The organism is Promicromonospora iranensis, from assembly GCF_028994805.1.
GTDB classification, from domain to species: domain Bacteria; phylum Actinomycetota; class Actinomycetes; order Actinomycetales; family Cellulomonadaceae; genus Promicromonospora; species Promicromonospora iranensis.
Genome location: NZ_JAJQQP010000023.1, coordinates 1 through 46315 on the forward strand (window position 1 = coordinate 1; position 46315 = coordinate 46315).

The window sequence follows — 46315 nt, forward strand, 5'->3', positions numbered from 1 at the left end:
GACGTTTGACCCCGATCGAGTACGAAGCCACCATGACCACTCAGGTCGCACTCGCCGCCTGAGAAACCCTGTCACCTATCCGTGCAGCAGTCCCGTTCTGTTCGCCGGGCCGTTGACTCTGCTCATCGTCGCGACCGCATTGCTCGGTGAGGTCTGCGCGCGACGTGTGCAGCGAACGGCGGGAAAGCTGCTGGTCGTCTCGTTGGTCTCGGCGGCTCTCCTCTTCGGCACAGCCGCACTCCTGAGCACATTGGGCAGCGCGTTCCTCACGGACTGGTCGAGCATGTCCCTGTCGCTTCTGCCCGGCTGGTTGCTCGCCGGTGCCGGACCTCGGTTCTGGTCGTGGATCGCCGAGCTGGACGCCGCCGCGGCTGAGCTCGACGCTGAGCCGGCCGAGATGGCGCAGGAGCTTCGCTAGTTGACGCACCGCTCATGGAATCCCCCACTCATCTCCCCACCGGAGCGTTGAGACGAGCCGCGTGAGCAGAGTTTTCCGGGTGAACCCTGCCACGGCAGCCGCTAGATCCCGCCAATCCGGACCGATCCAGGATGCTCCGGAGCAGCAGGTCCGGGGGTTCGAATCCTTTCAGGCGCACAGACAAAAACAGGCCGTGAACAGCGCTTTCGCTGGTCACGGCCTGTTTCGTTCCGGCCTGTGTGCGGCCCGTCGCAGCGGAGCAACCGTCACGCGATGGTTGGCGCGCTGGACAATCCACGTGTCACGTTCGCGGCGACGATCCGGGTCACGCGTGCCGGGGCGGGTCGGCCTGGCCGGTCAGGCCGGTGCGACAACCTTTGCCCCGCAGGAGAGGCACATCAGTGTGTACTCGACTACTTCGCCGTGCTCGAACCGCTCGCCCATCTCGACGGAGTATTCGTCGCACTCCGGGCACGTCCAGATCCACACGCCATCCTCGTCATCCTGCTTCGCCGATCGGATGATTTCAGCCCATTCGTCGTCTTTCATCGCCTGGGACCCTACCGCCCGCCCGCCGGGGGGAGTGTCAGCGGCTTCGACGGCCGTCCAGCACGGCCCTTGCGCGGCTGGACAAGCGTGGCTACCTCACGATCAGCTGGATGGCGCCGGCACCCGAAACCCCAGCGTCCGCAACACCCGCCAGAAGTACTCGGTGACCTCCTCGACCGTCACGTCGTCGGGGTAGTTCGTGAGGTGGACAGCCACCGCACCCGTGAGCATCGCCTGGACCATCTCGACGTCGGCATCCGCGGGCAGCTGGCCGCTCTCCCGCGCCCGGACCACCAGGTCGTGGACGCTCTCGTCACGCGAACCGTCGCTCGCCGCGCGGAAGGCCGCCCACAGCTTCGGGTGCTCGCGCGGCACCGACATCATGCGGCGCAGCAACGTGCGGGCCCGGGGCTCGCTCAGCCCGGCCGACCAGGTGGCGACCAGGTCGGCAGGACTCGGCCTGTCGGGTACCTGGAACGAGACGAGCACTGCCGCCTCGTTCGCCACGAGAGCGGCGACCGCGAGCTCGTCGCGGGTCGCGTACCGGCGGTAGACGGTGGTGCGCGCCACTCCCGCGCGCTTCGCCGCCTGCTCGATGCTCACACCCTCGACGCCCGACTCGGCGATCAGGTCGAGTGCGGCCGTCAGCACGGCGCTGTCCGCTTCCACGTCGCGCGGCCTTCCCGGTGGCCGGCGCTGTTCGGTCCTCACCCCGAAACGATACGTGGGTGTAGCGAATCGAAACGGTGGAACGGGACGTCGACCCCGCCGCCGCCGTCAGCACCTGCTACCGATTCGTTACCTCCTGCCGCTAGTGTCCCGGTATGCCCGACGAGTCCGTGGACTTCTATCCGTCCCGTGCGCACGTCCTCACGCTCATCCTGACGACGCTCGCGCTGGTGGTGCTGTGCGCGGTCGCCGCCCGCCTCGGCTTCGACGTCGCGCAGACCAGTGGCTCACCGGCCGCTCTCGTCGTCGTCTCGATGAGCGCCATCGGCGTCCTGGTCTTCACCGGCCTGGGGCTCCTCGTGGTGCGACGCCTGCTGCTGCCCACCTGGCCGGTGCTCACGCTCGACGGCGACGGCCTCACCGACTGGCTGCCGAACCTCGGTGTCGAGCAGGTGCTCTGGTCGGAGGTCACGGGTGTCCGCACGGCCCGCCTGGCCTTCCGCCAGGTGCTCGCCGTGGACGTCACCGACCCGCGGGCGGTGGTCGCCCGTCAGCGGACGTTCGTCCGGCGCATCGCCGCCTCGGCCCACATCGCGCTGGTCGGCACGCCAGTGGTGCTGAAGCCCGGCAGCATCGCCGGCCGCCCCGAGGAGATCACGGCGGCGCTGGGCGAGTTCGTGGCCGGCCGCGCCCCGCATGCCGAGCCGGTTGCGTAGACTTCTTGAATCATCCGCGGACAAGCATCTGCGGAGCAGTACGTACAAGAAGCACAAGCATCAGCTGCCGAGCATGGCGAGGGACCTCACATGAGTGACGATCGCTTCGACGAGCATGCCCCGGCTGACGCCGACCGCGGCTACGCCGACTTCGAGTTCGAGCGCCGGTTCTTCGTGCGCGACCTCCCGGCCGAGCTCCGGGACGCGCCGGCCCTCATCGTCCAGTCGTACTTCCTGGCCGACGACGGCTACGCCCTCCGGGTCCGCGTCCAGGCCGGTGACGTCGACGTCGACCTGGCGGCCGCCACCGACCCGGCGGAGGTTCTCCGGGCACACACCGCGGACATCGACTTCGCCGCGGTCACCGTGAAGGGACCGGCGGTCGGCGGCACCCGCTACGAGGCGGAGCGGGAGCTGGACCCGAGCGTCGGTGTCGAGCTGGTCCGCCGCGGCGGAGCGCCGATCGTCAAGGTCCGGTACGCCGTGTGGCTGGGGGCGGACGGCTGGTCGATCGACGTCTTCGGCGGTGCCAACCATCCGCTCGTGGTGGCCGAGTGCGAACGCTCCGGCCCGGTCACGAGCCTGCAGATCCCGGACTTCTGCGTCACCGAGATCACCGACGACCGCCGGTTCTCCAACGAGTCGCTCGCGATGGAGCCCTACAGCGCGTGGGCGCCGTCGTTCGCCGCGGAGCTCGCGAGCGACGGGCCCGTGTTCCGCCAGGACTTCGGCCCGAACACCCACCTGCGCTTCTGACGTACGCGGGCCCGCGCCGCGGGGCACGCACGGGGTGCTAGCCCCGCCACTCGCCCTTCTCGACGACGCCGGACACGAACTCCCAGTGCCACGGCTCGTACTTGCTGCCCCCGAGCTGCGCCCAGGAGGGGTTCTGCCAGCCGTAGGACGGCGCGTTGGCCCAGAGCCACGAGAAGACCTCGCTGTCCCCCGTCTCCTGGGAGCAGAGGTCGATCGCGAGGCCCCACCCGTGCATCGACGTGCCGGGCGACGCGGCGAAGTACCCGCGGGAGGCCTTGAGCTCGTACTGCGTGCCCAGGTCGCGGTAGCTCGCCACGAGGCACATCTCACGCCCGAACGACGCGCGGAACGCCTCGTTGAGCGCGCTGAGCGACATCGCGGCGTCGGGCCGCAGGTACTCCCCCGCCTGCCACAGCTCGCAGAGCGAGTGGTCGGCGAGCGCACCGTTGGTGCCCTCGACGGGTGCGTTGACGTCACAGTTCGGCAGCGGGCTCCGGTCGAGCGAGCGGCTGGCCGCGGAGACCGGGCGGGTGATCGCCTCGGCGCGCACCACGGCGCCGGAGGTCTCCGGGCGTTCCACGGGCTGCGTCACGAGGTCGAGCACGTTCGGGCCCGTGTGCGGCGCCTCGACGTCGAACGGGGACTCACCGGACTGTGCGGTGCCCTGCACGAACGGCGCCGCGATGGTGGCGGCGGCCAGCGTGCCGATCACCGTCGCCCGGGAGATGAAACGCTGCCCGGCCGGGACGGAGGACGTCGCCCTCGCGGGCCGGGTGACGGCCCCGGTGACCACCTGCTCGAACGACGTGGAGCTCCGCGTCGCCGCGGGGCGGGTCGCCTGGGCCGGCGCCGGCTGGGTCCGCGGGCCCTGCGGACGCGTTCCCTGGGCCCGTGCTCCCTGAGCTCGCACTCCGTGCGCACGAAGAGCCTGGGCCTGCTGCTCCGCCTCGCGCCGGGCACGGCGCGTCATGGGCGCAGGCTGCAGGCTCGTCACAACCGTGGACTCCACTGGTCCTCCGTCGTCGAGTGTCCGCGGCCCCTCGCGGTGTGTATGTCGCACGAGACACTAACCGGGCCCAGCCCGCCTGCCAACCCCTGCCGGTGGACCGCACGACCTGCGCATGACGTGATCACTACCTGTTCATGCCTCCTCAACTGCATCGGCCTCAACAGCATCGACGGGACTCAACGGCGCTGCATGGCGTCCCGGACCTCGCCGACGAGCTCCTCCAGGATGTCCTCGAGGAAGACGACACCGAGGACCTGGCCCTCCGCCCCCTCCACCCGTGCGAGGTGCGACCCGGAACGCTGCATGACCCGCAGCGCGTCCTCGACCTCGTCCTCCGGCGCGACGGCGGCGAGCGCTCGGACCCGCCAGACGGCCACCGGCTCGAACCGGGCCGGACCGGTCGCGTACAGGACGTCCTTGAGGTGCAGGTACCCGACCAGCTCGTCGCCCTCCTCGCCGTGGGTCACCACGGGGAACCGGCTGAAGCCGTGCTTCGACACCAGCCGCTCGACGTCGTCGGGCGTGCTGGTCTCGTCGACGGCGACCAGACCGTCGACCGGCACCATGACGTCGCTCGCGGTGCGGTTGGAGAACTCGATGGCTCCCGTCAGGAGACCCTGCTCGTCACGCAGCACACCCTCGGCCTGCGAGTGCTCCACGATCGACTGCACCTCCTCGGCGGTGAACGCCGAGGCGACCTCGTCCTTGGGCTCGACGCCCGCGAGCCGCACGGCGTGGTTCGCTATCCAGTTCAGGGCGCCGATGAGCGGGCGGAGCACCCGGCCGAGGACCACCAGCGGCGGCCCGAACCACAGGACCGCCTTGTCCGGGCCGGACACCGCGAGGTTCTTCGGCACCATCTCGCCGAGCACCACGTGCAGGTACACGACCAGGGACAACGCGATGACCAGCGCGATCGGGTGGGTGAGCTCGTCGCTCACGCCGATGCTGTGCAGCGGCCCCTCGAGGAGGTGCGCGAGCGCGGGCTCCGCCACGATGCCCAGGCCGGTGGAGCAGACGGTCACGCCCAGCTGGGCGCAGGCCAGCATGAGCGACACGTGCTCCATCGCCCACAGGACCGTGACGGCTCGCCGGTCCCCCGCCGCGGCGAGCGGCTCGATCGCGCTGCGGCGTGCGGAGATGACGGCGAACTCGGCGCCGACGAAGAACGCGTTGCCCGCGAGCAGCACGAGACCGATGACGAGTGCGGTGGTGGTGCTCATCGGCTCGCACCCTTCTCGCTGCGCGGACGGTCGGCCCGGGCACGGTCGGTCCGGAGCCGGTCGTCGCCGGGCGGGCCGTCGTCGGGCTGCGGGCGCACCCGGACCCGCTCGACGCGGCGCCCGTCCATGGCCTCCACACGCAGGGTCACGCGGGCTCCCGCGTTCCGCACGGTGATCTCGTCGCCGACGGCGGGCATGCGACCGAGCTCGGCCATCATCAGGCCGCCGAGAGTCTCGTACGCGGCTCCCTCGGGGACCTCGATCCCGGTGTACTCGTCGAGCTCGTCCGGGCGCAGCACGCCCGGCACGATCCACGACCCGTCGGCGGCCCGGGCCGCGCCCGCCCGCCGGGGGTCGTGCTCGTCCGCGACGTCGCCCACCAGCTCCTCGACGACGTCCTCCAGCGTGACGACGCCGGAGGTGCCGCCGTACTCGTCGACGACCACGGCCATCTGCAGGCCGAAACCGCGCAGCTCCACGAGGAGCGGGCCCAGCCGCACCGTCTCGGGGACGCGCGGCGCGTCCACCATGAGGGCGGCCGCCGGCACCTCGTCCCGGCGGTCGTGCGGCACGCCCACGGCGCGCCGCAGGTGCACGAGGCCGACGACGTCGTCCCGGTCCTCCCCGATCACCGGGAACCGCGAGTGCCCGGTGCGGCGGGCGAGCGACACGACGTCGGCCGCCGTCGCTGCCCGGTCCAGCACCGACATGCGCAGGCGGTCGGTCATGACGTCGCGCGCGCTGAGCGTGTCCAGCTCGATCGAGTTGGTCAGCAGGGTCGCGACGGACTCCTCGAGCGTGCCCTCCTCCGCCGAGCGGCGCACGAGGGAGGCCAGCTCGGACGCGGACCGGGCTCCGGACAGCTCCTCGCGCGGCTCCACGCCCATGCGACGCAGCAGGGCGTTGGCGGAGCCGTTCAGCACGCCGATGAGCGGATTGAAGGTGATGGTGAACACCCGCTGCACCGGCACGACGAGGCGTGCGGTGGCCAGGGGCGTCGAGAGCGCGAAGTTCTTGGGGATCAGCTCGCCGCACACCATGGAGAACACGTTCACCAGCACGATCGCCAGGACGCCCGCGGCACCCGCGGAGACGGCGGTCGGCACGGACGCCGCGCCGAACGCGGTCGACAGCAGGGAGTTCAGCGCCGGCTGGGCGGTGTAGCCCAGCAGGATGGTGGTCAGCGTGATGCCGACCTGGGCGGAGCTCAGCTCGGTGGAGAGATGGCGCAGTGCGGTGCGCACGCTGCGGTCCCGCACGCCCCGGCCGAGCACCGGCCGGGCAGTGTGGGCGGGACGGGAGTGGGACGACTGAGGGTCAGGCCGGGTCCGCCCGGGTCTGTCCCCCTCCGAGTCGTCGGAGTCGCCGATCACGGCGGGGTCGATGGTGACGAGGGAGAACTCCCCGGCCACGAAGACAGCGGTACCCGCTGTGAGGAGGACGCCGACGGCGACCATGATCCAGTCGCCGGTCATCTCGCGCTCCGGAAGGCATTCGGGGGGTCTGGAGTCTTCCAGGATTTTCGGTGGGGGTATCGCTCGGTCATCGTGCGTTAGATGTTAGCGGGAACGCTCCCGGGCGGCTGCGTCCACGGGCCGCCCGGCCCGCGGACACGCAGTCAGGCCGCTATCAGGGTCTTATCAGGCAGGTACGGGCATGATTGACCTATGTCATCTGGTATCCCCCAGCCGTCTGGGACCCCGCAGCAGCCCGGTCCGGCCTCGGCCGCAGCCTCGACCGGTCAGCAGAGCGCGACCGTGCTCGTAGTGGAGGACGAGCCGACGATCGCGACGGCCATCGCCCAGCGCTTGTCCGCCGAGGGCTGGCGGGTCGAGGTCGCGCGCGACGGCCTGTCCGGCGTCGACGCCGCCTCGCGGCTACGGCCCGACCTCGTGGTGCTCGACGTGATGCTGCCCGGCATCGACGGGCTCGAGGTCACGCGGCGCATCCAGGCCGAGCACCCCACGCCGATCCTCATGCTCACCGCGCGGGACGACGAGACCGACATGCTGGTCGGCCTCGGCGTCGGCGCGGACGACTACATGACCAAGCCGTTCTCGATGCGCGAGCTCGTGGCCCGGATCAAGGCGCTCCTGCGCCGTGTGGACCGGGCGGCGCAGGCCGCTGCCACGACCCCCGCCGACCCGCCCATGATGATGGGCGATGTGACGGTGGACCGTGCCCAGCGTCGCGTCTACCGCGGCGGCGAGGAGGTCCACCTGACCCCCACCGAGTTCGAGCTGCTCGTCATGCTCGCCGGGTCCCCCAAGACCGTGCTCACCCGTGAGCGCCTGCTCGCCGAGGTCTGGGACTGGGCGGACGCCAGCGGCACGCGCACGGTGGACTCCCACATCAAGGCGCTGCGCCGCAAGCTCGGTCCGGACCTGATCCGCACCGTGCACGGCGTCGGGTACGCGTTCGAGCCGCCCGCCAACCAGTGACCCGGGTGCTCCGATGAGACCGCACGTGCCCCGTGTCCCCGACGTGCGGCCGCTGGACCCGTTGCGGTCGCTGAAGATCAAGCTCGGCGTGCTGGTCGCGGCCACCGTGACCGCCGCGGTGCTCATCACGTGGCTCGGCCTGCAGGCGTCCCTCGGGCCGAGCCGCACCTTCCCGCTGGCGATCATCCTGTCGCTGCTCGTCACCCAGGTCCTGGCGCGCGGCATGACGTCGCCCCTGCGGGAGATCACCGAGGCCGTCCAGGCCATGGCCGACGGCGACTACACGCGGCGGGTGCGCGCGACGAGCAGCGACGAGGTCGGGCAGCTCGCGCACGCGTTCAACCGGATGGCCGAGGACCTGGCCTCGGTGGAGCAGACGCGCCGCGACCTGATCGCCAACGTGTCGCACGAGCTGCGTACCCCGGTCGCCGCGCTCAAGGCCCAGCTGGAGAACATGGTCGACGGCGTCGTGCAGCCCACTCCGTCCGCGCTGGAGCAGGCGCACGCCCAGACGGAGCGGCTGGCCCGGCTCGTCACCTACCTGCTGGACCTCTCGCGGATCGAGGCCGGCGCCTCGGCGCTGAACGTCGGCAAGATCGCCGTGGGCGACTTCCTCGAGGACTGCGCGGAGGACCTCTCGATGGTCGACGCCGCGAAGGACCTCCGCTACGTCGTCGACGTGACGCCGGAGGACCTCTCCATCGAGGGCGACGCCGAACGCCTCCACCAGGTGGTCATCAACCTGCTGCAGAACGCGATCCGGCACTCGCCGCAGGGCGGCGTCGTCCGGCTGGACGCGTATCCCGTGGACGGTACGGAGGGGGCCGACGTCGTGCTCGAGGTCAGCGACGAGGGACCCGGTATCGCCGCGGCGGACCGCGAACGGATCTTCCAGCGGTTCGTGCGCGGCACCGGGTCGACGGCGGACCGGTCCGACGGCCGCGGGCGGAACGGCTCCTCCGGCGACTCGTTCGGCGACACCGCCGGCAGCACGGTGGGCAGCACGGCCGGCGGGACCGTCGGGTCGAGCGGCGGGACCGGGATCGGCCTGGCCATCGTCCGCTGGGCGGTCGAGCTGCACGGCGGGCACGTCCAGGTGGTCGACTCCGACCAGGGGGCGACGATGCGCGTCACCCTCCCCGCCCGGGCGCACCCGGCACCCGGCGTCTCGACCACGCACACGGACTGAGAAACGCAGAAGCCTAGGGCCGCGGGCGGTCAGAGCGTGAGACGGAGTCCCGTGATTTCTGTCACACGCGCCAAAGATTGTCCGTCCCACAACGAAGCACCGTAACGCCGAGTTGGGGACTTCCAGGCCCAACGTTGCCCGCGTTTTGCACTGGGTGCGAGAAACATGACGAACCAACTTCTTTGGCGCCACGGCGCCCCGCAGGCGCCCCGCGGTCAAGCCCACCGACGGGCGAGAAGGGCCTACTCTTGGAAGGTCCGAAAACATTCGGGCTGTGCGCGCCGCGACGTGGCGCGCGACGAACGCAACTGTGGTGAAGGTGGGCGATCCGCGCGTGTCCCCTAAGGCTGGTTCAGAGTCGATCAGCGTGGCGAGCTCGTCATTCGGAGCCAACGAATGGCTTGTCGACGAGCTCTACCAGCAGTACCTCAAGGACAAGAACGCGGTAGACCCCGCGTGGTGGGACTTCTTCGCCGACTACACCCCCGGCGAGAACGGTTCCACCAAGGACGGCGCCCCGGCAGCAGCTCCGAAGGCTCCGGCCGACGCGGCCCCTGCCGACGCAGGTCCGTCCGACACAGGCGCGACCCAGGCCGCCCCGGCGTCCGCCCCGGCGGCTCCCGCCCCGGCTCCGACCCGGCAGACGGCCACCCCCGTGACGGGCGGCACCGCAGCCTCGGAGGCGGCGCAGAAGGTGCGCAAGAAGCGCCTGCCGGCCGACCCGAAGGTGAACCCGGCCAACCCGATCGCCACGCCGCCCACCACGCACTACGCGGACACGTTCGAGCGCCCCGTGGCACACCCGGACGCCGTCGACGACGTCCAGAAGCTGCGCGGCCCCGCTGCTCGGGTGGTCACGAACATGGAGGCCTCGCTCGAGGTCCCCACCGCCACGTCGGTACGCGCCGTGCCCGCCAAGCTGATGGTCGACAACCGCATCGTCATCAACAACCACCTCAAGCGTGGTCGCGGCGGCAAGATCTCGTTCACGCACCTCATCGGCTTCGCGCTGGTGGAGGCGCTGGCCGACATGCCCGTCATGAACGCGCACTACGAGCCGGTGGACGGCAAGCCGGGCGTGAACCAGCCCGCGCACGTCGGCTTCGGCCTCGCGATCGACCTGGCCAAGCCGGACGGCTCGCGCCAACTCCTGGTGCCGAGCATCAAGAAGGCCGAGGAGCTCGACTTCGCCGAGTTCTGGGCGGCCTACGAGGAGCTGGTCCGCAAGGCCCGCGGCGGCAAGCTCGGCGTTCCCGACTTCCAGGGCACGACGATCTCGCTGACCAACCCGGGCGGCATCGGCACCGTGCACTCGGTCCCGCGCCTCATGCAGGGCCAGGGCACCATCGTCGGCGTCGGCGCCATGGACTACCCGGCGGAGTTCGCCGGCGCGTCCGAGGAGCAGCTCGCCCGGATGGGTATCTCGAAGGTCATGACGATCACGTCGACCTACGACCACCGCATCATCCAGGGCGCGCAGTCCGGCGAGTTCCTCAAGATCATCTCGGAGAAGCTGCTCGGCCTGGACGGCTTCTACGACCGCGTCTTCGCGGCGCTGCGCATCCCGTACGAGCCCGTCCGCTGGGTCCGCGACAACACGGTCGACGCCGACGTCGAGGCCGCCAAGCCGGCCAAGATCGCCGAGGTCATCCAGTCGTACCGCTCGCGCGGTCACCTCATGGCGGACACCGACCCGCTCGCGTACCGCCAGCGCAAGCACCCGGACCTGGACATCCAGAACCACGGCCTGACGCTGTGGGACCTCGACCGGACCTTCCCGACGGCCGGCTTCGGCCCCAAGGCCAAGGCGACGCTGCGCGACGTCCTCGGCCTGCTGCGCGACTCGTACTGCCGCACCATCGGCATCGAGTACATGCACATCGCCGACCCGGCACAGCGCAGGTGGCTCCAGGAGCGCCTGGAGGCGGGCTACGCCAAGACGCCGCGGGAGGACCAGCTGCGCATCCTGCGCCGGCTGAACTCCGCCGAGGCGTTCGAGACGTTCCTGCAGACCAAGTTCGTCGGGCAGAAGCGCTTCTCGCTCGAGGGCGGCGAGTCCCTGATCCCGCTGCTCGACGCGATCCTGTCGCGCTCCGCCGAGGGCGGTCTCGACGAGGTCGGCATCGGCATGGCCCACCGTGGCCGCCTGAACGTGCTGGCGAACATCGCGGGCAAGAGCTACGGCCAGATCTTCAAGGAGTTCGAGGGCCAGCTCGACCCGAAGAGCGTCCAGGGCTCGGGTGACGTGAAGTACCACCTGGGCACCGAGGGCACGTTCACGTCGGAGTCCGGCGCCACCACGCGCGTCTACCTCGCGGCCAACCCGTCGCACCTGGAGGCCGTCGACCCGGTCCTCGAGGGCATCGTCCGCGCCAAGCAGGACCGCATCGACCTCGGCGGCGACGGGTTCTCCGTGCTGCCGATCCTGGTGCACGGCGACGCGGCCTTCGCCGGCCAGGGCGTGGTGCCCGAGGTCCTGAACCTGTCGCAGCTGCGCGGGTACCGCACCGGCGGCACCATCCACGTGGTCGTGAACAACCAGGTGGGCTTCACCACCGGCCCGACGGCGTCCCGCTCGACCACGTACGCGACCGACGTCGCCAAGGGCTACCAGGTCCCGGTGTTCCACGTGAACGGCGACGACCCCGAGGCCGTCGTGCGGACCGCCGAGCTCGCCTTCGCGTTCCGCGAGCAGTTCGGCCAGGACGTCATCATCGACCTCATCTGCTACCGCCGCCGCGGTCACAACGAGGGCGACGACCCGTCGATGACGCAGCCGCTCATGTACAACCTCATCGAGACCAAGCGCTCGGTGCGCAAGCTCTACACCGAGAACCTGGTCGCCCGCGGCGACATCACCGTGGAAGAGGCCGAGGGCGCGCTGCAGGACTACCAGGCGCAGCTCGAGCGGGTCTTCACCGAGACCAAGTCCGGCTTCATCCCCGCGCCGCAGACCGAGCAGATCGCAGGCCTGGAGCGCCCCGAGTCCCAGCGTGAGGACGCCGGGACGATGGTGGGCTGGCAGACGGCGATCTCGCACGAGATGCTGCAGCGGGTCGGCGACGTGCACACCACGCCGCCGGAGGGCTTCACGATCCACCCGAAGCTCGCGCAGATGCTCGAGAAGCGCCAGCTCATGGCGAAGGAAGGCGGCATCGACTGGGGCTTCGGCGAGCTCGTGGCCTTCGGCTCGCTGCTCGTGGAGGGCACCCCGGTGCGCCTCGCCGGCCAGGACTCGCGCCGCGGCACGTTCGTGCAGCGCCACGCGGTGCTGCACGACCGGGAGACCGGCGCCGAGTGGACCCCGCTGCTGTACCTGTCGGGCGACCAGGCCAAGTTCTGGGTCTACGACTCCTCGCTGTCGGAGTACGCCGCGCTCGGTTTCGAGTACGGCTACTCGGTGGAGCGGCCGGACGCCCTGGTGCTCTGGGAGGCGCAGTTCGGCGACTTCGTCAACGGCGCCCAGACGGTGATCGACGAGTTCATCTCGTCCGCCGAGCAGAAGTGGGGCCAGTCGTCGTCGGTGGTCATGCTGCTGCCGCACGGCTACGAGGGCCAGGGGCCGGACCACTCGTCCGCTCGCATCGAGCGGTTCCTGCAGCTCGGTGCCGAGAACAACCTCACGATCGCCCAGCCGTCCACGCCCGCGTCGTACTTCCACCTGCTGCGCCGTCAGGCCTACGCCCGCCCGCGCCGTCCGCTGGTCGTGTTCACGCCGAAGCAGCTGCTCCGCCTCAAGGCGGCCGCTTCCTCGGTCGAGGACTTCACCTCGGGCACCTTCCAGGAGGTCATCACCGACCCGACGGCGGACCCGGCAAAGGTCGACCGCGTGCTGCTGTGCACCGGCCGGGTCTACTACGACCTGCTCGCCGAGCGCGCCAAGCGCGGCGACGAGGGTGTGGCCATCGTCCGGCTCGAGCAGCTCTACCCGTTCCCGGAGGCTCAGCTCCGCGAGGAGATCGCCAAGTACGGCGACGCTGAGATGGTCTGGGTCCAGGACGAGCCGCAGAACCAGGGCGCGTGGGGCTTCATCCACCTGGCACTGCCGACGGACGTGCCGTACGTCAAGGTGGTCTCCCGCCCGGCGTCGGCATCGACGGCGGCCGGTACCGCCAAGCTGCACCAGACGCAGCAGAAGACGCTCCTGGAGCAGGCCTTCACGCGAGGCTGACCGCATGACCGCACGATGAGAGGCGGGCATCCCTTCGGGGGATGCCCGCCTCTCGTGCTTTCCCGGGCGAGGACCGCTCGCCGCGCCGTACGCTGGCGCGATGACAGACGCAGTCATAAAGGACCTGGTCATCGACGCCACCGACGGCGCGACGCTCGCCGCCTTCTGGTCGGCGGCCCTGGGCCTCCGGTCGAGGCCGGCCGGCGACTCCGCCGCCGACTTCGTGCTCGAGGACGACGTCCCGGAGCGCACGGTCTGGATCAACCAGGTCCCTGAGCCCCGCACCGTGAAGCAGCGTGTGCACCTGGACCTGCACGCGACCGTCGACGAGCTCCGTGCCCTCGGTGCCACGGCCGACGCCCAGCAGGAGAGCTGGACCGTCATGCGTGACCCCGAGGGCGGAGAGCTCTGCGCGTTCCCGCGCCAGGCGGCGACCGCGGGGCGCTACCGTCTCTACGCGCTGGTCGTGGACGCCGCGGACCCGGCGGCGGTGAGCGCCTGGTGGGCGGAGCGGTTCGGCCTGGAGGCGAAGCGGTACTCCGACCGGCCGTGGTACCGGCTGGAACCCGGCGACGGGCTGCCCTGGCTGATGCTCTTCATCCCCGTCCCCGAACCCAAGACGGTGAAGAACCGCATCCACTGGGACGTGTGGGGCGAGACCGGGCGTCTTCTCGACGCCGGCGCCACGCTCCTCGCCGCACGCCAGGACTCCCCGGACCCCGGGGTGTTCTGGGACGTGCTCGCCGACCCCGAGGGCAACGAGTTCTGCGTCTTCCGCCCGGAGCAGCCCCTGCCGGAGTAGAGCTCACCACTTGTCGTGGACGTGCTCCTTGATCATCTCGTCGTAGATCTCGCGGACGCCGGACATGAACAGCGGGCCCAGCGTCTCCGCGTCGCCCGCCGCTGCGTTGGCACGGGCCTGATCGACGTTGCGCGCCCCGGGGATCACCGACGAGACGCCCGGCCGCTGCCACGCCCAGGCGATCGCGGCCTGGGCCGGGGTCAGGCTGTCGCCGACCCGGTCCCTGGCCAGCTCGGTGAAGCGGGCGGCCGCCTCCAGGCCCACCTCGTAGGGCACGCCGGAGAACGTCTCGCCGACGTCGAAGGCCGCACCGTCCCGGTTGAACGTACGGTGGTCGTTCTCGGCGAACACCGTGTCCTTCGTGTACCGCCCGGAGAGCAGGCCGGACGCGAGCGGCACGCGCGCGATGATGCCGACGCCTGCCGCCGAGGCGGCGGGCAGCACCTCGTCGAGCGGCTTGAGGCGGAACGCGTTGAGGATGATCTGGACGGTCGCCACGTTGGGCCGCGCGATGGCCTCGAGCGCCTCCGTGGTCTTCTCGACGCTCACGCCGTACGCGGCGATCGCGCCGTCGGACACCAGCTGGTCGAGCGCGTCGAAGACCGCGTCCGACGAGTAGACGGGCGTGGGCGGGCAGTGGAGCTGCACCAGGTCCAGCCGCTCCACACCGAGGTTTCGCCGGGACCGGTCGGTCCACTCGCGGAAGTGCTCCAGCACGTAGTTCTCCGGCACCTGGTCCGCCCGGCGCCCCATCTTCGTGGCGACGGTGATCCCGGCGTCCGGGTGGTCCTTCAGGAAGGATCCGATCGCCTGCTCGCTACGACCGTCGCCATAGACGTCCGCGGTGTCGAAGAAGGTCACACCGGCCTCGAGCGAGGCCTCCAGGACGGCACGGGCGTCGCTCTCGCTGACCTCACCCCAGTCAGCACCGAGCTGCCAGGTGCCCAGGCCCACAGCCGACACGAGCCGACCGGTCCGTCCGAGTACCTGCTGTTCCATCGTTCCTCCTACTGCTGGGGCGGGCAGACGTGCCCGCGCGGACCCGTCCTCAGGTCCTGTTCGTAGCGGGGTCGTATGTGGATGACACAAACTCGACCCCCTAGTCTGCTGTCTCACGCTACGTGGCGCAGGCAGAAATTGCCCTACGGTTACGGTGTGAGTGTGACGACAGAAATTCCTCCCGTTGCTGCGGCCAGGCCCCATCCTTCCGGGGACCAGTTCCGGATCAGCCACGAAGGCCACCGTGCGACGGTCACCCAGGTGGGTGCGGCGCTGAGAGAGTACTCGGTGGACGGACGCGACGTGGTCGTCCCGTTCGGCGCCGACGAGATCAGCCCGGTGTTCAACTGCGCCGTCCTGATCCCCTGGCCGAACCGGCTCCGCGACGGCTCCTACGAGTACGGCGGGGAGACGCACCAGCTGCCCGTGACCGAGCCCGCGCGCAACACCGCGCTGCACGGTCTCGCGGCATGGGACCGCTGGTCGGTGCTCGAGCACACCGGCTCCGCCGTGACGCTCGAGCTCGAGCTCGTGGCCCGCCCGGGCTACCCGTTCCAGCTGCTCGCGCAGATCCGCTACGCCTTGTCCGACGCCGGTCTCGAGGTCACCCTCGACGTCACCAACATCGGCGCGAGCACCGCGCCGTACGGCTGCGGCTTCCACCCGTGGCTGTCCACGGGCGGCGCGAACCTCGACGAGTGCACGGTCCGGCTCGACGCCGCGACCCGCGTCACGACCGACGAGCGGCTGCTGCCGACCGGCACCGAGCCGGCGTCGGGCACCTACGACCTGCGGGAGCCGCGCAGCGCGGCCGGCCTGGACCTGGACGACGCGTACGTCGACGTCGTCCGCGACGGCGACGGGCTCTCCTGGGCCCACCTGACCGCCCCCGACGGCCGCACGTCCGCCGTCTGGATGGACGGGACGCAGGACGTCTGGCAGATCTGCACGGGCGACCACATCGCACCGGACCGGCGGCGGATGGGCCTTGCCGCCGAGCCCATGACCTGCGCGGCCGACGCGTTCCGCACCCGCGAACGGCTCGTGCACCTCGCCCCCGGCGAGCGCCACGGCGTCCGCTGGGGGATGACCCTGCTCTGACGGCACTGCTCAGAGGTCTCTGGTTCTGACGTGGGCGCACAGGCGTCGGCGCGTTGTCACCGATCGGCCACGGTCCGTGCACCACAATGGGGAACCGGCCGTCCGCCAGGCTGCCGGGAAGAGGCAAGGAGAGTCCGTTGCAGGATCGCGAGGTGCGCATCTGCGTCGTCGGTGACGAGCTGGCCACGGGTGTCGGAGACGCTCGTGCGCTGGGCTGGACCGGTCGCGTCGTCGCGCGCACCCATTTCTCCCGGCCCGCCATGCTCTTCACCCTCGCCGTGCCCGGCGAGACCAGCACGCAGCTCGGCGCCCGCTGGGAGGCGGAGACCGCCGCGCGGTTCGGCTCGGACTCCGAGATCGAGAACCGCCTGGTGGTGGCTCTGGGGCGGCACGACGTCGCCTCCGGGCTCACCGTCGCGCGCTCGCGCCTGAACCTGGCGAACATCCTCGACGTCGCGGACGCGAACCGGACGGCGGCGTTCGTCGTCGGGCCACCGCCCGGGATGCCCGCCGAGGGTGACCGGATCGCCGAGCTGTCCGACGCGTTCGCCGACGTCGCCAGCCGGCGGCGGGTGCCGTACGTCGACACGTACACGCCGCTGGCCCAGCACGAGCAGTGGCTCGCCGACCTGGCGCAGAGCGGGGGCGTCTACCCCGGCCAGGCCGGTTACGGACTGATGGCGTGGCTCGTGCTGCACACCGGCTGGCACGCCTGGCTGGGCCTCCCCCAGGACGAGGTCGCCTGACCCGCACCGCCCCCTCTGCCGAAGTAGTCACCTGGCGAGGTTGTCACCCAGTTCTTCGCGCTGGGTGACAACCTCGGCGGGGTGGGGTCAGCCGCGGGTGATCGTGGCCGTACCCGAGACCGTGTTGGTCGAGATGTACGCCCCCGCCCCCGGCTCCGCGTGGTCGACGACGACGGTGCGCTGCGCGCTGGACGTCGCCTGCACGCCGTCGATCATCACCTTGCCCGTGACGCTGCGCGCCCGGAGGTTCACCGGGGAACCGGCGTCGAGCTGCACCGCGGCCGGGCCGGAGACCGTCTTGGCGTTGACGAGCGGCGTGGTGCCGATGGCGGTGACGTCCACCGCGCCGGACACCGTCTGGGCCGATACCCGGCCCAGGGCGCCCACCACGGACACCGCGCCCGAGACCGTCGAGACCGATGCGTCACCCGTGTGCTCGGCAACGATCACCGCTCCCGTGCCCGACTTCGTGGTCACGGACCCGGAGGCGCCGGTCACGGTGATCGCACCGCCGGCGGTCCTCACGTTGACCCCGGACCGCGAGCCGGTCACCACCACCTCGGCCCCGACGGTCGCGACGTCGATCACCGACGCGGCGGGCACGGTCACCCGCACCACCGCGGCGTCCTGGTCCTTGAGGCCACGGAACCGGTCCACGAAGCCCTCGAGCCCCGGGAAGTCGTAGGCGACCCGGAGGTTGCCGTGCTCGGCGAGGATCTGCAGCGGGCGCGCCGAGACCTCCAGGACTTCGACGAGGGCGCCGGACGTGCGGTTCGGGTCTGCCACGATCTCCGCTCGACCGTTGGTCAGGCGGACGATCAGGGTCGAGGCGCCGCCTACCTCGATGGTCTGCGGGGCGGCCACGCTCCAGGACTCGGTGGTCATCGCTGTGCTCCGTTCGTTGGGGACGTTGCTGGGTGGTTCAGGGATGGCTCTCGTGGGTGCCCGCACGGGAGCGGGCCTCACTCTGGTTCGGTGCGATCTGCACGACCCGGCGGAGAGGTCGTGCTGTGCGGCAGCGTCCCACGGATCGCGGACCGTGCCGAGTCGAGGACGGTGCGGAGCGTCTCCACGGTCAGCGCCGACACCGTACCGGCGACGTCGGCCTCACGCAGGTCGGCCAGGACGTCGTTGCGGAACCGCTGCAGGACCGCCTCGGCATCGTGCCGCAGCGAGTTGGACTGCGTGCGGCGCGGGTCCGGTGCCGTGCCGGGCCGCGGTCGCGTGCGGACCTCCTGCGCGGCGGCGGCGAGCTCCGCGCGCAGCCCGCGCATCGTGTCGCGGACGTCCGCCCGCACCTCGTCCGCCAGGCTGCGCACCGTCTCGGCCACGCTGCGCTCGAGACGCTTGACGTCGTCGAAGCGAGCCTCGATCTCCGCGTGGCCGGCCGGGGTGAGCTCGTAGGTGGCCTTGCGGCCGACGCCCGGCGAACCGGGCTCGCCCGGCACCGAACGGCGCACCAGGCCCTCCTCCTCGAGCCGGGCCAGGCGTGGGTAGATGGTGCCTGCGCTGGGGCGGTAGGTACCGCCGAAGCGCCGGGTGAGCTCGGTGATGAGCTCGTACCCGTGCCGGGGCCCGTCCAGGAGCAGCACCAGGAGGTACAGGCGCAGCTCCCCGTGGGCGAACACCGGAGGCACTACAGCTCCACTGGCGACTGGTCCGCGGTCGCCGCTCCGGCGGGAGCGTCGGCGACGGCGGCGTCCTGCGGCCCGCCGATCACCGTGACGTCACCGGAGACCCCGGTCACCCGCAGCTGCATGACGCCCGGGCCGGTCGCCCGGTCGCCGCCCGCAACCTTCGAGCCACCACCGCCGGTGAACTGCAGGCCGCCCAGCGTCACGCGCCCGCTGACGCTCTGCACCGACACCTCGACGGCCCGCTCGTCCGGCACGCGCAGGAGCATGTTCCCGGAGACCGTGTTGACCCGGACGGAGCGGGGCTGGGTCGCCAGGTCGAACGTCACGTCGCCGGAGACCGAGGACGACACGACGGAGTCGGCGGAGGCGCTCACCACGACATCGGCGGAGACGGTGTTGCTCGTGACGTCACCGACGTGGTCGCGCACCGTCACCTCGCCGGAGACGGTGTTGAGCTTGAGGTCGCCGGCCGTGCGGGAGACCAGCAGGGAGCCGGAGACGGTGGACGCCGACGCGCCCGCCGTCGTACCGGCGAGGAGGCCCTCACCGCGGACGGTGCCGAGCCGCACGGTGGTGCCGGCCGGGACCGCGACATGGATGTCCGCGCGGGCCTTGCCGCCGAAGTCCGCGAACCTCTTGACGAACGAGCCCCAGCCGGACAGGCCGCTCTCGTGCTCGATCACCAGGCGCCCGTCCACGAGACGCACCTCGAGGGACCTGCCCTCGACGGAGTGCACCTCCACCCGGACCACCGGTTCGTCGTGCGCCACGATGTCGAGCCGGCCGTCGACGACGTGCGCGTCGACGGTGGTCACGCCGTCGAGCTCGATGGTCTGCGGACCGGTGACGGTCCAGCTGTCTGCGCTCATGGCTTCCTCCGGTGCTCGTGGCTGGCTCGGGCCCTCGCTGCGTAACGCGATATATCGCGTTGACCTCAGACACGATATATCGCGTTCTTCGACCCGGCAACCCCCTGACGCCGAGCGGACGCCCGCCGACGAACGGACAACCCCGCGATCTGTGGGATCATGGAGGCATTCATTCCGTCACCTGTCAGGAGACACCCATGAGCAAGCGCGGTCGCAAGCGCCGTAGCCGCAAGGGCTCGGCTGCCAACCACGGCAAGCGTCCCAACGCCTGAGCAGGCTCAAGCGTCCGTCAGGACCGTGAGCCGCCCAGCGGGGCACACGAAAGGGCCGGAACCCATGGGGTCCCGGCCCTTCGTCATGCCCGCCTGTCTCAGACCGGCACGTCAGCCCGTCGTCACTCGGCGACGGTCATGACCGTCAGCTGCTCGTGGATACGCACGCGCAGCGTGTCCGGCGCGCGCTCGCTGCAGGAGCGGCGCACCAGCTGCTTCACGAGGTCCTCGACGCTCAGCTCCGCCAGGCACGGCGAGCAGTGGGCGACGTGCGCGCGCATGCGCTGCTCGTCCTCCGGCGTCATCTCGGAGTCCAGGTACTCGTACAGGTGCTTCAGCGCGTGCTGGCACTCCGACTCACCCGCCGTGTCGTGCGGGATCGGTTCGATGTTGTTCACTGCGCACCTCCGGGCGCCTGGCTGACGAGTCCTCGCTGAGCGGCGTAGTCGGCCAGGAGCTCACGCAGCTGCCGTCGTCCGCGGTGGAGCCGGGACATCACGGTCCCGATCGGAGTTCCCATGATCTCCGCGATCTCCTTGTAGGGGAAGCCCTCGACGTCGGCGTAGTACACGACCATCCGACGGTCCTCCGGGAGCTCGGCGAGCGCCCGCTTCACATCACTGTCCGGCAGCCGGTCCAGCGCCTCGGCCTCGGCCGAGCGCAGGCCCCGCGAGGTGTGCGACGCCGCGCGCGCGATCTGCCAGTCCTCGACGTCCTCCGCCTGGGACTGCTGCGGCTCCCGCTGCTTCTTGCGGTAGCTGTTGATGAACGTGTTCGTGAGGATGCGGTACAGCCAGGCCTTCAGGTTGGTACCCGGCCGGTACTGGTGGAACGCCGCGAACGCCTTGGCGAACGTCTCCTGCACCAGGTCCTCGGCGTCCGCAGGGTTGCGCGTCATGCGCAGCGCCGCGGAGTACAGCTGGTCGAGGTACTGGAGCGCGTCCCGCTCGAACCGCGCGGCGCGAGCCGTCGCGTCCTCCTCCTGCGGGGAGCGCTCGGTACCCTCGTCGGCGCTGTCCTCGCTGGTGGCTCCGGGCCTGGTCACAGTGCTGGGCTCAGTGGTGCTCTCGGCCGCGGTCGCTTCCGTGGTACCGACAACACCCTCGCTCGCGTTCGTGTCGGGGCGCGCCCCGGCGTCGGTGCCGACCTCGTCGGCACCCGTGTTCTGCTCGCGGGAAGTGTCAGTCATCGCACTTGAGCCTAGCCTCGTCGGCCACCCGGTGTTCGCCAGGGCCGCCGACAGAGCATCCGCCGTGGACTTCGCGGTCGCCAGGACCGCGTCCACACCGGGGTCGAGCAGGTGCGCCGGGACCGCCCCGAACATCACGGGCGCGGGCTGCGCACCCGACGTCGGGCCTGCGGTCGCACCCGGCGCCGCGCCGGCGGCCCCGCTGGTCACCCCGCTGGTCGCTGTATCTGTCACCGTGTCGATCACCCTGTTCTTCACCGGATCCTTCTCGAGGCATCGCTCCACGACGGGTTCAACCCGCGCTCCCGACGTCGAATTCCCGGTGTGTCCCGAACCATTCCCCGCTGCTCGCCCTGCGGCGCACCGCACGACATCCCGTGAGCAATCCCGTGCCAGCATCCTGCTGCGTTCACCGCCCGCATCTGCCAAGGTGGAGACATGCTGCTTCGACACATCGCGCGACCCCTCCTGGCCTCATCGTTCATCTACGACGGCGTGCAGGCTGCCCGGAACCCGAGCGAGCACGTGGCCGCGGCCAAGACCGGGTCCGCCCTCGCCACCCAGGCTCTGGGCGCCGAGCCGCTCAGCGAGAAGCAGGTGACCACGCTGGTCCGGGCGCACGGCATCGCCACCGCCACCGCGGGCACGCTGCTCGCGCTCGGCAAGGCGCCGCGGGCGTCCGCCCTGGCGCTGGCCCTGCTCACGCTGCCGCTCGCTGCGGTGAACCAGCCCTTCACCGCCCCCAAGGACGAGCGGCCCCAGCGAACGGAGCGGTTCCTGCACACCCTCGCCTCCGTGGGCGCGGCCCTCATCGCTGGCGCCGACCTCGAAGGCCGGCCTGGCCTGTCGTGGCGCGTCCAGCAGGCACGCGCCGCACGCGCGGACGCGAAGGCCGCCCGCGCCGAGGCCTGAGCCGGCCGCGACGCCCGCGGCGCGGTCCGCGATAATCTCGGCACATGACTTCCTCCACCACCGCGCCCGCACCGACATGGGAGGCGCCTCTCGCAGGCGCCCCGCTGGACGCGACGGTCGAGATACCCGGCAGCAAGTCGCTCACCAACCGGCTCCTGGTGCTCGCCGCGCTCGCGGACGGCCCCGGCACGCTCCGCGGCGCCCTGCGCAGCCGGGACGCCGACCTCATGATCCGCGCCCTGCGTGCCCTGGGTGCGCGCGTCGAGGAGGGCGACCAGCCCAGCACGCTCCACGTGACACCCGGCCCTGTCACCGGCGACACCGAGGTGGACACGGGCCTGGCCGGCACCGTGATGCGATTCCTGCCCCCGTTCGCGGCGCTCGCCGACGGGCCGGTCCGGTTCGACGGCGACGCCGAGGCCCGCGTCCGCCCGATGCTCCCCGTGCTCGCTGCGCTGCGCACCCTCGGGATCACGGTGCACGACCCCTCGGCCGGTTCGGACCCCGCCGCGCTGCCGAGCCACCTCCCGTTCACCGTGGAGGGCCGGGGCAGCGTGCCGGGAGGCGCCGTCGACGTCGATGCCTCGGAGTCCTCACAGTTCGTCTCCGGGCTCCTGCTCGCCGCGGCCCGCTTCGAGCGTGGCCTCAGCCTGCGGCACATCGGCGCCACGCTGCCGAGCCTGCCCCACATCGAGATGACGGTCGCCACGCTGCGCGACGTCGGCGTGGTGGTCGACGACTCCCGCGACGGCATGTGGGACGTCTCCCCCGGCCCGATCGCCGCCCGCGACGTCCGCGTCGAGCCCGACCTGTCCAACGCGGCGCCGTTCCTCGCCTCCGCGCTGGCAGCGGGCGGCACCGTCCGCGTCCCGGGCTGGCCGACCCTGACCACACAGCCCGGCGCCCTGGTCCCCGAGCTGCTGGAACGGATGGGCGGCACCTACACCCTGGCCGACGGGGTCCTCTCCGTGACGGGGACGGGCCAGGTGCACGGGATCGACGTCGACCTGCGCGCAGCGGGCGAGCTCGCGCCCACGTTCGCCGCACTGGCCGCACTGGCAGACTCCCCCTCCAGGCTGCGCGGGATCGCGCACCTGCGCGGCCACGAGACCGACCGGCTGGCGGCGCTCGCCCGCGAGATCACGCGGCTCGGCGGGCGGGCCGAGGAGACCCGCGACGGCCTGGTGATCACGCCCCGGCCGTTGCACGGCGACGTCGTGCGCACGTACGCCGACCACCGCATGGCGACGTCCGCGGCGCTGCTCGGGCTGCGCGTGCCGGGTGTGCTGGTGGAGAACGTCGGCACGACGGCGAAGACCCTGCCCGACTTCACGGGCATGTGGCTCGGCATGCTCGGCGCGGCTGCCTGATGGGCCTCTGCTGATGGGCCGCCGCGACATCGACGAGTCGGACTTCCACTCCCGCCCGACCAAGCGCGGCTCGCGCCCCCGGACCAAGCAGCGCCCCGAGCACTCGGACGCCGTGACCGGCCTGGTCACGGGCGTGGACCGGGGGCGCTACACGCTCCTGGTCAAGGATCCCGACGACGGCGGCGGCGACGGTGCGTCCGGCGAGAAGATCGTGACCGCCATGAAGGCTCGGGAGCTGACGCGCACCCGCGTGGTCGTGGGTGACCGGGTGGACGTCGTGGGCGACGTGTCGGGTGGCGAGGGCTCTCTCGCACGCATCGTGCGCATCCAGGAGCGCACCTCGACGCTGCGCCGCACCGCCGACGACACCGACCCGTACGAGCGGATCGTCGTCGCCAACGCGGACCAGCTGGTCATCGTCACGGCCCTGGCCCAGCCCGAGCCGCGGACCGGCATGATCGACCGCTGCGTCGTCGCCGCCTACGACGCCGGCATGTCGGTGCTCCTCTGCCTGACGAAGGCCGACCTGGCCTCCCCCGACGAGCTGCGGGCGCTCTACGAGCCGCTCGGCGTCGAGGTCGTCGTGACGCAGCGCGCGCCGTCGGACGACGAGACCGACGGCGCGAACAGCGCCGGCCAGACGGCCGGCGGCATGATCCTGGTGCCCGAGTCCGTCGAGGAGGTCCGCGAGCGGCTGCGCGGCCTGGTCTCCGTGCTGGTGGGGCACTCGGGGGTCGGCAAGTCGACGCTGATCAACGCCCTGGTGCCGGCTGCCAAGCGCGCCACCGGCGTGGTGAACGACGTGACGGGCCGGGGCCGGCACACATCGACCTCCGCGGTGGCGCTGGCGCTGCCCGTCGCGGTCACGGAGGGCTCGCCCACCGACACCTTCGACGGCTGGGTGATCGACACCCCGGGTGTCCGCTCCTTCGGCCTCGCCCACGTCGAGGTGTCCCACCTGCTGCGGGCGTTCGACGACCTCGACGAGGTGGCCCAGGAGTGCCCGCGAGGCTGCACCCACCTCGCCGACGCCCCGGACTGCGCCCTCGACGACTGGATCGAGGCCTCGCCGGAGGACGAGCGGCCGGCCCGCGCGGCCCGGCTCACCTCGTTCCGCCGCCTGCTCGCGTCCCGGACGGGCTCGGACGCCTGACCGTGACCAGCAGCTCGCGCTACGGCGCGGTGGACGTGCAGTACCTGGACGACGGCGGGGCGCGGGCCGCGCTGATCGTCGCCGACGACGCCGCGTTCACCACCCTGGTCGAGGAGCGCACGGTGCTCGTCGAGCAGGTGGCGGCGTATCGACCCGGCCGGTTCTACGAGCGCGAGCTGCCGGCGCTGGAACGGGTCCTGGCCGGCGTCGCGCCCGTGGGCCTGCTGATCGTCGACGGGTACGTGGACCTCGACCCGGCAGGGAGCCCCGGGCTCGGCGCCCACGTCGCGGACGCCGGGCTCGCTCCCGTCGTCCTCGGTGTCGCCAAGACCCGGTTCCGGACCGCGACACAGGCCGCCGAGGTGCTGCGGGGACGGTCGGCACGGCCGCTGTACGTCACGGCATCCGGCATGGCGGTCGACGCCGCAGCGACCCTGGTGCACGGCATGGCCGGTGACGCACGGTTCCCCGACGCGCTGCGCCGCGTGGACCGGCTGGCGCGGGGGGCCGTTCCGGTTCGGAACAGCTAGCCACGCGACGGACCGGGCTCACGGCTGGAGGAACATCCAGCGATGGCCCTCCACGTCCTCCGCCCGGTACAGGCGGCCGTACGGGGCCTCCTCGATCCCGGAGAGCAGGCCGGCACCGGCCGCCCGGGCGCGGGCGAAGTGGGCGTCGACGTCGGCCACACGGACCAGCACACCGTCGATCACCCAGGGCGTCGACAGCCACGCGTCCGCCGCGGTGCAGTGCTTGCGGTGGGCCGCCGGGCCCTCGTAGGACGCGAGCTCGGACAGCATCACGCGGCCGCCCCCGGCATGGAGCTCGCCGTGGGAGAGGTGGCCGTCGTCGTCCAGCCAGCGTTCTGCCTCGGTGAAGCCGAAGGTTTCGATGAGCCAGTCCATGGCGGTGACACCGTCCTGGTAGGACAGCATGGGAATGACCGCGGGTTCGGGAACGGCTGTGGGTTCGGGCATGACAGACCTCCTCGATCTCGAACAAATGTACGAGTATTTCGAAGATCTGTCGAGCGAGGACCGGCCTACACGACCTGGAATCCGAACAGCTCGACGGCCCACGGGTCCAGGCGGCCGGCCGACGGGCCGCCGTCCTCGGCGCCGTCACCGCTGAACCCGAAGAACTCCTGCAGTGCGCGGTCCCCGAGGACCAGCGGGTGGAACGGGAACGGATACCCGGTACCGGCCGGCGCGGGGTGCTCGCCCGCCCAGAACGGCTCCTCGAAGGCGAGCCGCGCACCGGTGTCCTCGAGGACCCCGTCGTCGGGCGACAGACTCAGCGAGCGCACCAGAGCGCCGTCCTGCCACACCGCGAAGGCGAACCAGTCCACCGCGCTGTGCATCGCGTGGAGGTACAGGGTGCGGCCCAGGCTCGCGTCGACCAGGTGCGCCGGCAGCTGCGAGGGCCGGTCGAGCATGAGCGCCTGGTCGCACAGGACGTCCACCGCGGGCGTCGACAGCGCGCACGCACGCCCCTGCGGCGGAAACACCGCGTCGCCGAGCTCCCACGGTTCCTCGCCGTCCGGCTGGATCCGCGCGGGCGGCCACAGCAGGCCGAGCAGCTCGGCCGCGCCCGCCTCGTCGGCGAACTCCGCCGCCTCGGTCAGTCCTTCCGCCACATCGCCGTCCGTGTACACCAGCATGGCCGTCTTCGCTCCCACAGATCCCCCATCGTCGCTCGCCGCAAGGCTAGCCAGACCCTACCCAGGCGCATCCCGAGCAGCGGACGAACTTCGGCGGTCGCGGTCCCCAGGCGGCCGCCGTGCCGGGCGGACAGGTCACCACCGTGCCACACGACCGCCTGATCAGCGGCAGACTGGGCACATGCGCATCTACGTGCCCGCCACGCTCGACGAGCTCGACGCCGTCACCCGTTCCTCCGACGCCGCGCGCTGGACCGTCGCCCCGCGCCGGGCGCACGCCGTCACGAAGGACCTCGAGACCACCCTGCCCGACGAGGACGCCGAGGGCCTCGAGTACGTCGCGGCGCTGAACGCCGCCGACGACTCCCTCGCGCTGATCGCCGGCCGCTCGGACGCCCCGCACCAGCGCGTCGTCATCACGGTGGAGGTGCCGGACGCGACGGTCGGCCCGGTCGCCGGCGGCGGGGCGTCCGACGGCGCGGACGACGACGAGGTGGCCGCCTCCGAGATCGAGGTGACCAGCACCGTCGAGAACGTGCGGATCGTCTGCGTGCACGTCGACGAGCTGGAGGCCGCGGCCGACATCGCCGACGTCCTCGCGGCTGCGGACGAGGAGAGCGACGCCGAGACGACGGCGGACGTCGGTGCGGAGTCGGAGACCGCACTGGACGCGGCGCTGCAGCGGGTCACCGACCGGGACCTGCTCTGGTACGACTGGAGCGAGATCAAGGACATCCCGCGGGGATGAGCGGTGACGACCCGCTCGACCAGCGGTTCGGCCCGGGGTCGCGCGCCGGTCAGGCCAGGTAGTCGAGCGCTTCCTTGTGCAGCTTGCCGTTCGTGGCGACGGCGTTGCCGCCCCACGGCCCGGGCTTCCCGTCGAGCGAGGTGAACGTGCCACCCGCCTCGGTGACGATCGGCACCAGTGCGGCCATGTCGTACACCTCGAGCTCGGGCTCGGCGGCGATGTCGACGGCGCCGTCCGCGACGAGCATGTACGACCAGAAGTCGCCGTACCCACGGGTGCGCGCGCACGCACGCGTCAGGTCGAGGAAGCCGTCGAGCGAGCCGCGCTCCTCCCAGCCGCCGAGGGACGCGTAGCTGAACGAGGCGTCGGCGACCCGGGACACCCCGGAGACGGACATGCGGTTCGCGGCCGCGAGCGACTTGCCGGTCCACGCCCCGGAGCCCTTGGCCGCCCACCAGCGCCGGCCCAGTGCCGGAGCGCTGACCAGGCCCACGACCACCTCGTCACCGTCGGCCAGCGCGATCAGCGTGGCCCACACGGGGACGCCGCGCACGAAGTTCTTGGTGCCGTCGATCGGGTCGACGATCCAGCGGCGCGCGCCGTTCCCGGCGGCGCCGTACTCCTCGCCGACGATCGCGTCGCGGGTGCGCGCCCGCGCGAGCTGTCCTCGGATGAAGTCCTCGGCCGCGCGGTCGGCGTCGGTCACCGGGGTCAGGTCAGGCTTGGTCTCGACCTTGAGGTCCAGTGCCTTGAACCGTGACATGGTGATGGAGTCGACCTGGTCGGCGATCACGTGCGCCAGACGGAGGTCGTCGGCGTAGTTGTCCTTCGTCATGGCAGCCACGGGCACAACCTAGCGTCGGATGCGGCCTTTCCGCCGCCCAGCCGCGCCGGTACGGCGGATCGTTACCCGGGAGGCTCCCCGGCGCGACCGTCAGACCGGCGCGGGCACCAGCTCTCGGACCCGCTCCGCGAGCCCCACGAACGCGGCCCGCGCCGGGGAGCCCGGCGCGCACTCGGCGAGGACCCGCCCCGCCAGCAGGGCGGCGTCGAGGCCGCCGGGGTCGTCGGGCACGAGGTGCACGTCGTCGACCCCCGCGTACCGCGCGAGCGCGTCGCGGACCTGGGACTCGGCCCGTCGGCCGACGGCGGAGTCCCGCACCCGGTTCACCACCACGAGGCGGGCCGCGGGCACCGGCACCGCAGTGTCGCGCAGGTCCTCCAGGCCCCGCACCAGACGCTGCAGGCCGACGGGATCCGCGCCACCGACGACCACCACGACGTCCGCCGCCTGCAGAGCGCTCAGGGTCGCGCCGTTGCGCTGCGGCGCACGCGTGTCGTACGTCAGGAGCTCGTCGGTCTCGAGGACCGGTCCGCAGTCGACGACCGTCCAGGCCGCGAGCTCGCGGCACCGCTGGAACACCATGTCCAGCGAGGCGGCGGGCAGCTCCGGCCAGCGGGACGCGCGGGTGATGCCGGTCAGCACCCGTACGCCCGGCAGCACCACCGGGCTGTGCCCGGCCAGCGTCACGACGTCGAGCACGCCCTGCCCGGCGGCGCGGGCGGCCGCGGCGAGCCCCGGTGCGTCGTCGAGCAGCCCGAGGCGGGAGGTCACGGACGACGCGTAGGTGTCGGCGTCAGCGAGCAGGACCGTGCGCGCCCCGTTCGGCGGTGGCACGGGGCGCGACCGGCGCAGCAGGCCGGACCGGCGCGGCGTCGCGGCGCCCACTCCGGCGAGAGCCGCCGCGAGCTCGATGGCGGTGGTGGTCCGCCCCGGCGAGCCGGACGGTCCCCACACGGCGATGAGCGTGCCGGGCCTGCCGCCGAGGTCGGGCACGGTGGCAGCAGGCGGAGCGACCTCCGGTGCGGCGCCCCGGACCGCGGCGACGAGGTTCTCCATGTCGCCCTCGGCCACGACCACGTCGGAGCCCAGCCCGGCGAGGCGCTCGGCAGGTGTCGCCGGGTCCTCGAGCGCGACGACCCGCAGACCGGCACCGCGCAGCCGGGCCACCGCCTCGCGGTCCAGGCCGGGCAGGTCCCCCGAGACGACGGCGGCCGTCCCCGCCCCGGCCTCGGCCGCCGCCAGGAGCTCTGCCAGCTCCGCGCACCGGCGCGCCACGGTCACCTGCGGCTGCGCGCCGAGCACGGTGACAGCGGCCGCCTCCACCTCCGGCGCGTGCACCGCCACCAGCACGGTGACCATCCGCTCCTCGCTCATCGGAGGCCACCTGCCACCGGCACCACGGCGACCGTGCCGGCGTCGGACAGCGCGGCCAGCACGGTCGGGAGCGCGTCGGCCGGGACCAGGACGTGCAGAGTCACCGTGCCGTCCACGACGATCGCGCCCTCCTCGGCGTCGACCTGCTCGACGACGACCTCCTGCGCGAGCGTGCTCGGCTCCGGACGGTCGGCGTCCGCGCCGGGCGCGACCGGGGCGTCGGGCACGAACCACAGGTCCACCACGGCGCCGGCCCGGATCCGGTCCGACAGGCCGGACGCGACGGGTACCGCGACCGACCGGACGCCTGCGTCGGTACCGAGTGCGGTGAACGGGACCAGCTCGCCGTCGTCCACGACGCGGAGCACCACGACCCCCTCGGGCAGCGGCTCGTCCGCGGGAAGATAGCGCCCCGTACCGGCGCCGAGCCGGACGTCGACGGGGCGGAGCGCGTCGGCCGTGAGGGGCTCCCCGGGTGTCAGGGCGCCGTCCGCGACGAACACCGGGACGGTGCGGCTCGCCGACGCGACCGCCCAGGAACCGAGCGCCACCGACAGGGCGACGATGACGACACCGGTCAGCAGCCGCGGGTCACGCCAGCGAGGACGGCGCAGCCGCGTGGCCACCGGCTCGGGGAGACCCTGACCCAGGCCGGGTGGCGCCGGGGCGGCCGGGGCATACGTCATCTCGGTCCTTCCGCGTACTTTGGTGGACTTTGGGTAGACCTTCGCGTAGAAGTTGACGCGTCGATCCGGACAGAATGGTGCGCAGCGTAGGCAGAGCGCCGGAACCATAGTGATCGAACGTCGCCGATCCGGCATCAGATAAACACTTCTTGTGGATAACCCCCTCATGTCGGTGTCTCGTGCCACACTGTTCCCATGGAAAAGCGCTTTCTCTCTCTGGCCGATGTGGTCGAGACCCTGAACATCTCGATGGCCCAGGGCTACGCACTGGTTCGGACCGGCGACCTTCCTGCCATCCAGGTGGGCCCCAAGAAGGTCTGGCGCGTCGAGGCCGCCGAGCTCGAGGCATACATCGAGCGCATGTACGCAAAGAGCCGTGAGCGGCTCAAGGGCTCTGCGACCACGGACGCCTGAAAGCCCTCAGCTGCATACCGACGGGACCGGCGCACTCACGTGGAGTGACACCGGTCCCGCTCTCAGTTTGCTGAATTCACCGCCGATTCACGGCGCCTCGCTCACGACCAGCAAGGCAGAGAACGGGACCAGCACAGTTCCCCGATCATCGAGTACATCGACGTCCAGATGATCCCGGCCGACCCGTGCGATCCGGCCACCCACGGTCCCGCTCAGCGTGCGCACCGTGACCCGCGCACGGTCCCGCTGCAGCGCCCGGAGCACCGGGCCCAGCCCCAGCGCATCTCTCCGCGACGCCGCCGGCGACGCCTGCCGGGCCAGCCCGTGGACGGCGGCCAGCGCGGCCAGCGGGACGAGATGCTGGCACACCGGTTCCGGCCGGACCCCCTGGACGAGTGCCCACTCGTCCGCCGCCTCTCGCACGACACCGCGCAGCGGGGCGCCGCCCAGCAGCTCCAGCGTGACCACCGCCCCGACGACCGCGCGGAACCGGTCCGCGAGCGTCATCGTCGCGTGCTCGGCACGCGTCATCTCGGAGACCAGCGCGTCGGCCTCGGCCGCTGACTGCGCACGGGCCTGCGCCTCGAGGTCCCCGAAGAGGGCCTCCCAGCGAGTGGGACCAGCCGCGGACGTGGATGCCATGAGAACACCCTGCGCTATCCACAGCCATCGCGCCCTCCGGTAGACACCCCGACGGCACCGAGGTTGAATATCGATCATCGGACAGCACCAAAGACCATCAACCGTCTCTGGTTGGCCCATCCTGTCCGGAACTCGACCATTGCAGGGGGAACCATGCCGAGCAACGCCCTCAGTCATGCGCCGTCGGCCTACGGCGCCACGAATCGTCAGCAGGCGGAGGCCGCAGGGACCCGGCCGACAGGGCACCGGACGCCTGCCGCGGAGACACCGGCGCGCGCGGCGAGCATCCGTCGGGGCGCGACCGGTCTGCTGGTGCTGGGCCTCGCGTTCGTCGCCGCTGCCGCCGCGCTCGGCGCCCGCGCCTGGCAGGTCGGATCGGACCTCGGCACGGCCCTGTTCCCCGTCGAGGACATCGTCGAGCTCGCGGCGGTAGCCGTGGGAACGGTGGTGGCCGGCCGGGTCGGCCTGCATGCGCTGCTGGCTCTGGCCTGCGTCGCCGCGAGCCGGCGAGGCAGGCGCTGGGTGGCGGGCGAACGGGCCCTCGCGCTGCACGCACCGGTGCTCGTCCGCCGCCTCGCCCGGGCGGCCGCAGGTGCCGGGCTGGGCCTCGCCCTCACGGTGCCGACGGCGATGGCCGTGCCGGACCGCGCTACCGGAACCGGCCCGTCCGCGGACGGCGGTACGGCCGTCGTGCTCGACCTCGGCTGGCAGCCGACGGCGCGCCAGTCGACGGACCACGACCGGACGGGCAGCCGGGCGGCGGACGGGTCGGCCGCGTCGAGCCCGCGGCCGAGACCCGAACGGTTGTCGCTCGTCAACCGCAGCCAGCGCACCGGAACCGCACGCGAGCCACTGGTCGTCGTCGAGCCCGGCGACACCCTCTGGGCGATCGCCGCGGACCGGCTCGCCTCCGGGAGCGGCGGCTCGGGCTCGTCCGACGCCGAGATCGCTTCCGCGGTCACCCGATGGCACCAGGCCAACCGCCACGTGCTGGGCACGAACCCCGACCTGATCCGGCCCGGCACGGTGCTGCGGCAGCCCTGACCCACGCCGCCCTTCCACGCCACCCCTTCCCCGCTGCTGCCTCAGGAGACCCGGATGACCACGCTCGACGCCCCACCCGACGACGCGCCCGCGACCGTCCCGGACCCGCCCGACCAGAGTGCGTCCGCTCAGCGCGCACCCACCCCGCGCACACCCGCCCAGCAGGCGCCGGGGCGCAGCGCGGCGCCCCGGAAGACACCCGCTGCGCCCGCACCGACCCGCCGGCCGGCCGCGCCTCGGGTCGGGCCGGTCACGGGGCCCGGCATCGGTCGGCGGCTCCGGCGCATGCGGATCGGCGGCACGCCCTACCCGGAGCTGCAGAACGCTGCGGCCGCCCTGGAGGCGGTGGCGGGCCGGCCGACCCCCGAGCCGGACCCCACCCTGCCCGATCCGACCGCGCAGGTGTGCCGCGTGGTCCGCGCCGCGGTGGAGGTGCTCCGCGGCGAGCGGCCCGCTGCCCAGCTCGCGCGCTGGGTCACACCCCAGGTCTACGACGCGCTCCTGGAACGAGGCAGGCTCATGCGGGAGGCGCAGCAGAGCCGGGCGCCGCGGCCGAAGGCGCACCCGGCGACGGTCCGCCGGGTGCGGATGGTGCGGCTGGGCGCGTCCTCCGCCGAGGCGACGGTGATCCTGCACGACGAGGGCCGTGTGCGGGCGGCGGCGGTCCGGCTGGAGGCACGGCGCGGGGTCTGGCGCGTCGCGGTCCTCGAGATCGGCTGACCCGGTCCGCGGCCAGGTTCGCGCCCCGGCCGGACCTGCCCGACGGTTACATCCACTCGACGATCAGGTCCGCCTCGTCCCGGGTCGCCGCTATGAGGTCCGCGTTGCGCTGGTCCGTGCCGCCGGCCCAGGCCTCGGCGTCGGGCAATGACTTGCCGTAGACCTGGTGCCGGGCGACGAGCCGCCGTAGCCGCTCGGTGTCCGGCAGGTCGACGTACCAGACCTCCGCCATGCGCGCGCGGGCCGACGGCCAGGCACCGCCCGGCGCGAGAAGGTAGTTGCCCTCGGTGATCACCAAAGGCTCGTCGGTGACGGCGGTGCCGGCGGCTATCGGCTCCTCGATCTCACGGCGGAACTCCGGAGCGTAGACGGGCGGACCACCGGGGGCCCGGTCCGCGATCCGGTCGATCAGGGCGGCGTACCCGGCATCGTCGAACGTGTCGATGGCGCCCTTGCGATGCCGGCTGCCGCGGGCCTCCAGGACGACGTCGGACAGGTGGAACCCGTCCATGCCCACCACCACGGCGGTGCCGGGTGCCAGGCCCGCGACCAGGGCGGCAGCGAGCGTGGACTTGCCCGCGCCGGGCGCTCCGGTGATGCCGAGGACCTGCGTCCGGCCGGCGCGGGTGGCCTCGGCCGCCAGTCGGGCTGCCCGTTCGACGAGCTCTGCGGTGGTCAGGCGCACGAGAGGTTCTCCAGCCAGGAGCGCGGGCCGACGTACTGCACCCGGAGGGATGCCACCCGTACCGCTTCCGCGACGGCGGCTTCCAGGTCGGCACCCTGGGCGAGCGCCACGACCAGTGCACCATGGAACGCGTCTCCGGCGCCGAGCGTGTCGCGCACGTCGACGGTCGGCACGTCGGTGGCACCGCGCCTGCCGTCGTCGTCGCACCACGTCACGGGTGCCGCGCCGTGCGTCGCGACCGTGGCCGGGGAGCGCGCGACGTCGGCCGGCGCACGGAAGTCCGCGGACCGCGCGGTGACGTCGGCCGCTCCCATGAGATCGGCGAAGACGGGCCGCCACCGGCCGGCGTCGAGGACGATCAGGGGGCGGGGCTCCAGGGCGTTCGCGTACGCGAGCACGCTCCGCGCGAGGTCGGGGTGATGGCCGTCGAGCAGTACGACGTCCGGCCGGGGGAGGGCGTCGAGATCCGCGGAGCTCACGTCGAGGCCGTCGGTGAGCGTGGCGTCGGGCGATACGACCGAACGGTCGCCGGTGGCGTCGTCGACCAGCACCGCCGAGACGGCCAGCGGGATCTCACGACCTTCGGCGGTGTCGTGGATCTCGACGCCGTGCCGCTCCAGGTCGCCGCGCGCCGCGGAGCCCACCGAGCCGGTCCCCAGCGCACTGATCAGAAGAGCCCGCGCTCCGAGCGTCGCGGCGGTGACCGCGGCATTGGCCGCGGGGCCGCCCGCGGAAACGTCCTGTCGAACGGCGGTGATCTTCTGGTTGGGACCGGGCCGGACGGCGCTGCGGTGGATCACATCGAGCGTCGTCAGACCAGCAAACCAGCAGGTCACGGGCAGTTTTTGGCTAGCTTCGGCTGGTGCTTCTGGCATGTGCAGAGGCTACCCGTGAAACTGCGTGTCAGTGACCGAGGCTACCGTCCACGTCATGACTACTGCCGGGCCTACGACGTCCTCCACCGCACCCTCCACGACGTGGCGTGACCTCCTGCTGGACCAGCTGGGCTTCTACTGGGACTTTCATCTCTGGCCGCGCCTGGACGGGCTCCCCGATGACGAGTACCTCTGGGAACCGGCCTCGCCGGCCTGGAGCGTACGCCGTGGGCCCGACGGCATGCCCCGGCTCGAGCACGAGGTACCCGAGCCGGAGACTCCGCCGGTCACCACCATCGCGTGGCGGATGGTGCACCTGGGCCGGGACGTGTTCGGCCGACGCGCCCGAGCCCTCTTCGGACCGACGGACGCGCCGGCCGACGCCGACATGTTCGACCCGCGGCACTGGCCCGAGACTCCGATCACCGCCGCGGGCGGCCTCGCCATGCTCGACGAGGGCTACCGGTCGTGGCGGGCCGGGATCGCCGCACTGGACGACGAGTCCCTGCAGCGCCCAATCGGCCCGAAGGGCCTGGAGTACGCGGAGTTCCCGATCGCGGCCCTCGTGACGCACCTCAGCCGCGAGGCCATGGCGCACGGCGCCGAGATCTGCCTGCTGCGTGATCTCTACCGGGCTCGGTACCGGGCTCAGTCATCCCCCTCAGCGTAGGCCCGCTCGGCGTAGACGCGCAGCGTGTCACGGACGAACGTGGCCCCCTCGGTGCCGCCGTAGTTCGCGGCGAACCGGTCGTCCGCCACGTACATGTCGCCCAGGCCGAGCAGATAGCCACGGGCGGGCCGGCCCTGCTCGTGGCCCGGAGTGCCGGGGATGGAGACCAGCCACGCGGCGTGCCGGGCGGCGATCGCCTGCGCCTCGTCCGACGCGGGGTCCAGCCCCGCCTCCGCGGCCTCGGTCCAGGCCGTGCCCAACGCGTGCATCTGCGCCTTGAACTGGTCCTGCCCCTCCTGGCCGAGGCCGCGCCACCACGCGTCGCTCTTCACGTACGCGTCGCGGCCCCAACGCTCGGTCACCTCCTGCTCGTACCGGGTGTGGTCGAATCCGTCGAGCATGTCCTGCGCCATGATGTTCTCCTTCGCTTCGGGGTCCTTGTCGAGTGCAGCGACCGTCCGTTCGACCGACGCGATCTGCCGCGCCAGCCGGTCCTGCTCCGCCCGCAGCGAGACGAGGTGACGACGCAACGCCTGCGCCTCGTCCCGGTCGCTGTCGAGCACCTCGGCGATGTCGCTGAGGCCGAGCCCGAGATCGCGCAGCAGCAGGATCCGCTGCAGCCGCACCAGGGAGGTGCGGTCGTAGCGGCGCGGACCGCTCGCCGTCGTCCGGACGGCGGGCAGAAGCCCTACCGCGTCGTAGTGCCGCAGCGTCCGGCTGGTGACGCCGGTCAGCCGCGCGATCTCTTGGATGGACCAGTGCATGTCTCTCACGGTAGAGGTTGACGTCGCGTCAACTTCAAGCCCTGATGCGAAGACGTTTGCCGGGGCAGTCGAGGACGCCTGTGGATAACTCGGATCGTCCCCGGGAACCGCGGCAATACTGAACCCATGACGACATCAAGCGATATCATTCCGGATCAACCGCTGGCTGACGACGCGGCGCTGCTCGCGTTCGCGACGTTCCTGCACGACTGCGCCGTCCCGCGCCGTCGCACGTTGTGGTTCGTGCTGCTGGACCGCGAGCGCCGCCCGCTGCCGGTGATCGTGCCGATCGACCACGTCCCGGACGAGCCCGACGTGCTCACGGTGAGCAACCTGGCGCTGGCGTGGCACGAGATCCTGCGGGACGAGCCGGGCTCCTCGGTGGTGCTGATGCTGGAACGGCCCGGCCCGGCGGTCGCCTCCTTCGACGACCTCGCGTGGCGCGCGGCGCTCCGGTCGGCCGCGGCGGAGCACGGCATCACGCTCGCCGCGTTCTTTCTCGCGACGGCGCACGGGGTCCGTCCCCTCACGCCCGACTGACGGTCGGCCCGAACGACGGTCGGCCCGGCGCCCGGTCGCGGTACCGGGATCAGTCCCGGAGCAGCTCCGCCTCGTCGTCGGTGAACAGCCTGGACCGGATGAGGAAGCGCACGCCCTCGGGCGCCTCCACGCTGAACCCGGCACCCCGGCCGGGGACCACGTCGATGGTGAGGTGGGTGTGCTTCCAGTACTCGAACTGGTTGCGGCTCATCCAGACCGGGACGGTGAACGCGGCGCCGTCGGACCCGATCGTGAGGTCGCCGAGGTGCACGTCGGCGTCGCCGGTGATGAAGTCGCCGTCCGGGTAGCACATGGGTGACGAGCCGTCGCAGCAGCCGCCGGACTGGTGGAACATGAGCTCGCCGTGCTTGTCGCGCAGCCGCACGAGCAGCTCCGCGGCGGCGTCGGTCACGGCGACCCGTGCGGGCCGTGCGTCGGCCACCTGGGGCGAGCGGACGTCGTCGGACATGAAGGCCTCCTCGTGTCGGTCGCGGGGTCAGGCGTACAGGCCCCCGAACGGCCTGTACGCCTGACGCCCCGGGGCGGTGGGCCCCGGGGTGGCGGGCTCCTAGAAGAAGCCCTGCGCACCCTGCGCGTAGCTCACCAGCAGGTTCTTCGTCTGCTGGTAGTGGTCGAGCATCATCTTGTGGTTCTCGCGGCCGACGCCCGACCCCTTGTAGCCGCCGAACGCGGCGGCCGCCGGGTAGGCGTGGTAGCAGTTGGTCCATACCCGCCCGGCCTCGATCGCCCGGCCCGCCCGGTAGGCGTCCGCACCGGAGCGGGTCCACACGCCGGCGCCCAGCCCGTACAGGGTGTCGTTGGCGACCTTGATGGCGTCGTCGAAGTCGCCGAACTCCGTGACCGCGACGACCGGCCCGAAGATCTCCTCCTGAAAGATCCGCATGGAGTTCTTGCCCTCGAAGATCGTGGGCGTCACGTAGTACCCGCCCGCGAGGTCGCCCTCCATCTCGGCCCGGTACCCGCCGGTGAGCACCTTGGCGCCCTCCGCCTTGCCGATGTCGAAGTAGCTGAGAATCTTCTCGAGCTGGTCGTTGCTCGCCTGCGCCCCGATCATCGTGTCGGTGTCCAGCGGGTTGCCCTGCTTGACCGCCTCGGTGCGCACGACGGCGTCGGCCAGGAACGACTCGTAGATGTCCGCCTGGATGAGCGCCCGCGACGGGCAGGTGCACACCTCCCCCTGGTTGAGGGCGAACATCGTGAAGCCCTCGAGCGCCTTGTCGTAGAACTCGTCCTTCGCCGCCGCGACGTCGCTGAAGAAGATGTTCGGCGACTTGCCGCCGAGCTCCAGCGTCACCGGGATGATGTTCTGCGACGCGTACTGCATGATCAGGCGGCCCGTGGTGGTCTCGCCCGTGAACGCGATCTTGCGGATCCGATGCGAGCTCGCCAGCGGCTTGCCCGCCTCCGCGCCGAACCCGTTGACGACGTTCACGACGCCCGGCGGCAGCAGGTCCGCGATGAGCTCCATCAGGTACAGGATCGACGTCGGCGTCTGCTCGGCCGGCTTGAGCACCACCGCGTTGCCCGCCGCGAGCGCCGGCGCCAGCTTCCACACGGCCATGAGGATCGGGAAGTTCCACGGGATGATCTGCCCGACCACGCCCAGCGGCTCGTGGAAGTGGTAAGCGATGGTGTCGCCGTCGATCTCGCTGATCGACCCCTCCTGCGCCCGGATCGCCCCCGCGAAGTAGCGGAAGTGGTCGATCGCCAGCGGCATGTCGGCGTTCAGGGTCTCGCGGACGGGCTTCCCGTTCTCCCACGTCTCCGCGACGGCCAGCTCCTCGAGGTGCTCCTCCATGCGGTCGGCGATCTTGTTCAGGATGATCGCCCGCTCCGTGACCGACGTACGACCCCACGCGGGGGCGGCGCCGTGCGCGGCGTCGAGGGCCCGGTCGATGTCGTCGGCGTCCCCGCGCGCCACCTCGGTGAAGGTCCGCCCGTTCACCGGGCTGGGGTTCTCGAAGTACTGGCCGTTGGCGGGCGGTACGTACTCGCCCCCGATCCAGTGGTCGTACCGGGGCCGGAAGGTCACGACGGCACCTTCGGTACCTGGGGCTGCGTACACGGTCATGGTCTGCCTCCTCGCAGGTTCTCGTGCCCGCCGTCGGCTGCCCGACGGCGGAGCCACACCCGGGTGCAGCGGCGCACCCGAGTGGGGCGAGGTTAGGCGGCCAGGCGTTGCACCGACGTTGCAACCGGACCGTGACCTCGCCCGGGCAAGCCCCGCCTGCGGCAGCACACATGAACGGCAGAGGACAGGACGCCGGACCCAGCCGGCAAGCCGACCACGACGAGAGGCCGCCCCATGACATCCGTACCGGCACCCACACCCCACCGGACCCGACCCCGCGCACGCCCCACAGGCCGACCGGCGACGGCGCTCGCGGCCCTGCTCGGGGCGACGCTGGCGCTCGCGGGCTGCACGGCCGCGGGCGGCTCCGCGGAGACTGCCGTCGACACGACGGAGCTCTCGGTCCCGGCTCCTGAGCCGCTGATCGGCACGGACGTCGCGCCGCTGCCTCCCGTCGAGGCACCGGACGGCTCGGGCGAGGACTACGACGACTCCCCCGAGGCACCGTTCCAGGACGTCGCGACCAGCCCGCTCTCCACGTTCTCGGCCGACGTCGACACGGCGTCCTACTCGAACCTGCGCCGCCAGGTGAACCAGGGCATCACCCCCGAGGGGGTGCGCATCGAGGAGCTGGTCAACTACTTCGACTACGACTACCCGGCGCCGGCCGCCGGCGCGGAGCACCCGTTCTCGGTGTCTGCCCAGGTTGCGCCCGCGCCGTGGAACCCGGAGCACCAGCTCGCGATGGTGGGGGTCCAGGCGACGGAGGCGATCCCGACGTCGGAGGGCAACAACATCGTCTTCCTGCTCGACGTGTCAGGGTCCATGGACGAGCCGAACAAGCTGCCGCTGCTCGCCGAGTCGTTCGCGCTGCTGGTGGAACAGCTCGACGAGGACGACCGGGTGTCGATCGTGACGTACGCGGGTGACAACCAGGTGGTCGCCGACTCGGTGCCCGGCTCCGAGCACGGTGTGCTGGTGGACCAGCTGCGGTCCCTGCGGGCCGGCGGCTCCACGGGCGGCGCGGACGGGCTGCGGACGGCGTACGAGCTGGCCGAGAAGAACTTCGTGGAGGGGGGCAACAACCGGGTCGTCCTGGCGACCGACGGCGACTTCAACGTCGGGCCGTCCACGCCCGAGGACCTCACCGAGCTGATCGAGGCCGAGCGGGAGTCCGGTGTCTACGTCTCGGTGCTGGGCTTCGGCATGGGCAACCTGAAGGACAGCACGATGGAGGCCATCGCCGACCACGGGAACGGCAACTACGCGTACATCGACACCCTGGCCGAGGCGCGCAAGGTACTGGTGGACGAGTTCGGCTCCACCATGTTCGTGGTGGCCAAGGACCTGAAGCTGCAGGTGGAGCTCAACCCTGCCGTCGTCGGCTCGTACCGGCTGATCGGCTACGACAACCGGCGTCTCGCGGACGAGGACTTCGCCGACGACGCCAAGGACGCGGGCGACGTCGGCGCCGGGCACTCGGTGACCGCGTTCTACGAGCTGGTTCCAGCCGACGCCGACGCCGGCTCCGGTGCCGGCGACAGCACCGACTTCATGACCGTGCACGTCCGGTACAAGACCCCCGGCGGCGCCGAGCCCGCTGTGAGCACCGAGGCCGAGTTCCCCGTCGGCGCGGACGCCCTCACGTCGGCACCGACGGCGGACTTCGCCTTCGCCTCCGCCGTGGCCGAGCTCGGGCTGATCGCCACCGGTTCCGAGTACCGGGCCGATGCGAGCCTCGACGCCGTCAGGGAGCGCGCCTCGCGCGCCCTGGGCGACGACCCGTACGGCCTGCGGGCGGAGTTCGTCGACCTGGTCGACGCCTACCGCAGATTGGCGTGATCTTTACTTCGCATGAAATGCGCGACTGGATGCAGCCTTTTAATGCATTGGTCTGATCAGAGAGTTCGACCACGAGGGCCGGACCGCACCAGAGCCGACAATCTACGGAAGGAGATTTCGCCACCTGAAGAACGCCGGAACTTTAGGCCCTCGACACCTATCGACGAAGAGGCGTCAGGATCCGTCGTGGGACGTGAGTATCGTTCGGTCGGCCACCGGGTCCCGGGAGTCCAGGGTCCGCTGCGCACCCTGTGACCGCTGGACCATGTCGACGGCGACACGCAGGTCCTCGGCAGCCCAGTCCAGGGAGCTCTCGATGTGGGTCGCCTGCGCGAGCAGGGTGCGAGCCTGCGTCACAGAGGACGGCGGAGCGTCCGTCACGCGCTGCGCCACGGCCGACCTGGCGTCGGCGATGGCCTCGGCCAGGACATCACGTGTGGCGGGGTCCGCGACCCGGCCGTCCGAGTGCTCGTAGACCCGCTCGGCCATGTCCATCACGGCTGCCAGGTCGTGCGACCGGGCCGAGGTGGTGGTGACCTGGCTGTCGATCTGAGAGGTGAGGGTCAGGAGGCGGCTGGTCTCGTCGGCACGCACCGAACCCGCCCAGAGAGCGAACGCGACGGCGACACCCGTCACGATCGCAGCGCCGAACACCCAGGGTCGGCGGCCACGAGCGCCGGCCACCTCGGCGAGCGGCGGCTCCGGCGAGTCGAGCGGAGGCAGCTGAGCGTCGTCGAGCGCGGCCGGCCGGGTCCGAGTGTCGCCCGGCTGGTCGTCGTCGGCCTGGTCGTTCGTCCCGGGTCTCGCAGGTTCCGGCTTGGATAAAGCGATGGTGTTCAACTCTTCCCCCAAAGAGAGATCCCATGAAAACAAGGTGTCGGGCTCGGAGCCCTTTAACTACCGATGCGAATGACGCTAGGACGACTTCTCGCGCCCCGCGCGGCGAGACCGTAATACACCCGCGATCTGTGGAAAAGCGTCCCGGAACGGTGGATAACTTGGGAGTCGCGGTGCACAACCTGTTGATGAACTTGGTCCGGCGCTTAGACTGGCGTGGTTCGACGACGGCGTCCGGACAACCTCAGGGGCAGCATGACGCAGGTGCCACACCGGGACGCGCAGTGGGTGCGCGCGGCCTACGAGAGCTTCGTCGGTTCGGCCGGCTCGCAGGAGCCCGCCGGGATCGATCCCGTCGTCGCGGCCTCGTGGCGGCGGAGCCTGCGCAACGGTGTCGATCCCGACCACCCGGGCGCGGTCGCCGTCGCGACGTCGGCGGACCTCGAGGACTACCGCCGCGACCATCCCCTCGCGGTCGCGATGCCCCTCGTCCGTGACCTGGTGGGGGGCGCGACGGGCGACGACCTGGTGATGGCGGTGTCGGACGACGTCGGCCGGCTCCTCTGGGTGGAGGGACGCGGTCCGGTGCGTTCCGCGGTGGAGCACGTCGGGTTCGTCGAGGGTGCCGTGTGGCGGGAGGAGTCCGTCGGCACCAACGCGCCCGGCACCGCACTGGCCACACGGCGCCCGGTCCAGGTGCTCGGCGCCGAGCACTTCGTACGCCCCGTCCAGCGACTGAGCTGCACCGCGGCGCCCGTGCACGACCCGGCCGGCGGGATCATCGGGGTCCTGGACCTCACCGGCGGCAGCGCCGCCGGTTCCCACGTCGCCCTCGCGCTGGTCCGGGCCACCGTCGCCATGGTCGAGCGCGAGCTCGCCGCCCGCGCCGCCGCCAGGGCACGGGGCCCCCTCGGCGCCGGCTCGACCGAGCAGCCGCCGGACCTGCGGCTGCTCGGCGCACCCACCCTGCGCGGCCGACGGATCTCGCTGCGGCACGCCGAGATCCTGCACCTGCTCGCCGAGCACCCCCGTGGCCTCGGCGCGGAGGAGCTCGCCGTGCTGCTGCACCCGGGCCAGCTCTCGCTCGTCGCCGTCCGCGCGGAGATCTCCCGCCTGCGCCGGGTCGCCGACGCCGCCCTCGGCGGCCCGCTGCTGGCCGGCTCCCGTCCGTACCGGCTCGCCCGGCCACTGCGGTCCGATGTCGACACGGTGCGGACCCGGCTCCGGCACGGTGACGTGCGGGGCGCGCTCGCGGCATACCCGGAGGCGTTGCTGCGCCGATCGGTCGCGCCGGGGGTCGAGCGGCTGCGCGAAGAGCTCGAGGCAGAGGTCCGCGAGGCGGTGCACACCTGCCGCGACGCGGCCGCCGTCGAGCAGTGGACCGCGCGGAGCGAAGGTGCGGACGATCACGCCGCCTGGGCGCGACTGGCTCAGCTGGCTCCGCCGGGCGGGCCGCAGGCGGCGCGGGCGCTGGCACACCTGGGGGTGCTGGAGCGGCGGTTGGCCTGAGCGGCTGACGCCATCGCAGTCCACAGTTTCGCTTCAGGAGCACCGTCGACAGACTCCGCCCCCCGAACGGTCTCCCCTGAGTTCCCGCGCGATCAGCCCCTCAGCAGCGATGCGAGCGCACCCCGAGAGCCCGAACTAACCTGCGCCACAAGGAACGCCTGGACGACATTGCCACAAGGAGCGCAAGTAGACCATGTCATCTTGAGGGGATTTACCGTCCCCTCGCCAGCCGCTCTACAACGATCGCAAGCCCACGGACCGCTGGGGCCGTCACTCGCCGCGCAGTGGCTCAGTGCCATCGCCCGCTGAACCGAGTTGCTCACCCTTAACAGACTCCCGAATCAAGCCGATCCGGCGCAGGTGTTCCTGACGCGTCAGGAATGGTTCCCCCGCAAGGCGTATCACCCGGCCCGTTCGTGAATCGACCTGCTCCAACCCCGACTTCTCGTTCATCACCGTGGCATATCCCGCGCGGGCTTCCCTACGCTTTTTAGCCTGGACCCAGATCACAACCCAGTTCAAGAAGGCAGCATCGAGCAGAATTGCGATCATCACAACCGTCGAGAACGGCGAACCACCGTATCCAGTTCCCCGAACAAGCATCCCGACCACCAACACGATCAGGAGCACCAGACCAATGCCCACACCCCAGAGAACCCATCCCAACAGCGCGAAGGCTGAAGGCCCACGCACCAACGTGCGCACTTCTCGCAGGCTCCACACCCGGTCGCCGCTCACCGGTCGTACCCATATGCCCGGGACCCGGCGCTCAGCGCTCTACCGCCACCTGCCACGTTGAGCGAATGAAAATCCAGATTGAAGCCAACGTTTGCGACATTATCGACTGTCTGGGCCGGTGTGGACCCAGACGCGAGACGCTCGAGAGGCCCGCGATCCTAAGGCCACCAGTTCCTGCGATCTCGACGTCGCCCACAATAATTCCAGCACTCCCAGACCAGGAGGTCATGTTTCCCCACTCCGTAATTCCGTCCGTTAATGCATCCGCAAGCAAACCGATTCTTACGCTGTCACGTCGGGTCCGCGCCGAGCCGAGTACCGACTCATCTCTCGCTCAATCGCCGCTCGGCGGCGCCGACGCTCCTCAGGTAACAGGAAATCCTCCCCGGACGATCTGATCACGTAACCGGTACCCGAATCTACTTCATTCCTGTCCTTATGATCACCACGCATTGTGGTATACCCCTGCACCCACTCCTTTCGATCCGCTCGCCGAAATGCAAACGTGAGACTGAGATCGACTACAATCACAAGGCTGATCATCCCGAATATGGAAGCTAGAACCGACGATTCAGCGTAACCTGATCCGCTAACGAACATTCCGACAAACAACACGACCGTCAAGACAAAGATCGACAAGTTCAGACCGATCTGCCAGCGAGCGATCCCGAAAGCCGATGCACCTCTCCTCATCGGTCCACGTATGCCTGGCTTCCACTCAACCGAGATCGTCACCACGCTCCTATAGCAGATAGAGGCCAGAGATTCCCATCCACGCGAATCTCGTATGCTCCGATGCAAGGTTGCCTGCCTGATTCGCGTTCTCAGGGTGAACCGCTGGTCCAAGCGGTTCAGTGTCTCCTCTCCCGCGGGCCACACGATCCGATCAGTCTTTTAGACGTCGGCCGCAACCTGCAACCAAATATCTTTCAGCATCCGCCATATTTTGAGTTTGCGGTGAAGCGTGCTGCGGTGAAGTGTGCTGGCAATACTGACTCCGCGACTTGCATCGCTAGCAGAAGTACAGTCGATGGCTGCACTGACGATACCCGCCGCACAAGCCTGCGCCCGTGCCTCGCCCGCCGCCGGATCGCGCCGGATCGTCACCTGCGCCGTATACGTCGTACCCTGCCGCGACCACTTCCCCGCCCACCACTATTCCAGCTACCCATGCACCCCGTGCCGTTCACCCCGACCTGCCAACCATCCGAACCCGGCTTGCCTCTAGTCGGAGCCGTATACGCACCATCGATCAACGGCCCGAGCAACAGCCCCGTCGAGTCCGACCGCGTCACCGGATTAACACTGACGAACGCCGCCCAACACCCCGTCATACAACCGCGCTCCGACCGCCGTAGTCGCGGCTGCCTAAATCAACCCTCGGCACTACCACCCGCTGAGCCAGGTCGATTGGTGTCAATAACTTCACGAATCAAATCCGTCCGCCTCAGATACTCGTCGCGGTTCAGAGTTTCTTCCCCTGCGAGGCGCACAATCCGGCCCGTCTTCGGATCGATCTGGTCCACGTGTGGGAACTCATTCGTGACCGTGGTGTACCCAGAACTAACCTCACGCTTCTTTCGGTTAATTCTCAGCACGACAGTGCCCAAGTAGAATACGTCCAGCAAGATAAGTGCCATCACGATGGTGAGTGTGGGAGACCCGCCATAACCGGAACCACGAATCAGCATGCCCACCACGAGAATAGCCAGGAAGACAAGACCGATATTCGATCCCCATTCGAGCTCCTGGAGCATGGTCTTGGTGGAGGACCCACGCAGAAGCCGTTTACGCTCATCCAGTCCCGGGCTCCATTCTTGCTCCCCCGCTCACCAGTCCGCTTCCGCTCTCTTGAAATGTCGCTTCCAGCAGATGAACCAAAACAATGCTCGAGGGCGAGCGCGGTCACTTTGGAGCATCATTAAGCCAGTTGCCGACTTTTTGGCGATGCCAAGCTGCTTCTTGTCCTCAGCCTCGGCGACCGCACGTTCCGCTGCTCGCCGCTCAGCCACCTTCAGCTTGCGCCTTGGTCTTCGCCGTTGCTGAGGCGCGCCCGTATGACTCACGACGCCCGTGTCATCCGAACAACCACACTCCGAGTGCGACCGCACCAGGGAACAGCACCAGGAGCTGAACCAGCTCCCACCATGTGAACCGCACCATCCGTGTCAATGGCGCCACGTCAGCATCTGGTTCAGCCCTCGCCCGCTGCCGGTGCTCTTCCAGCTCGGCGACGACGTGGTTTACCCGCGAGACACGGCTCAACATCGCCGAGATATTCGCCTGCTGCACCGCCCAGCACCGAGACCGGCCACCATCCGCGTGAATCACCTCCACTCGATCAGTAGCAGCAATCCCTGCAACCGACGCCCACGGGTACCACCGCTCTGTCACGATGTTGCGCGAGAGCAGGCCAGAGCTCGAAACCGAGATCCGCCCTCCCGAATTCAGAATTATCGCAAAGAACAACAGCGCAGGGAATGCGATAATGGTCCAGATCTCGTCCGAAGCTACCGCATCATTCGATGCCACCATTAGCGGCACCAGGAACGCAGTTAGTGCAGTGACGAACCGAACCAAACCACTCCCCACGACCGTGCCCATGGACATGCGGTAGACAGTTCTATCTCGATTCACGGAGCCGCCAGGAGCGCTCAATTTCTCGAACAAATCGCGATCACCCCCAGTGTGTCTGTCGATCACGTGCCGGAGCCGCCGTCATCCCGAGCCCTGGCAGGCCCATCGCGCCATTGGCGATGCGTCCTTGCGTCCGGGTAAAAGCAGGTCCAGTGCTTGCGGCCAGACGAGAAGTATTCGCAGCATTAGCCGCAGACTTTAAACCACCACCCACGGCACCGCCCCACCTGACGAACAAGAGATTCACGGCCGCCGACTTCCCTGCGTCCCCTGGAGTCTTCCCCTGCAGACCCATGTCATTCATAAATCCAGCGGCCACGACCCCGGCGCCGATCACTGCACAGGTGCCCGCTGAGACGACGATGCATGCCGCAAATCCTGCCGCGCCAAGGCCGACCATGGTCCAGTTGCCTACCACCTTCCAGTCGACCGACTTGGCCCAACCACTCACCGTATCGCCGACACCGGTGAGCCAACTTCCGACATTGTCAGCGATATCAGTTGCTTTCTGATACGCAGCTTCCCTCGCAGCCCTGGCTTCTTTAGCGGCCCTGCGCTCACGGGCCATCCGAACAAGGTCAACCCGCTTGGTGGAACTCACCGATCGGTTGACCAACGGCACCTGGGTACCAGTGACCGTCTCGTACGCGTCGTCGTTGTAAGAGTAGTAGTTAGAGCCCTATTCAGTGGCGCCGAGGGTCTCATGAGTGCTTCACGTCCTGACCTGCGTCGTTGCTGGTCAGGGGCAAATTTCGGCAGGTAGCGCAACGGCCCTTGCGTTCGGTTGGATCCAGGTTGTCTAC

General features: G+C 70.8%; 48 protein-coding genes. 22 read left to right on the top strand and 26 right to left on the bottom strand.

Features of this window, described 5'->3' with window-relative positions:
* Window positions 1-418 (top strand): hypothetical protein (locus LUM46_RS26310; RefSeq protein WP_274998244.1); only part of this gene is annotated, 418 nt, incomplete at its 5' end.
* 357 nt (window positions 419-775) lie between these two features.
* Here LUM46_RS26310 and LUM46_RS26315 read toward each other — a convergent pair.
* Window positions 776-967: a hypothetical protein gene (locus LUM46_RS26315; protein ID WP_274998245.1), complete on the bottom strand. Its 192-nt coding sequence runs from the start codon at window positions 965-967 to the stop codon at window positions 776-778.
* A gap of 102 nt (window positions 968-1069) precedes the next feature.
* On the bottom strand, window positions 1070-1678 hold the full coding sequence (locus LUM46_RS26320) for a TetR/AcrR family transcriptional regulator (RefSeq protein WP_274998246.1): 609 nt from the start codon (window positions 1676-1678) through the stop codon (window positions 1070-1072).
* Window positions 1679-1791: 113 nt separating this feature from the next.
* On the opposite strand from LUM46_RS26320, the gene LUM46_RS26325 reads away from it, so the two are divergent.
* Window positions 1792-2352, top strand: coding sequence for an STM3941 family protein (locus tag LUM46_RS26325; protein ID WP_274998249.1), 561 nt, complete (start codon window positions 1792-1794; stop codon window positions 2350-2352).
* A 90-nt stretch (window positions 2353-2442) separates the two neighbouring features.
* A complete protein-coding gene (locus LUM46_RS26330; RefSeq protein ID WP_274998251.1) occupies window positions 2443-3108 on the top strand; it encodes a CYTH domain-containing protein in 666 nt (221 codons plus the stop codon).
* A 37-nt stretch (window positions 3109-3145) separates the two neighbouring features.
* Here LUM46_RS26330 and LUM46_RS26335 read toward each other — a convergent pair whose 3' ends face one another.
* The 3 genes from LUM46_RS26335 to LUM46_RS26345 all read right to left on the bottom strand — a co-directional run bounded on the left by LUM46_RS26335 (window position 3146) and on the right by LUM46_RS26345 (window position 6815).
* Window positions 3146-4078 carry a M15 family metallopeptidase gene (locus LUM46_RS26335; protein ID WP_274998254.1) on the bottom strand — a complete coding sequence of 311 codons (933 nt, stop codon included), beginning with the start codon at window positions 4076-4078 and terminating at the stop codon, window positions 3146-3148.
* Between the two features lie 215 nt (window positions 4079-4293).
* A complete protein-coding gene (locus tag LUM46_RS26340) occupies window positions 4294-5340 on the bottom strand; it encodes a hemolysin family protein (RefSeq protein WP_274998257.1) in 1047 nt (348 codons plus the stop codon).
* Complete coding sequence (locus LUM46_RS26345) at window positions 5337-6815, bottom strand: hemolysin family protein (RefSeq protein ID WP_274998258.1); 1479 nt, start codon at window positions 6813-6815, stop codon at window positions 5337-5339. Before LUM46_RS26345 ends, LUM46_RS26340 begins: the two co-directional genes overlap by 4 nt.
* A 192-nt stretch (window positions 6816-7007) precedes the next feature.
* Between LUM46_RS26345 and LUM46_RS26350 the strand changes: the two genes are divergently transcribed.
* From LUM46_RS26350 to LUM46_RS26365, 4 genes are all read left to right on the top strand, one after another.
* Window positions 7008-7781: a response regulator transcription factor gene (locus LUM46_RS26350; RefSeq protein WP_274998259.1), complete on the top strand. Its 774-nt coding sequence runs from the start codon at window positions 7008-7010 to the stop codon at window positions 7779-7781.
* Window positions 7782-7794: 13 nt separating this feature from the next.
* The gene (locus LUM46_RS26355) at window positions 7795-8970 is read left to right on the top strand and encodes a sensor histidine kinase (protein ID WP_274998261.1); all 1176 of its coding nucleotides are present in this window, start codon (window positions 7795-7797) and stop codon (window positions 8968-8970) included.
* Between the two features lie 367 nt (window positions 8971-9337).
* Window positions 9338-13141: a multifunctional oxoglutarate decarboxylase/oxoglutarate dehydrogenase thiamine pyrophosphate-binding subunit/dihydrolipoyllysine-residue succinyltransferase subunit gene (locus LUM46_RS26360; RefSeq protein ID WP_274998263.1), complete on the top strand. Its 3804-nt coding sequence runs from the start codon at window positions 9338-9340 to the stop codon at window positions 13139-13141.
* Between the two features lie 100 nt (window positions 13142-13241).
* Window positions 13242-13943, top strand: coding sequence for a VOC family protein (locus tag LUM46_RS26365; RefSeq protein WP_274998264.1), 702 nt, complete (start codon window positions 13242-13244; stop codon window positions 13941-13943).
* A gap of 3 nt (window positions 13944-13946) precedes the next feature.
* Here the strand turns inward: LUM46_RS26365 and LUM46_RS26370 are convergent, their stop codons facing one another.
* Window positions 13947-14942 carry an aldo/keto reductase gene (locus LUM46_RS26370; protein ID WP_274998266.1) on the bottom strand — a complete coding sequence of 332 codons (996 nt, stop codon included), beginning with the start codon at window positions 14940-14942 and terminating at the stop codon, window positions 13947-13949.
* Between the two features lie 162 nt (window positions 14943-15104).
* Here LUM46_RS26370 and LUM46_RS26375 point away from each other — a divergent pair, with 162 nt between their 5' ends.
* Both LUM46_RS26375 and LUM46_RS26380 read left to right on the top strand, forming a co-directional pair.
* Window positions 15105-16043, top strand: a complete 939-nt coding sequence (locus tag LUM46_RS26375) for an aldose 1-epimerase family protein (RefSeq protein ID WP_310243162.1) — start codon at window positions 15105-15107, stop codon at window positions 16041-16043.
* A gap of 152 nt (window positions 16044-16195) precedes the next feature.
* Window positions 16196-16789: a GDSL-type esterase/lipase family protein gene (locus tag LUM46_RS26380; RefSeq protein WP_374727005.1), complete on the top strand. Its 594-nt coding sequence runs from the start codon at window positions 16196-16198 to the stop codon at window positions 16787-16789.
* A gap of 87 nt (window positions 16790-16876) precedes the next feature.
* Here LUM46_RS26380 and LUM46_RS26385 read toward each other — a convergent pair whose 3' ends face one another.
* The 3 genes from LUM46_RS26385 to LUM46_RS26395 form a co-directional block, all read right to left on the bottom strand.
* Entirely contained in the window at window positions 16877-17674 is a 798-nt protein-coding gene (locus tag LUM46_RS26385) for a DUF4097 family beta strand repeat-containing protein (protein ID WP_274998269.1), read from the bottom strand.
* Between the two features lie 77 nt (window positions 17675-17751).
* Window positions 17752-18426: a PadR family transcriptional regulator gene (locus LUM46_RS26390; RefSeq protein ID WP_274998271.1), complete on the bottom strand. Its 675-nt coding sequence runs from the start codon at window positions 18424-18426 to the stop codon at window positions 17752-17754.
* Window positions 18426-19295, bottom strand: coding sequence for a DUF4097 family beta strand repeat-containing protein (locus tag LUM46_RS26395; RefSeq protein WP_274998273.1), 870 nt, complete (start codon window positions 19293-19295; stop codon window positions 18426-18428). The genes LUM46_RS26390 and LUM46_RS26395 overlap by 1 nt, the downstream gene beginning before the upstream one ends.
* Before the next feature lie 197 nt (window positions 19296-19492).
* Between LUM46_RS26395 and LUM46_RS26770 the strand changes: the two genes are divergently transcribed.
* Complete coding sequence (locus tag LUM46_RS26770) at window positions 19493-19567, top strand: 50S ribosomal protein bL37 (protein WP_156968370.1); 75 nt, start codon at window positions 19493-19495, stop codon at window positions 19565-19567.
* Window positions 19568-19689: 122 nt separating this feature from the next.
* On the opposite strand, the gene rsrA is transcribed toward LUM46_RS26770, so the two are convergent.
* A complete protein-coding gene (gene rsrA, locus LUM46_RS26400) occupies window positions 19690-19965 on the bottom strand; it encodes a mycothiol system anti-sigma-R factor (RefSeq protein WP_274998275.1) in 276 nt (91 codons plus the stop codon).
* The gene (locus LUM46_RS26405; protein ID WP_274998276.1) at window positions 19962-20756 is read right to left on the bottom strand and encodes a sigma-70 family RNA polymerase sigma factor; all 795 of its coding nucleotides are present in this window, start codon (window positions 20754-20756) and stop codon (window positions 19962-19964) included. The genes rsrA and LUM46_RS26405 overlap by 4 nt, the downstream gene beginning before the upstream one ends.
* A gap of 438 nt (window positions 20757-21194) precedes the next feature.
* Between LUM46_RS26405 and LUM46_RS26410 the strand changes: the two genes are divergently transcribed.
* The 4 genes from LUM46_RS26410 to LUM46_RS26425 are packed head-to-tail and all read left to right on the top strand — an operon-like array spanning window position 21195 to window position 24721.
* Window positions 21195-21668 (top strand): DoxX family membrane protein, encoded by a 474-nt coding sequence (locus LUM46_RS26410; protein ID WP_274998278.1) that lies wholly within the window; start codon window positions 21195-21197, stop codon window positions 21666-21668.
* Window positions 21669-21712: 44 nt separating this feature from the next.
* Window positions 21713-23038, top strand: a complete 1326-nt coding sequence (aroA, locus tag LUM46_RS26415) for a 3-phosphoshikimate 1-carboxyvinyltransferase (protein WP_274998279.1) — start codon at window positions 21713-21715, stop codon at window positions 23036-23038.
* A 13-nt stretch (window positions 23039-23051) separates the two neighbouring features.
* A complete protein-coding gene (rsgA, locus tag LUM46_RS26420; protein ID WP_274998281.1) occupies window positions 23052-24191 on the top strand; it encodes a ribosome small subunit-dependent GTPase A in 1140 nt (379 codons plus the stop codon).
* A gap of 2 nt (window positions 24192-24193) precedes the next feature.
* Window positions 24194-24721 (top strand): endonuclease V, encoded by a 528-nt coding sequence (locus LUM46_RS26425; RefSeq protein WP_274998283.1) that lies wholly within the window; start codon window positions 24194-24196, stop codon window positions 24719-24721.
* An 18-nt stretch (window positions 24722-24739) separates the two neighbouring features.
* Here LUM46_RS26425 and LUM46_RS26430 read toward each other — a convergent pair whose 3' ends face one another.
* Both LUM46_RS26430 and LUM46_RS26435 read right to left on the bottom strand, forming a co-directional pair.
* Window positions 24740-25168 carry a VOC family protein gene (locus tag LUM46_RS26430; RefSeq protein WP_274998285.1) on the bottom strand — a complete coding sequence of 143 codons (429 nt, stop codon included), beginning with the start codon at window positions 25166-25168 and terminating at the stop codon, window positions 24740-24742.
* Between the two features lie 65 nt (window positions 25169-25233).
* Window positions 25234-25869, bottom strand: coding sequence for a DUF6928 family protein (locus tag LUM46_RS26435; RefSeq protein WP_274998287.1), 636 nt, complete (start codon window positions 25867-25869; stop codon window positions 25234-25236).
* Between the two features lie 163 nt (window positions 25870-26032).
* Between LUM46_RS26435 and LUM46_RS26440 the strand changes: the two genes are divergently transcribed.
* Window positions 26033-26599 (top strand): DUF6912 family protein, encoded by a 567-nt coding sequence (locus LUM46_RS26440; protein WP_274998289.1) that lies wholly within the window; start codon window positions 26033-26035, stop codon window positions 26597-26599.
* 49 nt (window positions 26600-26648) lie between these two features.
* Here the strand turns inward: LUM46_RS26440 and hisN are convergent, their stop codons facing one another.
* From hisN to LUM46_RS26455, 3 genes are all read right to left on the bottom strand, one after another.
* Window positions 26649-27434: a histidinol-phosphatase gene (gene hisN / locus LUM46_RS26445; RefSeq protein WP_274998314.1), complete on the bottom strand. Its 786-nt coding sequence runs from the start codon at window positions 27432-27434 to the stop codon at window positions 26649-26651.
* 99 nt (window positions 27435-27533) lie between these two features.
* Entirely contained in the window at window positions 27534-28817 is a 1284-nt protein-coding gene (locus LUM46_RS26450) for a CpaE/TadZ family protein (RefSeq protein ID WP_274998291.1), read from the bottom strand.
* Entirely contained in the window at window positions 28814-29503 is a 690-nt protein-coding gene (locus LUM46_RS26455; RefSeq protein WP_274998292.1) for a CpaB family protein, read from the bottom strand. Before LUM46_RS26455 ends, LUM46_RS26450 begins: the two co-directional genes overlap by 4 nt.
* A 195-nt stretch (window positions 29504-29698) precedes the next feature.
* Here LUM46_RS26455 and LUM46_RS26460 point away from each other — a divergent pair, with 195 nt between their 5' ends.
* Entirely contained in the window at window positions 29699-29917 is a 219-nt protein-coding gene (locus LUM46_RS26460) for a helix-turn-helix transcriptional regulator (RefSeq protein ID WP_116673897.1), read from the top strand.
* Between the two features lie 87 nt (window positions 29918-30004).
* Here LUM46_RS26460 and LUM46_RS26465 read toward each other — a convergent pair whose 3' ends face one another.
* Window positions 30005-30559 (bottom strand): hypothetical protein, encoded by a 555-nt coding sequence (locus LUM46_RS26465; RefSeq protein WP_274998294.1) that lies wholly within the window; start codon window positions 30557-30559, stop codon window positions 30005-30007.
* A 153-nt stretch (window positions 30560-30712) separates the two neighbouring features.
* On the opposite strand from LUM46_RS26465, the gene LUM46_RS26470 reads away from it, so the two are divergent.
* Complete coding sequence (locus LUM46_RS26470) at window positions 30713-31603, top strand: LysM peptidoglycan-binding domain-containing protein (protein ID WP_274998295.1); 891 nt, start codon at window positions 30713-30715, stop codon at window positions 31601-31603.
* A gap of 54 nt (window positions 31604-31657) precedes the next feature.
* Window positions 31658-32323 carry an Rv3235 family protein gene (locus tag LUM46_RS26475; RefSeq protein WP_274998296.1) on the top strand — a complete coding sequence of 222 codons (666 nt, stop codon included), beginning with the start codon at window positions 31658-31660 and terminating at the stop codon, window positions 32321-32323.
* A 46-nt stretch (window positions 32324-32369) separates the two neighbouring features.
* On the opposite strand, the gene LUM46_RS26480 is transcribed toward LUM46_RS26475, so the two are convergent.
* Window positions 32370-33008 (bottom strand): nucleoside/nucleotide kinase family protein, encoded by a 639-nt coding sequence (locus LUM46_RS26480; protein WP_274998297.1) that lies wholly within the window; start codon window positions 33006-33008, stop codon window positions 32370-32372.
* Complete coding sequence (locus tag LUM46_RS26485; RefSeq protein WP_274998298.1) at window positions 32999-33883, bottom strand: PfkB family carbohydrate kinase; 885 nt, start codon at window positions 33881-33883, stop codon at window positions 32999-33001. The genes LUM46_RS26480 and LUM46_RS26485 overlap by 10 nt, the downstream gene beginning before the upstream one ends.
* Before the next feature lie 55 nt (window positions 33884-33938).
* Between LUM46_RS26485 and LUM46_RS26490 the strand changes: the two genes are divergently transcribed.
* Window positions 33939-34553, top strand: coding sequence for a DinB family protein (locus LUM46_RS26490; RefSeq protein ID WP_274998299.1), 615 nt, complete (start codon window positions 33939-33941; stop codon window positions 34551-34553).
* Here the strand turns inward: LUM46_RS26490 and LUM46_RS26495 are convergent.
* A complete protein-coding gene (locus tag LUM46_RS26495; protein WP_274998300.1) occupies window positions 34532-35317 on the bottom strand; it encodes a MerR family transcriptional regulator in 786 nt (261 codons plus the stop codon). The two genes, LUM46_RS26490 and LUM46_RS26495, sit on opposite strands and share 22 nt — an antisense overlap.
* A gap of 126 nt (window positions 35318-35443) precedes the next feature.
* On the opposite strand from LUM46_RS26495, the gene LUM46_RS26500 reads away from it, so the two are divergent.
* A complete protein-coding gene (locus LUM46_RS26500) occupies window positions 35444-35857 on the top strand; it encodes a hypothetical protein (protein ID WP_274998302.1) in 414 nt (137 codons plus the stop codon).
* Window positions 35858-35906: 49 nt separating this feature from the next.
* On the opposite strand, the gene LUM46_RS26505 is transcribed toward LUM46_RS26500, so the two are convergent.
* Both LUM46_RS26505 and exaC read right to left on the bottom strand, forming a co-directional pair.
* Window positions 35907-36326 (bottom strand): DUF779 domain-containing protein, encoded by a 420-nt coding sequence (locus tag LUM46_RS26505; RefSeq protein WP_274998303.1) that lies wholly within the window; start codon window positions 36324-36326, stop codon window positions 35907-35909.
* A gap of 99 nt (window positions 36327-36425) precedes the next feature.
* Window positions 36426-37949, bottom strand: coding sequence for an acetaldehyde dehydrogenase ExaC (gene exaC / locus LUM46_RS26510; RefSeq protein WP_274998305.1), 1524 nt, complete (start codon window positions 37947-37949; stop codon window positions 36426-36428).
* Between the two features lie 234 nt (window positions 37950-38183).
* On the opposite strand from exaC, the gene LUM46_RS26515 reads away from it, so the two are divergent.
* Window positions 38184-39791: a vWA domain-containing protein gene (locus tag LUM46_RS26515; protein WP_274998306.1), complete on the top strand. Its 1608-nt coding sequence runs from the start codon at window positions 38184-38186 to the stop codon at window positions 39789-39791.
* Between the two features lie 174 nt (window positions 39792-39965).
* Here the strand turns inward: LUM46_RS26515 and LUM46_RS26520 are convergent, their stop codons facing one another.
* The gene (locus LUM46_RS26520; protein ID WP_274998307.1) at window positions 39966-40643 is read right to left on the bottom strand and encodes a hypothetical protein; all 678 of its coding nucleotides are present in this window, start codon (window positions 40641-40643) and stop codon (window positions 39966-39968) included.
* A gap of 240 nt (window positions 40644-40883) precedes the next feature.
* Between LUM46_RS26520 and LUM46_RS26525 the strand changes: the two genes are divergently transcribed.
* Window positions 40884-42137: a sigma-54-dependent transcriptional regulator family protein gene (locus LUM46_RS26525; protein WP_274998309.1), complete on the top strand. Its 1254-nt coding sequence runs from the start codon at window positions 40884-40886 to the stop codon at window positions 42135-42137.
* Between the two features lie 270 nt (window positions 42138-42407).
* Here the strand turns inward: LUM46_RS26525 and LUM46_RS26530 are convergent, their stop codons facing one another.
* The 3 genes from LUM46_RS26530 to LUM46_RS26540 form a co-directional block, all read right to left on the bottom strand.
* The gene (locus LUM46_RS26530; protein WP_274998310.1) at window positions 42408-42875 is read right to left on the bottom strand and encodes a hypothetical protein; all 468 of its coding nucleotides are present in this window, start codon (window positions 42873-42875) and stop codon (window positions 42408-42410) included.
* 1373 nt (window positions 42876-44248) lie between these two features.
* The gene (locus tag LUM46_RS26535) at window positions 44249-44632 is read right to left on the bottom strand and encodes a hypothetical protein (protein ID WP_274998311.1); all 384 of its coding nucleotides are present in this window, start codon (window positions 44630-44632) and stop codon (window positions 44249-44251) included.
* A gap of 319 nt (window positions 44633-44951) precedes the next feature.
* On the bottom strand, window positions 44952-45479 hold the full coding sequence (locus LUM46_RS26540) for a hypothetical protein (protein ID WP_274998312.1): 528 nt from the start codon (window positions 45477-45479) through the stop codon (window positions 44952-44954).
* Window positions 45480-46315: the final 836 nt, after the last annotated feature.

Coding starts and splice junctions, on each gene's coding strand:
- LUM46_RS26350 (WP_274998259.1), top strand. CDS start 7,008: ATGTCATCTGGTATCCCCCAGCCGTCTGGGACCCCGCAGCAGCCCGGT.
- hisN (WP_274998314.1), bottom strand. CDS start 27,434: ATGACGAAGGACAACTACGCCGACGACCTCCGTCTGGCGCACGTGATC.
- LUM46_RS26335 (WP_274998254.1), bottom strand. CDS start 4,078: ATGACGCGCCGTGCCCGGCGCGAGGCGGAGCAGCAGGCCCAGGCTCTT.
- LUM46_RS26535 (WP_274998311.1), bottom strand. CDS start 44,632: ATGCTCCAGGAGCTCGAATGGGGATCGAATATCGGTCTTGTCTTCCTG.
- LUM46_RS26455 (WP_274998292.1), bottom strand. CDS start 29,503: ATGACGTATGCCCCGGCCGCCCCGGCGCCACCCGGCCTGGGTCAGGGT.
- LUM46_RS26500 (WP_274998302.1), top strand. CDS start 35,444: ATGACGACATCAAGCGATATCATTCCGGATCAACCGCTGGCTGACGAC.
- LUM46_RS26440 (WP_274998289.1), top strand. CDS start 26,033: ATGCGCATCTACGTGCCCGCCACGCTCGACGAGCTCGACGCCGTCACC.
- LUM46_RS26330 (WP_274998251.1), top strand. CDS start 2,443: ATGAGTGACGATCGCTTCGACGAGCATGCCCCGGCTGACGCCGACCGC.
- LUM46_RS26365 (WP_274998264.1), top strand. CDS start 13,242: ATGACAGACGCAGTCATAAAGGACCTGGTCATCGACGCCACCGACGGC.
- LUM46_RS26525 (WP_274998309.1), top strand. CDS start 40,884: ATGACGCAGGTGCCACACCGGGACGCGCAGTGGGTGCGCGCGGCCTAC.
- LUM46_RS26315 (WP_274998245.1), bottom strand. CDS start 967: ATGAAAGACGACGAATGGGCTGAAATCATCCGATCGGCGAAGCAGGAT.
- LUM46_RS26460 (WP_116673897.1), top strand. CDS start 29,699: ATGGAAAAGCGCTTTCTCTCTCTGGCCGATGTGGTCGAGACCCTGAAC.
- rsgA (WP_274998281.1), top strand. CDS start 23,052: ATGGGCCGCCGCGACATCGACGAGTCGGACTTCCACTCCCGCCCGACC.
- LUM46_RS26405 (WP_274998276.1), bottom strand. CDS start 20,756: ATGACTGACACTTCCCGCGAGCAGAACACGGGTGCCGACGAGGTCGGC.
- LUM46_RS26430 (WP_274998285.1), bottom strand. CDS start 25,168: ATGCCCGAACCCACAGCCGTTCCCGAACCCGCGGTCATTCCCATGCTG.
- LUM46_RS26465 (WP_274998294.1), bottom strand. CDS start 30,559: ATGGCATCCACGTCCGCGGCTGGTCCCACTCGCTGGGAGGCCCTCTTC.
- exaC (WP_274998305.1), bottom strand. CDS start 37,949: ATGACCGTGTACGCAGCCCCAGGTACCGAAGGTGCCGTCGTGACCTTC.
- LUM46_RS26395 (WP_274998273.1), bottom strand. CDS start 19,295: ATGAGCGCAGACAGCTGGACCGTCACCGGTCCGCAGACCATCGAGCTC.
- LUM46_RS26515 (WP_274998306.1), top strand. CDS start 38,184: ATGACATCCGTACCGGCACCCACACCCCACCGGACCCGACCCCGCGCA.
- LUM46_RS26410 (WP_274998278.1), top strand. CDS start 21,195: ATGCTGCTTCGACACATCGCGCGACCCCTCCTGGCCTCATCGTTCATC.
- LUM46_RS26485 (WP_274998298.1), bottom strand. CDS start 33,883: ATGCCAGAAGCACCAGCCGAAGCTAGCCAAAAACTGCCCGTGACCTGC.
- LUM46_RS26495 (WP_274998300.1), bottom strand. CDS start 35,317: ATGCACTGGTCCATCCAAGAGATCGCGCGGCTGACCGGCGTCACCAGC.
- LUM46_RS26540 (WP_274998312.1), bottom strand. CDS start 45,479: ATGGGCACGGTCGTGGGGAGTGGTTTGGTTCGGTTCGTCACTGCACTA.
- LUM46_RS26340 (WP_274998257.1), bottom strand. CDS start 5,340: ATGAGCACCACCACCGCACTCGTCATCGGTCTCGTGCTGCTCGCGGGC.
- LUM46_RS26345 (WP_274998258.1), bottom strand. CDS start 6,815: ATGACCGGCGACTGGATCATGGTCGCCGTCGGCGTCCTCCTCACAGCG.
- aroA (WP_274998279.1), top strand. CDS start 21,713: ATGACTTCCTCCACCACCGCGCCCGCACCGACATGGGAGGCGCCTCTC.
- LUM46_RS26325 (WP_274998249.1), top strand. CDS start 1,792: ATGCCCGACGAGTCCGTGGACTTCTATCCGTCCCGTGCGCACGTCCTC.
- LUM46_RS26355 (WP_274998261.1), top strand. CDS start 7,795: ATGAGACCGCACGTGCCCCGTGTCCCCGACGTGCGGCCGCTGGACCCG.
- LUM46_RS26385 (WP_274998269.1), bottom strand. CDS start 17,674: ATGACCACCGAGTCCTGGAGCGTGGCCGCCCCGCAGACCATCGAGGTA.
- LUM46_RS26370 (WP_274998266.1), bottom strand. CDS start 14,942: ATGGAACAGCAGGTACTCGGACGGACCGGTCGGCTCGTGTCGGCTGTG.
- LUM46_RS26450 (WP_274998291.1), bottom strand. CDS start 28,817: ATGAGCGAGGAGCGGATGGTCACCGTGCTGGTGGCGGTGCACGCGCCG.
- LUM46_RS26490 (WP_274998299.1), top strand. CDS start 33,939: ATGACTACTGCCGGGCCTACGACGTCCTCCACCGCACCCTCCACGACG.
- LUM46_RS26505 (WP_274998303.1), bottom strand. CDS start 36,326: ATGTCCGACGACGTCCGCTCGCCCCAGGTGGCCGACGCACGGCCCGCA.
- LUM46_RS26475 (WP_274998296.1), top strand. CDS start 31,658: ATGACCACGCTCGACGCCCCACCCGACGACGCGCCCGCGACCGTCCCG.
- LUM46_RS26470 (WP_274998295.1), top strand. CDS start 30,713: ATGCCGAGCAACGCCCTCAGTCATGCGCCGTCGGCCTACGGCGCCACG.